General features: G+C 61.8%; 37 protein-coding genes and 3 pseudogenes. 23 read left to right on the top strand and 17 right to left on the bottom strand.

All coding sequences use genetic code 11. From position 1 onward, the window contains the following. Positions 1-43: 43 nt before the first annotated feature. From BM70_RS0125790 to pilM, 9 genes and pseudogenes are all read right to left on the bottom strand, one after another. Positions 44-1,462 (bottom strand): FAD-dependent oxidoreductase, encoded by a 1,419-nt coding sequence (locus BM70_RS0125790; RefSeq protein WP_010213750.1) that lies wholly within the window; start codon positions 1,460-1,462, stop codon positions 44-46. A 32-nt stretch (positions 1,463-1,494) separates the two neighbouring features. Further along, the gene (gene gltB / locus BM70_RS0125785; protein ID WP_025858705.1) at positions 1,495-5,940 is read right to left on the bottom strand and encodes a glutamate synthase large subunit; all 4,446 of its coding nucleotides are present in this window, start codon (positions 5,938-5,940) and stop codon (positions 1,495-1,497) included. Positions 5,941-6,293: 353 nt separating this feature from the next. Beyond that, positions 6,294-7,853: an SPOR domain-containing protein gene (locus BM70_RS0125775; RefSeq protein WP_025858703.1), complete on the bottom strand. Its 1,560-nt coding sequence runs from the start codon at positions 7,851-7,853 to the stop codon at positions 6,294-6,296. A 10-nt stretch (positions 7,854-7,863) separates the two neighbouring features. Further along, positions 7,864-8,964, bottom strand: a complete 1,101-nt coding sequence (gene aroB / locus BM70_RS0125770; protein ID WP_025858702.1) for a 3-dehydroquinate synthase — start codon at positions 8,962-8,964, stop codon at positions 7,864-7,866. Between the two features lie 125 nt (positions 8,965-9,089). Beyond that, positions 9,090-9,608: a shikimate kinase AroK gene (gene aroK, locus BM70_RS0125765; RefSeq protein ID WP_003187914.1), complete on the bottom strand. Its 519-nt coding sequence runs from the start codon at positions 9,606-9,608 to the stop codon at positions 9,090-9,092. A 4-nt stretch (positions 9,609-9,612) separates the two neighbouring features. After that, positions 9,613-10,869: pseudogene (locus BM70_RS0125760) on the bottom strand (type IV pilus secretin PilQ); the annotation flags it as partial. Positions 10,870-11,007: 138 nt separating this feature from the next. Continuing rightward, positions 11,008-11,979 carry a pilus assembly protein PilP gene (locus BM70_RS0125755; protein WP_025858700.1) on the bottom strand — a complete coding sequence of 324 codons (972 nt, stop codon included), beginning with the start codon at positions 11,977-11,979 and terminating at the stop codon, positions 11,008-11,010. Further along, positions 11,976-12,530, bottom strand: a complete 555-nt coding sequence (locus BM70_RS0125750) for a PilN domain-containing protein (RefSeq protein WP_025858699.1) — start codon at positions 12,528-12,530, stop codon at positions 11,976-11,978. The genes BM70_RS0125755 and BM70_RS0125750 overlap by 4 nt, the downstream gene beginning before the upstream one ends. Next, positions 12,527-13,180 carry a type IV pilus biogenesis protein PilM gene (pilM, locus tag BM70_RS0125745; RefSeq protein ID WP_025858698.1) on the bottom strand — a complete coding sequence of 218 codons (654 nt, stop codon included), beginning with the start codon at positions 13,178-13,180 and terminating at the stop codon, positions 12,527-12,529. Before pilM ends, BM70_RS0125750 begins: the two co-directional genes overlap by 4 nt. 221 nt (positions 13,181-13,401) lie before the next feature. Between pilM and BM70_RS0125740 the strand changes: the two genes are divergently transcribed. After that, positions 13,402-15,861, top strand: coding sequence for a penicillin-binding protein 1A (locus tag BM70_RS0125740; protein ID WP_371262184.1), 2,460 nt, complete (start codon positions 13,402-13,404; stop codon positions 15,859-15,861). A gap of 309 nt (positions 15,862-16,170) precedes the next feature. Here BM70_RS0125740 and BM70_RS0125735 read toward each other — a convergent pair whose 3' ends face one another. From BM70_RS0125735 to rpmE, 3 genes are all read right to left on the bottom strand, one after another. Then, positions 16,171-17,439, bottom strand: a complete 1,269-nt coding sequence (locus tag BM70_RS0125735) for a malic enzyme-like NAD(P)-binding protein (protein WP_016979185.1) — start codon at positions 17,437-17,439, stop codon at positions 16,171-16,173. Between the two features lie 181 nt (positions 17,440-17,620). Then, positions 17,621-18,415, bottom strand: coding sequence for a thermonuclease family protein (locus BM70_RS0125730; RefSeq protein WP_025858696.1), 795 nt, complete (start codon positions 18,413-18,415; stop codon positions 17,621-17,623). Between the two features lie 35 nt (positions 18,416-18,450). Then, a complete protein-coding gene (rpmE, locus tag BM70_RS0125725) occupies positions 18,451-18,669 on the bottom strand; it encodes a 50S ribosomal protein L31 (RefSeq protein WP_025858695.1) in 219 nt (72 codons plus the stop codon). Positions 18,670-18,885: 216 nt separating this feature from the next. Between rpmE and BM70_RS0125720 the strand changes: the two genes are divergently transcribed. The 10 genes from BM70_RS0125720 (at position 18,886) to BM70_RS0125675 (ending at position 31,778) form a co-directional block, all read left to right on the top strand. Then, complete coding sequence (locus BM70_RS0125720) at positions 18,886-21,105, top strand: primosomal protein N' (protein WP_025858694.1); 2,220 nt, start codon at positions 18,886-18,888, stop codon at positions 21,103-21,105. 234 nt (positions 21,106-21,339) lie between these two features. Next, positions 21,340-23,076 carry an arginine--tRNA ligase gene (gene argS / locus BM70_RS0125715; protein ID WP_025858693.1) on the top strand — a complete coding sequence of 579 codons (1,737 nt, stop codon included), beginning with the start codon at positions 21,340-21,342 and terminating at the stop codon, positions 23,074-23,076. A gap of 1 nt (position 23,077) precedes the next feature. Continuing rightward, on the top strand, positions 23,078-23,779 hold the full coding sequence (locus BM70_RS0125710) for an SPOR domain-containing protein (RefSeq protein WP_025858692.1): 702 nt from the start codon (positions 23,078-23,080) through the stop codon (positions 23,777-23,779). Between the two features lie 257 nt (positions 23,780-24,036). Continuing rightward, positions 24,037-24,567, top strand: a complete 531-nt coding sequence (gene hslV / locus BM70_RS0125705; protein ID WP_003171209.1) for an ATP-dependent protease subunit HslV — start codon at positions 24,037-24,039, stop codon at positions 24,565-24,567. A 37-nt stretch (positions 24,568-24,604) separates the two neighbouring features. Continuing rightward, complete coding sequence (hslU, locus tag BM70_RS0125700; protein WP_025858691.1) at positions 24,605-25,942, top strand: ATP-dependent protease ATPase subunit HslU; 1,338 nt, start codon at positions 24,605-24,607, stop codon at positions 25,940-25,942. A 160-nt stretch (positions 25,943-26,102) separates the two neighbouring features. Beyond that, a complete protein-coding gene (locus BM70_RS0125695) occupies positions 26,103-26,480 on the top strand; it encodes a gamma-butyrobetaine hydroxylase-like domain-containing protein (protein WP_025858690.1) in 378 nt (125 codons plus the stop codon). Between the two features lie 249 nt (positions 26,481-26,729). After that, entirely contained in the window at positions 26,730-28,409 is a 1,680-nt protein-coding gene (phaC, locus tag BM70_RS0125690) for a class II poly(R)-hydroxyalkanoic acid synthase (RefSeq protein ID WP_025858689.1), read from the top strand. A gap of 104 nt (positions 28,410-28,513) precedes the next feature. After that, positions 28,514-29,359: a poly(3-hydroxyalkanoate) depolymerase gene (gene phaZ / locus BM70_RS0125685; RefSeq protein WP_025858688.1), complete on the top strand. Its 846-nt coding sequence runs from the start codon at positions 28,514-28,516 to the stop codon at positions 29,357-29,359. An 88-nt stretch (positions 29,360-29,447) separates the two neighbouring features. Beyond that, on the top strand, positions 29,448-31,130 hold the full coding sequence (gene phaC, locus BM70_RS0125680) for a class II poly(R)-hydroxyalkanoic acid synthase (RefSeq protein ID WP_025858687.1): 1,683 nt from the start codon (positions 29,448-29,450) through the stop codon (positions 31,128-31,130). Positions 31,131-31,157: 27 nt separating this feature from the next. After that, positions 31,158-31,778, top strand: coding sequence for a TetR/AcrR family transcriptional regulator (locus BM70_RS0125675; protein ID WP_025858686.1), 621 nt, complete (start codon positions 31,158-31,160; stop codon positions 31,776-31,778). Between the two features lie 49 nt (positions 31,779-31,827). Here BM70_RS0125675 and BM70_RS0125670 read toward each other — a convergent pair whose 3' ends face one another. The 3 genes from BM70_RS0125670 to BM70_RS0125660 all read right to left on the bottom strand — a co-directional run bounded on the left by BM70_RS0125670 (position 31,828) and on the right by BM70_RS0125660 (position 33,630). Next, complete coding sequence (locus BM70_RS0125670) at positions 31,828-32,814, bottom strand: phasin family protein (RefSeq protein WP_025858685.1); 987 nt, start codon at positions 32,812-32,814, stop codon at positions 31,828-31,830. Between the two features lie 12 nt (positions 32,815-32,826). Then, a complete protein-coding gene (locus tag BM70_RS0125665) occupies positions 32,827-33,249 on the bottom strand; it encodes a phasin family protein (protein WP_025858684.1) in 423 nt (140 codons plus the stop codon). A 105-nt stretch (positions 33,250-33,354) separates the two neighbouring features. Next, positions 33,355-33,630, bottom strand: coding sequence for a polyhydroxyalkanoic acid system family protein (locus BM70_RS0125660; RefSeq protein ID WP_025858683.1), 276 nt, complete (start codon positions 33,628-33,630; stop codon positions 33,355-33,357). 144 nt (positions 33,631-33,774) lie between these two features. On the opposite strand from BM70_RS0125660, the gene ubiE reads away from it, so the two are divergent. From ubiE to BM70_RS31540, 12 genes and pseudogenes are all read left to right on the top strand, one after another. Continuing rightward, positions 33,775-34,545, top strand: coding sequence for a bifunctional demethylmenaquinone methyltransferase/2-methoxy-6-polyprenyl-1,4-benzoquinol methylase UbiE (gene ubiE / locus BM70_RS0125650; protein WP_025858682.1), 771 nt, complete (start codon positions 33,775-33,777; stop codon positions 34,543-34,545). Continuing rightward, on the top strand, positions 34,545-35,168 hold the full coding sequence (locus BM70_RS0125645) for an SCP2 domain-containing protein (protein WP_025858681.1): 624 nt from the start codon (positions 34,545-34,547) through the stop codon (positions 35,166-35,168). Before ubiE ends, BM70_RS0125645 begins: the two co-directional genes overlap by 1 nt. Next, complete coding sequence (gene ubiB, locus BM70_RS0125640; RefSeq protein ID WP_025858680.1) at positions 35,165-36,769, top strand: ubiquinone biosynthesis regulatory protein kinase UbiB; 1,605 nt, start codon at positions 35,165-35,167, stop codon at positions 36,767-36,769. The genes BM70_RS0125645 and ubiB overlap by 4 nt, the downstream gene beginning before the upstream one ends. A gap of 41 nt (positions 36,770-36,810) precedes the next feature. After that, on the top strand, positions 36,811-37,203 hold the full coding sequence (hisI, locus tag BM70_RS0125635; RefSeq protein WP_012721796.1) for a phosphoribosyl-AMP cyclohydrolase: 393 nt from the start codon (positions 36,811-36,813) through the stop codon (positions 37,201-37,203). Positions 37,204-37,205: 2 nt separating this feature from the next. Beyond that, on the top strand, positions 37,206-37,538 hold the full coding sequence (locus BM70_RS0125630; RefSeq protein WP_003209299.1) for a phosphoribosyl-ATP diphosphatase: 333 nt from the start codon (positions 37,206-37,208) through the stop codon (positions 37,536-37,538). Positions 37,539-37,564: 26 nt separating this feature from the next. Continuing rightward, positions 37,565-37,843 (top strand): twin-arginine translocase TatA/TatE family subunit, encoded by a 279-nt coding sequence (locus BM70_RS0125625; RefSeq protein WP_003171180.1) that lies wholly within the window; start codon positions 37,565-37,567, stop codon positions 37,841-37,843. A gap of 10 nt (positions 37,844-37,853) precedes the next feature. Beyond that, positions 37,854-38,258: a Sec-independent protein translocase protein TatB gene (gene tatB / locus BM70_RS0125620; RefSeq protein WP_025858679.1), complete on the top strand. Its 405-nt coding sequence runs from the start codon at positions 37,854-37,856 to the stop codon at positions 38,256-38,258. Next, positions 38,255-39,043: a twin-arginine translocase subunit TatC gene (gene tatC, locus BM70_RS0125615; protein WP_025858678.1), complete on the top strand. Its 789-nt coding sequence runs from the start codon at positions 38,255-38,257 to the stop codon at positions 39,041-39,043. The genes tatB and tatC overlap by 4 nt, the downstream gene beginning before the upstream one ends. Continuing rightward, positions 39,040-39,747, top strand: coding sequence for a 16S rRNA (uracil(1498)-N(3))-methyltransferase (locus BM70_RS0125610; RefSeq protein WP_025858677.1), 708 nt, complete (start codon positions 39,040-39,042; stop codon positions 39,745-39,747). The genes tatC and BM70_RS0125610 overlap by 4 nt, the downstream gene beginning before the upstream one ends. Before the next feature lie 158 nt (positions 39,748-39,905). Then, positions 39,906-40,964: pseudogene (locus tag BM70_RS34025) on the top strand (methyl-accepting chemotaxis protein); the annotation flags it as partial. Then, positions 40,950-41,822: a methyl-accepting chemotaxis protein gene (locus BM70_RS34020; RefSeq protein ID WP_371262183.1), complete on the top strand. Its 873-nt coding sequence runs from the start codon at positions 40,950-40,952 to the stop codon at positions 41,820-41,822. The pseudogene BM70_RS34025 and the gene BM70_RS34020, both read left to right, overlap by 15 nt. Before the next feature lie 172 nt (positions 41,823-41,994). Next, positions 41,995-43,901, top strand: a pseudogene (locus BM70_RS31540) (methyl-accepting chemotaxis protein). 186 nt (positions 43,902-44,087) lie between these two features. On the opposite strand, the gene BM70_RS0125595 reads toward BM70_RS31540, so the two are convergent. Together BM70_RS0125595 and BM70_RS0125590 are read right to left on the bottom strand one after the other, a co-directional pair. Then, complete coding sequence (locus tag BM70_RS0125595; RefSeq protein WP_025858675.1) at positions 44,088-44,822, bottom strand: amino acid ABC transporter ATP-binding protein; 735 nt, start codon at positions 44,820-44,822, stop codon at positions 44,088-44,090. Beyond that, positions 44,815-45,774 carry an amino acid ABC transporter permease gene (locus BM70_RS0125590; protein WP_025858674.1) on the bottom strand — a complete coding sequence of 320 codons (960 nt, stop codon included), beginning with the start codon at positions 45,772-45,774 and terminating at the stop codon, positions 44,815-44,817. Before BM70_RS0125590 ends, BM70_RS0125595 begins: the two co-directional genes overlap by 8 nt. Positions 45,775-45,878 lie beyond the last annotated feature (104 nt).

Below are 45,878 nucleotides of genomic sequence, written 5' to 3'. Positions count from 1 at the left end.
ATCGCCATCGCCGGCAAGCCGGCTCCTACAGGGGCTACGGTGATCAGACCTGCAGGTAATCCAGGATCCCTTCGGCGGCATTGCGGCCTTCGAAGATCGCCGTTACCACCAGGTCAGACCCGCGCACCATATCGCCACCGGCGAAGATCTTCGGGTTGCTGGTCTGGTGCTTGTACTGGCCTTGTTCCGGGGCAACGACTCGGCCCTGGCTGTCGGTCTGGATCTGGAACTGCTCGAACCACGGCGCCGGGCTTGGACGGAAGCCGAAGGCGATGACCACGGCATCGGCCGGGATGATTTCTTCGGAACCCGGGATCGGCTCGGGGCTGCGACGGCCACGGGCGTCCGGTTCGCCGAGACGGGTCTCGACCACCTTCACGCCTTCGACGCGGTCTTCGCCGACGATAGCGATCGGCTGGCGGTTGTAGAGGAATTTCACGCCTTCTTCCTTGGCGTTCTTCACCTCTTTGCGCGAGCCGGGCATGTTGGCTTCGTCACGACGATACGCACAAGTCACCGATTTGGCGCCCTGGCGGATCGAGGTGCGGTTGCAGTCCATCGCGGTGTCGCCACCGCCGAGCACCACGACCTTCTTGCCTTTCATGTCGACGAAGTCTTCCGGCGACTTTTCAAAGCCCAGGTTGCGGTTGACGTTGGCGATCAGGAAATCCAACGCGTCGTAAACGCCCGGCAGATCCTCACCGGCAAAACCGCCCTTCATGTAGGTGTAGGTGCCCATGCCCATGAACACCGCATCGTATTCTTCGAGCAGTTGCTCCATGGTCACGTCTTTGCCGATCTCGGTGTTCAGGCGGAACTCGATGCCCATGCCGGTGAACACTTCACGACGGTTGCTCAGGACGGTCTTTTCCAGCTTGAACTCGGGGATACCGAAGGTCAGCAGGCCGCCGATTTCCGGGTTCTTGTCGAACACCACCGGGGTCACGCCACCACGCACCAATACGTCGGCACAACCCAGGCCGGCAGGGCCGGCGCCGATGATGGCGACGCGCTTGCCGGTCGGCTTGACCTTGGACATGTCCGGACGCCAGCCCATGGCGAACGCGGTGTCGGTGATGTACTTCTCCACCGAACCGATGGTCACGGCGCCGAAGCCGTCGTTGAGGGTGCAGGCACCTTCGCACAGACGGTCCTGCGGGCACACCCGGCCGCACACTTCCGGCAGGGTGTTGGTCTGGTGCGACAGCTCGGCGGCGGCGAGGATGTTGCCCTCGGCCACCAGCTTCAGCCAGTTGGGAATGAAGTTGTGCACCGGGCACTTCCATTCGCAATACGGGTTACCGCAACCCAGGCAGCGGTGAGCCTGGTCGGCCGAGTGCTGGGGTTTGAAGGGTTCGTAGATCTCCACGAACTCTTTCTTGCGTTGACGCAACAGTTTCTTCTTCGGATCTTTGCGCCCGACATCGATGAACTGGAAGTCGTTATTCAGACGTTCAGCCATGTTAAAACCTCATCAAACTCTTCAGGCGCATATCACTGCGGGTTGGCACGGATGCTGGAAAGCAACGATTTCAGGTTGGCAGCCTTGGGCTTGACCAGCCAGAAACGACGCAGGTAATCATCGAGGTTTTCAGCGAGGTTACGACCCCATTCGCTGCCGGTCTCCTCGACGTACTCGTCCAGCACGTGCTGCAAGTGGTTCCGGTAGGATTCCATGGCTTCGCCGCTGATCCGCTGGATCTCGACCAACTCGTGGTTGACCTTGTCGACGAAGGTGTTGTCCTGGTCGAGCACGTAGGCGAAACCGCCGGTCATGCCCGAGCCGAAGTTGTAACCGGTCTTGCCCAGTACCGCGACAAAGCCACCGGTCATGTACTCGCAGCAGTGATCGCCAGTGCCTTCCACCACGGTGTGGGCACCGGAGTTACGCACGGCGAAACGCTCACCGGCGGTACCGGCGGCGAACAGCTTGCCACCGGTGGCGCCGTACAAGCAGGTGTTGCCGATGATGGCACTGTCCTGGGTCTTGTAGACGCTGCCTTTAGGCGGAACGATCACCAGCTTGCCGCCAGTCATGCCCTTGCCTACATAGTCGTTGGCGTCGCCTTCGAGGTACATGTGCAGGCCACCGGCGTTCCACACGCCGAAGCTCTGGCCCGCGGTACCGTTGAAGCGGAAAGTGATCGGCGCTTTCGCCATGCCTTGGTTGCCGTGCTTGCGCGCGATTTCGCCGGAGATGCGGGCGCCAATCGAACGGTCGCAGTTGCAGATATCCAGGGCGAATTCGCCACCGCTGGCATCGTTGATCGAGGAAGCAGCCATCTCGACCATCTTCTCGGCCAACAGGCCCTTGTCGAACGGTGGGTTGCGGTCCACCTGGCAGAATTGTGGCTTGTCCGCCGGGATGTGGTCGCTGCCCAACAGCGGCGTCAGGTCCAGGTGATGCTGCTTGGCGGTCTGGCCTTCGAGGATGTCCAGCAGGTCGGTACGCCCGATCAGCTCTTCGAGGGAACGCACGCCCAGCTTGGCCAGCCACTCACGGGTTTCTTCGGCGACGTAGGTGAAGAAGTTCACCACCATGTCGACGGTGCCGATGTAGTGATCCTTGCGCAGCTTCTCGTTCTGCGTCGCGACACCAGTGGCGCAGTTGTTCAGGTGGCAGATGCGCAGGTATTTGCAGCCCAGCGCGATCATCGGCGCGGTACCGAAGCCGAAGCTTTCGGCGCCGAGGATCGCGGCCTTGATCACATCAAGGCCGGTTTTCAGGCCGCCGTCGGTCTGTACCCGAACCTTGCCGCGCAGGTCGTTGCCGCGCAGGGTCTGGTGGGTTTCGGCCAGGCCCAGTTCCCACGGTGCACCGGCGTACTTGATGGAGGTCAGCGGCGAAGCGCCGGTACCGCCGTCGTAGCCAGAGATGGTGATCAGGTCGGCATAGGCCTTGGCCACGCCGGCGGCGATGGTGCCCACACCGGCTTCTGCTACCAGTTTCACCGAGACCAGGGCCTGCGGGTTGACTTGTTTCAGGTCGAAAATCAGCTGCGACAAGTCTTCAATCGAGTAGATGTCGTGGTGCGGCGGCGGCGAAATCAGCGTCACGCCCGGCACTGCGTAACGCAGCTTGGCAATCAGCCCGTTGACCTTGCCGCCTGGCAGCTGGCCGCCTTCACCGGGCTTGGCGCCCTGGGCTACCTTGATCTGCAGCACTTCGGCGTTGACCAGGTATTCCGGGGTTACACCGAAACGGCCCGTCGCCACCTGCTTGATTTTCGAGCTCTTGATGGTGCCGTAGCGCGCCGGGTCTTCGCCGCCTTCGCCGGAGTTGGAACGCGCACCCAGGCGGTTCATGGCTTCGGCCAGGGCTTCATGGGCCTCAGGCGACAACGCGCCCAGGGAAATACCGGCGGAGTCGAAGCGCTTGAGGATCGATTCCAGCGGCTCGACTTCGGCGATGTCCATCGGCGTGTCCAGGGTCTTCACCTTGAACAGGTCGCGGATCATCGACACCGGGCGGTTATCCACCAGCGCGGTGTATTCCTTGAACTTGGCATAGTCGCCCTGCTGCACGGCGGCTTGCAGGGTGTTGACCACGTCCGGGTTGTACGCGTGGTATTCGCCACCGTGCACGAATTTGAGCAGGCCACCTTGCTGGATCGGCTTGCGCGCGCTCCAGGCTTCGGCTGCCAGGGCTTTCTGTTCAGCTTCGATGTCGACGAAACGCGCGCCCTTGATGCGGCTCGGCACGCCACGGAAGCTCAGCTCGCAGACTTCTTCGGAGAGGCCGATGGCTTCGAACAATTGAGCACCGCGGTAGGACGTGACGGTGGAGATGCCCATCTTCGACAGGATCTTCAGCAGGCCCTTGGTGATGCCCTTACGGTAGTTCTTGAACACCTCATAGAGGTCGCCCAGCACTTCACCGGTGCGGATCAGGTCACCCAGCACTTCGTACGCGAGGAACGGGTACACCGCCGAGGCGCCAAAACCGATCAGCACCGCGAAGTGATGCGGGTCGCGGGCGGTGGCGGTTTCCACGAGGATGTTGGAGTCGCAGCGCAGGCCTTTTTCGGTCAGGCGGTGATGCACTGCGCCGGTGGCCAGCGAAGCGTGGATCGGCAGCCTGCCCGGCGCGATGTGACGATCGGTCAATACGATCTGGGTACGACCGGCGCGCACGGCCTCTTCGGCCTGGTCAGCGACGTTGCGCACGGCGGCTTCAAGGCCGAGGCTCTCGTCGTAGTTCAGGTCGATGATCTGGCGGTCGAAGCCTGGGCGGTCCAGGGTCATCAACGAGCGCCACTTGGCCGGGGAAATGACCGGTGAGCTGAGGATCACGCGGGAGGCGTGCTCTGGCGATTCCTGGAAAATGTTGCGCTCGGCACCGAGGCACACTTCCAGGGACATCACGATGGCTTCGCGCAGCGGGTCGATCGGCGGGTTGGTCACCTGGGCGAACTGCTGGCGGAAATAGTCGTACGGCGTACGTACGCGCTGGGACAGCACGGCCATTGGCGTGTCATCGCCCATGGAACCGACCGCCTCGTAGCCTTGCTCGCCGAGCGGACGCAGCACCTGGTCGCGCTCTTCGAACGTGACCTGGTACATCTTCATGTACTGCTTGAGCTGGTCGACGTCATAGAAAGCCGAACCGTGGTCGTTGTCTTCCATGGTCGCCTGGATGCGCAGGGCGTTCTTGCGCAGCCATTGCTTGTAGGGGTGACGCGACTTCAAGCGGTTGTCGATGGCATCGGTGTCGAGGATCTGACCGGTCTCGGTGTCCACGGCCAGGATCTGGCCAGGGCCAACGCGGCCTTTGGCGATCACGTCTTCAGGCTTGTAGTTCCACACGCCGATTTCCGACGCGAGGGTGATGAAGCCGTTGGTGGTGGTGACCCAACGCGCCGGGCGCAGACCGTTACGGTCGAGCAGGCACACCGCGTAGCGGCCGTCGGTCATGACCACGCCGGCCGGGCCGTCCCACGGTTCCATGTGCATCGAGTTGTACTCGTAGAATGCACGCAGGTCCGGGTCCATGGTCTCGACGTTCTGCCACGCTGGCGGAATGATCATGCGCACGCCACGGAACAGGTCGATGCCGCCGGTGACCATCAGCTCGAGCATGTTGTCCATGCTGGAGGAGTCGGAACCCACGCGGTTGACCAGCGGGCCGAGCTCTTCGAGGTCCATCAGGTCGTTGGCGAACTTGGTGCGACGGGCCACGGCCCAGTTGCGGTTGCCGGTGATGGTGTTGATCTCGCCGTTGTGGGCGAGGAAGCGGAATGGCTGGGCCAGCGGCCATTTCGGCAGGGTGTTGGTGGAGAAGCGCTGGTGGAACACGCAGATTGCGGTTTGCAGGCGCTCATCGCTCAGGTCTGGATAGAAGGCGGTCAAGTCCGCCGGCATCATCAGGCCTTTGTAAATGATGGTCTTGTGGGAAAAGCTGCAGATGTAGTGGTCGGTGTCGGCGGCATTGGCCACGGACGAACGACGACGCGACGTGAACAGCTTGATCGCCATGTCCTGGTCGCTCAGGCCTTCGCCTGCAATGAACACTTGTTCGATCTGTGGCAGGCGCTCGTTGGCCAGGCGGCCGAGTACACTGGTGTCGATCGGCACTTTGCGCCAGCCAACGAGTTGCAGGCCGGCGGCCAGGATCTCGCGGTTCATGTTTTCGCGAGCGGCTTCGGCTTTGACCGGGTCCTGGTTGAAAAACACCATGCCCACGGCGTACTGCTTGGGCAGGTCGACAGCAAATTGCTCTTTTGCGACAGCGCGCAGGAACTGGTCGGGCTTTTGAATCAGCAAGCCACAACCGTCACCGGTCTTGCCGTCGGCGTTGATCCCACCGCGGTGGGTCATGCAGGTCAGGGCCTCGATGGCCGTTTGCAAAAGGGTATGACTGGGCTCGCCCTGCATATGGGCTATCAGGCCGAAACCGCAGTTATCCTTGAATTCATCGGGTTGGTACAGACCTGCTTTCATAGACACTTTCTCACCAGGCTGCCTCTTATATCGAGGCAAATTTCTTTTCAATTCAACCGGTTACCTTCCACGCCGAACGTACGCCGGCTTAGCGGGGGCAAAAGGGAGGTCATTGTACACACCGACACAGACGCTCACAAATTTAGCGACGAAATGTCGCAAATCTATGTCGCATTTATGAAAGGTTTAAAGCGATATGCTGTGCTAGTCAAAACTTTTTTAATTCTGACCGCTACGACTCAAAAGCCACTGTGACGCAGACACCACAAAGCGCGCGGTCTCTAGAGACTGCACGCACTTGCGGTTATTTTTTGAGGTGCCGGGAGGGCGGCCTGGGTAAGGCCGCCGGATCTTCAGCGAGTTGTTGCGAGTTCTTGTTGAACGCTGGCAACAGTGCGAGGCCAAGGTTTACCAGCCTGGACCTTCGCTGGCAAGGTTTTGATCGCAGAATCGGCGGCTGCACGGCTGGAGAAGTTGCCGTAGGTGATCACGTAGAGAGGCTTGCCGTTGAGCACTTTCTTGAAATAACGGTACTCGCCGCCCTGCTCTTTCACGAACGCCTGGGCGTTGGCTTCGGAGCTGGTGCCGAGAATCTGCACCACGAAGTTGCCGGTCGGCTGGCTGGCGTACCAGCTGCTGCCAGCGGCGCCGGCTTTGGCAACGGTGGCGGCCGGCTTTTCAGCAGGCTTGGCAGCCGGAGCCGGGGCTGGCTTGGCGACTGGTGCAGGCGCGACCGGCTTGGTCACAGGCGCAGGCTTGGCGGTGGCGACAGTCGGAGCAGGTGTCGGCTTGGCCGCTGGCTGACCGGCTGGCACGCCCGCGGGTGGCGCAGTGGTGGTCACGGTCGGCGGTGTGGCGCTGGAACCTTCCACCGGCACGCCGTCGTCGCCTTCGGAAATGCCACCGGCTTCTTCGGCGAGCGGGCCACGCATGACAGGCTGGCCGACCATCGGCAGGTTGGTCGGTTGGCCGGAGTTGGCGAACTCGACATTTGGCGTGGGCTTGCCCAGTGGCAATTGCGCCTGCTCGGTTGGCGCACCGGCGGTGGTCGGCGCCTTGCTGCGACCCGGAATCAACCAGGCGGCGGCGACAGCGACCACGACAACGGCGGAAATAGCCAATACGTGTTTCTTAGGCATAGTGAACCCCATCTTTGGACGCTTGACCGCAGAGCGGCTGGCAATCATGGCTTCGATCATGGCATCGCGGGCGACCTGGTTGATGGTGCCAGGCCAGCCGTCGGAGCTTTCGTGAATATCAGAGATCTGCTGAGCGGAGAAAAGTTCGATGCCCGCCCCTGCGCCTTCCAGGCGTTGAGCCAGGTATTCGCGGGTTTCTTCCTCTTCGTACGGCTGCAGTTCGATGACGTGGAACAGCTCCTGGTCGCCACTGATCTGCTCGAGGTCGGCAATCAACGACGACTCACCAAACAGGAACACGTGCGGACGGCCTTCCGGCGTACCCGCGGCGAGTGCCAGCAGCGCTTCGAGGGCAGATTCGTCGAGCTGCTCGGCGTCATCCACCAGCAGGTAGACTTCCTGGCCGGTCAGGCCCAGTTGCACCACCTGCTTGAGGATCGCGTTCGGCTCGGCAGTGGACACGTCCAGCGCCTGTGCCACCTGGCGCAGCACGCCCGCTGCATCGCCAGCACCACGGGCCGACACCACCACGCTCTGCACGGACTGCTTGTTGGTGCTGGCCACCAGGGCCTGGCGCAACAGGGTCTTGCCGCTGCCCAGCGGCCCGGTTACGACCAGCAGCAGCTGGCTGTAGCGCGCGAGATGATGCAACTGGCCGAGCACGGGCTTGCGCTGGGCCGGGAAAAATTTGAAACCAGGTACCCGTGGAGCAAAGGGGTCGTGGCTTAACTGGTAATGGCCGAGGAACGCCTCGTCGGCATGCAAACTAGTCATCGGGATCTTATTAACCTTTAAGCTGGGCCAGGGCGCGGTAATCCGCTCCCAGCGTGGCCTGTAAAATCTCTTTCGGATAATCGTCGGTCACTACCGCTTCGCCCATGTGGCGCAGCAGCACCAGTCGCAGTCGACCGTCGATCACTTTCTTGTCTATCGCCATATGTTCGAGGAAGTCCGCCTCAGTCATCTCCTCAGGCGGGATGACCGGCAAACCGGCACGCTGGAACAGGCGGATACCACGATCACGCTCTTGGGCGCTGATCCAACCCAGGCGCTGCGACATCTCCAATGCCATCACAGTGCCAGCCGCTACGGCCTCCCCATGCAACCACACACCATAGCCCATGTGCGTTTCGATCGCATGGCCGAAGGTGTGGCCCAGGTTCAAGGTGGCCCGTACACCGGACTCCCGTTCGTCGGCATTCACCACCAGTGCCTTGGCGGCGCAGGAGCGAGAAATCGCTTCGGTGAGTGCCACCTGGTCCAGATTGCGCAGCGCGTCGACGTGCGCTTCCAGCCAGGTCAGGAACGGCTCGTCGCAGATCAGCCCATACTTGATGACTTCCGCCAGGCCCGCCGACAACTCGCGCGGCGGCAAGGTGTTGAGGGTGGCGGTGTCGATCAGCACGGCTTGGGGCTGGTAGAACGCGCCCACCATGTTCTTGCCCAGCGGGTGGTTGATGCCGGTCTTGCCGCCCACCGACGAATCGACTTGGGACAGCAAGGTGGTCGGCACCTGGATAAAGTCCACGCCACGCTGGTAGCAGGCCGCTGCGAAACCGGCCATGTCGCCGATCACACCGCCGCCCAGGGCGATCACGGTGGTGCGGCGGTCATGACGGGCGGTCAGCAGCCCGTCAAAGATCAGTTGCAGGGTTTCCCAGTTCTTGTGGGCTTCGCCGTCGGGCAAGATCACAGAGATAACGGAATACGCCGCCAGACTGCGGCTCAGACGCTCAAGATACAGCGGCGCGACCGTTTCGTTGGAGATGATCGCCACCTGCCGCCCGGCAATATGCGGTGCGAGCAGCTCGGGCTGGTCCAACAGACCTTCGCCAATATGGATCGGGTAGCTGCGCTCGCCTAGATCGACCTTAAGTGTCTGCATGTGTCCCCGCGTTGAAGATGTATTGACGACCGGCAACATCAAGATCTGACGTCGCCTGATGGCTCTACGCCACACCTTGGAGGGTGGTGGCGCGCCGCCGAGAATAGCGCATTTCGGGCCTGGCTTTAACGGGGTGGCAGCCGTTGCAGGCGCTCAAGAATGTCGAGGACCACCATCCGGGGTGGCCGCTCATCGGTTTCCACCACCAGATCGGCGATTTCCCGGTACAGCGGATCGCGCAGCGCCAGCAGGTCACGCAAAGTCTTTGCCGGATCGGCGGTGCGCAGCAACGGACGATTGCGATCGCGGGCAGTGCGACCCACCTGCTGCTCGACCGACGCATGCAGATAGACCACCCGACCACCGGCATGCAGCGCCCGACGGTTTTCATCGCGCATCACTGCACCACCGCCGGTGGCCAATACCACGCCGTCGCAGCCGCACAGCTCGGCGATCATCGCCTGCTCGCGGTCACGAAAGCCCAGTTCGCCTTCCTTATCGAAGATCCATGGGATATTGGCACCCGTGCGCAATTCAATTTCCTTGTCGGAATCTTTGAACGGCAGGCGCAGCTCTTTGGCCAGCAAACGGCCGATGGTGCTTTTTCCAGCGCCCATCGGTCCTACAAGAATCAAATTTCGCACAGAATCAACGACTCACAGCAATCGCCTGGTTATTCATAATACGCGGAGTCAGGAATACCAGCAGCTCGGATTTTTTCTCCGCCAGCACATCGCGCCGGAAAAGGCGGCCAAGATACGGCACATCGCCCAAAAATGGCACTTTATCTACCACTTTGCTTTGGGTATTGGAGAAAACTCCGCCGATGACGATGGTCTCGCCGTCCTTGACCAGCACCTTGGCGTTGACCTCGTTTTTCTTGATCGGCGGCACGTCATTGAGTTTGTTCAGGTAGTCGGGCTCATCCTTGGTGACCTTGACCTCCATGATCACCCGGTCATCGGGGGTGATCTGCGGGGTCACCTCCAGCGACAATGAGGCCTCCTTGAACGACACCGACGTAGCGCCGCTGGAGCTGGATTCCTGATAGGGGATTTCGGTGCCCTTGAGGATGCGCGCGGTTTCCTTATCGGAAGTCACTACCTTGGGTTGCGAGACGATTTCACCATTGCCGGTTTTTTCCATGGCGGTAAGCTCGAGGTCCAACAGCAGGTTGTCGGTGATAAAGGCGATGCCCAGGCCGGAGGTGCCGGTCAGCGAGCCCAGGTCCACAAACGGTGCGCTGGGCGGGTTCTCCGGCGGCTCAGCACCTTCAGGCAGAGGTTTCGGGAGACCTCCCGCGCCCCAGTTGCCGCGATTGAGTCGCCCACCCCAGCGGGCCCCCAGGCTTTTGTCGTAATCGACATTGGCCTCGACAATCCGCGCTTCGATCATCACCTGGCGCACCGGAATATCCAGCTGCGCCACGATCCGCCGCAGTTCCTCCAGCCGCTCTCCGGTCTGGTAGGCGATGATGTTGTTGGTGCGATCATCCACCGCCACCGAGCCACGCTCATCGGTGACGCCCTCCAGCCCCGTCACCGACTGGAACAGCTTGGCCAGGTCCGCCGCCTTGGCGTAGTTGACTTGCAACAGCTCCCGACGCAAGGGCGCCAGTTCAGCCATTTGCTTGCGCGACTCCAGGGTCAGCAACTCACGCGCGGCCAACGCTTCGGCGGGGGCGACCAACAGCACGCCGGCCTTTACTCGCTTATCCAGCCCCTTGGCCTGCAGCACCAGGTCCAGCGCCTGGTCCCAGGGCACCTCCTTGAGGCGCAGGGTAATTGAACCTTGCACATCGTCGCTCGCCACCAGGTTGAGGCCCGCCACATCGGCAATTTGCTGCAACGCCGTGCGCAACTCGATGCTCTGGAAGTTGAGGTTGAGCCTGTCACCTGTATAGGCGCTCGACGTGACGTTGCCAGGGGGTGGCAACTGGATCAGGTCTACACGATTGGGCACAGCAGCAGCCATCGGTGCCGTGAACGCTATCCATAGCGCCACACCGAAGGACGAGAAAGTCCTTTTCATTGTTTGATTCCGTTATGAGTTGACGTTTAACACGAGGGTTCGCGGACGCTCCAGCCATGCGCCCCGACCATCAGGAAACAGCTCGACCAATTCGACGCAGCGCTCATGGATGGCCGTGACTCGGCCATGGTCCGGACCCAGGTAGTCACCGACCTCCAGCCGATGCACCCTCGATGCCGCACGCAGCAAGGCGAAGGCCTGCACGCCACGGGACAGCGTGCCGACCATTTCGAACTGGTCCATTGCCAGGCCTTCGAGCGCTCCACGTGGCCGGGTGAGATCCGGCGCACGGGCGGGACGCCCAGGCGCATGGTCGACCTGAACGGCCAGCCGTTGAAACGGATCGCGCAGGCCTGACGAGTCATACACAAATGCCGGCCCTTTCGCGCCTTGCCCGCCCAGACCACTGCCTGGCTGCACCTGCCAATAGGTCTTGGCCAGCAGATCAAGGCGCAACAGCTTGCCATCACGGCGCAGGGCGACATCGTGCACCGTGGCGATTCGTGACAGCCCACCCAGGCCGTTCAGGAACATTGCCAGGTCGTGATAAGCCCCGATCAAGCCGATTTGCACGGGCTGCTCGTGATAGAACTGCCGAGGCTGCTCATCCAGCGGGGTGACACGCTCGACCAGCAAACCATTGGCCAGCGCCAAGCCCGCGAGGTCCTCCAGCAAACCAGGCATTTCGGAGTGCCCCGGCAATGCCTGCACCAGCTCATCGGCCTTCGCCTGCATGAGTTGGAGGTGGTGCGTACGCGCCTCAAGGCTGGCAGCCAGGGCCGTCTTTTGTGCGACGTGCTGCTTCAGGGCCACTTCCTGCACCTCGACCAGGTACAACCGCTGCCGCGACGGGCTCAGGTACACCAAGTCACCCACCAAAAACACCACGCCCGCCAGCGCACAGCCCAACAGGGCCTTGCCAGGGAGGGGCCATTTTGCAGCGTTGTGAGTGAGCGCAGAAAGATTGAGCCTTGGCAGGCTCAAGGTTGAGCCTCGGACGACTCTCCCTGACGCACCATCAGCTGGAATTCATTGTTGCCGCGCGCGCCATCCGTTCGCACATGTTGCAGACGCGTGGAGTGGGCGCCTTGCGCCGCCTCGAGGCGGCGCATCAACTGGGCGATATCCTGGCTGGACTCGGCGCTGCCGCTGATACTCACCGTGTCGCCCTTCGCCACCACTTCATGCAGGTGCACACCGTCGGGTACCGCGCGGGCCAACTGATCCAACAGCTGGGCACCGGACGAGCGGGAGTCATGCAGGTCTTGCACGACTTTCATGCGCTGCGCCAACTGCTGGCTTTGCTCCTGCAGGTCGTCGATGGTCTTGATGCGTGAATCCAGGCCGGCGATGTCCTTGCCCAGATGATCATTGCGGGTTACCTGCCGGTCGATTGCCTGGTCGATCACCTGGTCCGCCAGCCACACGGCCGCCAGCGCCGCGCAGGCGAATGCCAGCAAACACGCCAGCAAATACTTGCGTCGCCGCTCTGCCAGCGCCTGGCGCCAAGGCAATAGGTTGATTCGTGTCTTCAAGCGAAACTCCTCAGGGCCAACCCGCAAGCAATCCCCATCCCTTGGGCATCCACGGCCCATTGTGCACCATCCACTCGATGACTCGGCGTGAAGCTGGCGAAATCCTGACTGCAAGCGCGCGCCAATGCAAACGCTTCGACATCGATCACCCTGGGCTTCAGCCCGGCGAGGGCCAGGACTGCCTCCCGCGCTTCGACCTGCTCCTTCAGGCACGCCGCCAGCAGCACCTCGATTCGGCCGGGGTCCAGTGCCGTCGGCCCGCGTACTTGAAAGTCGATGGCCACGTCATCCAGAGGATAAGGAATGTACTGGTCTGCCTCCATCTGGATCATCCAGGTCATCTCATCTTCAGTCAGCCCGGCCTCCATCTCGATCATCCGCGTGATCACCGACGGTCCGGCCACGGCGACAGCGGCGCCCCGAACGGATGTCGACAGCCGCGACAATGCACTGCGCAAGGCGCGGCCAACGCCTTCGAGATCGAGGAATATGCCATCGACCACCGATTGCACGGGCAATGGCTGCGTGGCGTAAGCCTGAATGTTGTAACCCGAGGTTGAACGGCCCAGCTCCACCAGCCGGATTGCCGCGTCATTGATGTCGACGCCCAGCAGGGTGTCGAGTTTTTGCCTGAAAAATCCCTTTCCCATAAAACTCCCTAAAACTTTGCCTGTCATACCGCCTGATTGCTGCTGGGCGCCATGCATTCGGTCGACTTGTTGAACAGGTGCGAATGACGCCCCAAGTCGAAAAATGCTTTAATGCCCAGCGTTTTTTCCCGCTTTTTATCTGCAGCTCGGGTCGATCCATCGTTTGCCATGCATGCCCCGACGCCTAACTCATTCTTTTCTCTGGAAATCCAAAAGCCTTGATTCGTCTGCTGAAGTTTTTCGGGTACTCCATTGTCGCCATCGTTTGCGGGCTGCTGCTCGTGCTCAGCGGGGCCTACCTCTACCTTAGTCCGGGTTTGCCTTCCGTAGAGGCCCTTAGAAGTATCCAGTTGCAGATTCCTTTGCGGGTCTACAGCAGCGATGAAAAACTGATCGCGGAGTTCGGCGAAATGCGCCGCACACCGATCCGTTTTGCCGATATTCCACCCAATTTCATCAGCGCCCTGCTCTCGGCCGAAGACGATAATTTTGCCAACCACTATGGCGTCGACCCCAGCAGCCTGGTGCGTGCAGCCACCCAATTGGTAAAAAGCGGACACATTCAGTCCGGCGGCAGCACCATCACCATGCAGGTGGCGAAGAACTTCTTCCTCACCAGCGAGCGCAGCTTTTCGCGCAAGGCCACTGAAATCCTCCTGGCGCTGCAGATCGAACGCCAATTGACCAAGGACGAAATCCTCGAGCTGTACGTCAACAAGATCTACCTGGGCAACCGCGCCTACGGGATCGAGGCGGCTTCCCAGGTCTACTACGGCAAGTCCATCCGTGACGCCAGCCTGGCGCAGATGGCCATGATCGCCGGCCTGCCAAAAGCCCCTTCACGCTTCAACCCGCTGGCCAACCCGGCGCGCAGCAAAGAGCGCCGCGACTGGATCCTGGGACGCATGTACAAGCTGGGCAAGATCGACCAGGCCGCTTACGAAAGCGCCATCGCCGAACCGCTGAACGCCAGTTACCACGTGCCGACGCCGGAAGTGAACGCCCCCTATATCGCCGAAATGGCACGTGCCGAGATGGTCGGCCGCTACGGCAGCGAGGCCTATACCGAAGGTTTCCGCGTGACCACCACCGTACCGAGCGACCTGCAGGAAATCGCCAATACCTCGGTGCACTCCGGCCTGATCACCTACGACCAGCGCCACGGCTACCGCGGCCCTGAATCTCGCCTGCCGGGCAAGACCCTCAGCGCCTGGACCACCGAGTTGGGCAAGCAACGCTCGATCAGCGGCCTGGAACCGGCCATCGTTACCCAGGTGAAGAAAGATGGCGTTCAGGTGCTGACCCGCACTGGCGAAGCCCATGTGGCGTGGGACAGCATGAAATGGGCGCGGCCATTCCTGAACACCAACAGCATGGGTGCGATGCCCAAGCAGCCGTCGGACGTCGCGCAGGTGGGTGACTTGATCCGCGTGCAACGCCAGAAAGACGACAGCCTCAAATTCAGCCAGGTGCCATTGGCCCAGGGCGCACTGGTGTCGCTGGACCCACAGAACGGTGCGATCCGCGCCCTGGTCGGCGGCTTCGCGTTCGAACAAAGCAACTACAACCGCGCCACCCAGGCCAAGCGTCAGCCAGGTTCGAGCTTCAAGCCGTTCATCTACAGCGCTGCACTGGACAACGGCTACACCGCCGCCAGCCTGGTCAACGATGCACCGATCGTGTTTGTCGACGAATACCTGGACAAGGTCTGGCGCCCGAAGAACGATACCAACACCTTCCTGGGCCCTATCCGTATCCGCGAGGCGCTGTACAAGTCGCGCAACCTGGTGTCGATCCGCCTGCTGCAGGCGATGGGCGTGGGCAAGACCATCGATTACATGACGCGCTTCGGCTTCGCCAAGTCGGACCTGCCGCCGAACCTGTCCCTGGCCCTGGGCACCGCGACCCTCACGCCGATGGAAATCGCCACGGGCTGGAGCACCTTTGCCAACGGCGGCTACAAGATCGCGCCGTACCTGATCGACAAGATTGAAAGCCGCAACGGCGACACCCTGTTCACCGCCAACCCGCCACGCGTGCCGGGTGACGTGGTCAACGGCGTGGCGGCAACCGATGGCCTGGCAGCGCCAGGCAATGGCGGCATCACCATAGAGCCGACCCCAGGCACGACGCCGGCCGCCAACGGCACCCCGGCCGAGCCCCAGGCGCCCGCAGTCGCCGAGCGCATTGTCGACGGCCGTACCACTTACATTCTCAACAGCATCCTGGAGGACGTGATCAAGAAAGGTACCGGCCGCCGCGCCCTGGCGCTGAACCGCCCGGACATCGCCGGCAAGACCGGTACCACCAACGAATCCAAGGATGCCTGGTTTTCCGGCTACAACGCGGACTACGTGACCACCGTGTGGACCGGCTATGACCAGCCGGAAAGCCTCGGCCGTCGCGAGTTCGGCGGTACCGTCGCGCTGCCGATCTGGATGAGTTACATGGGTGCAGCCTTGAAGGACAAGCCGCCGCATACGCAGCCGGAGCCGGAAGGCATCCTCAGCCTGCGCATCGACCCGATCAGCGGCCGCGCCGCCTCGCCAAGCACGCCGAACGCGTACTTCGAACTGTTCAAGAGCGAAGACACGCCGCCGTCGGTCAACGAGCTGGGCAATGGTGTTGCGCCGGGCAGCCCGCTGCCGGCGGATGAGGCGGCGCCGATCGATCTGTTCTGAGGTTGGAACCAAGGCTTATCGTGGTGAGCGGGCTTTTGTGGTGAGCGGGCTTGTCCCGCGCTGGGGCGCGAAGCGGCCCTAATGCAAGTATCGCATTCATCCAGTTAAAACGCGTTGGCAGGTTTTAGGGCTGCTTCGCAGCCCAGCGCGGGGCAAGCCCGCTCACCACAACAAGCCCACTCACCACAAAGGCCTGCTCACCACAGCAAGCCTGACCAGCACAGCAAGCCTGCCCTGCACAAAGAGATCCGCCACAAAAAAGCCCCGACTCGCAAGAGCCGGGGCTTTTTGTTGGTGCGTTACAACGGCTTAGCCGTTGAACACATCATCCACGCTTTGCAGCGGGTAGTGCTTCGGATATGGCAGGGTGGCCACGCCGGTCTCGATGGCGGCTTTGGCCACGGCATCGGAGATCAGGGTGATCAGGCGCTTATCCATTGGTTTCGGAATGATGTACTCACGACCGAATTCCAGCTTGATACCACCGTAGGCGTCGCACACTTCCTGAGGCACCGGCAGCTTGGCCAGTTCACGCAGGGCGTTGGCGGCCGCCACTTTCATTTCTTCGTTGATGCGCTTGGCGCGAACATCCAGGGCACCACGGAAGATGAACGGGAAGCCCAGCACGTTGTTGACCTGGTTCGGGTAGTCCGAACGGCCGGTCGCCATGATCACGTCGCTACGGGTGGCGTGAGCCAGTTCCGGGGAGATCTCTGGATCAGGGTTGGAGCAAGCGAACACGATCGGGTTGGCCGCCATGGACTTGAGGCCTTCGGCGCTCAGCAGGTTCGGGCCGGACAGGCCGACGAACACGTCTGCACCGTCGAGGGCGTCAGCCAGGGTGCGCTTGTCAGTCGCGTGGGCAAACATCGCCTTGTACTGGTTCAGGTCGGTACGCTCGGACTGGACCACGCCCTTGCTGTCGACCATGAAGATGTTTTCCAGCTTGGCGCCCATGCTCACCAGCAACTTCATGCAGGAGATGGCCGCAGCGCCGGCGCCCAGGCAGACGATCTGTGCGTCGGCCAGGGTTTTGCCAGCGATTTCCAGGGCGTTGATCATGCCGGCCGCGGTAACGATCGCGGTGCCGTGCTGGTCATCGTGGAATACTGGAATGTCGCACTGTTCGATCAGGGCCTTTTCGATCTCGAAGCACTCAGGTGCCTTGATGTCTTCCAGGTTGATGCCACCGAAGGTGATGGAAATGCGCTTGACCGTGTCGATGAAAGCCTGCGGGCTTTCGGAGTCGACTTCGATGTCGAAAACGTCGATGCCGGCAAAGCGCTTGAACAGCACGCCTTTACCTTCCATGACTGGCTTGGAAGCCAATGGGCCAAGGTTACCCAGGCCGAGAATCGCGGTGCCATCGGAAATCACTGCAACCAGGTTGCCTTTGCCGGTGTACTTGTACGCCAGTTCGGGGTCGCGGGCGATTTCACGTACGGGCTCGGCAACACCAGGGCTGTAGGCCAGCGACAGGTCGCGGGCGGTGGCAGTGGCCTTGGTGAGCTCTACACTCAGCTTTCCTGGACGAGGATGGGCATGATATTCGAGAGCGGCAGTTTTCAAATCAGACATATCGGCATTCCGCTTTTACTGTTGGTCGACGGACCGCCGAGGATACGCGTGTCGCAAAGTCCCTACAAGACTGGGCAGTCACAGGTGTCAAGGCCCCAAAGTGCCGTACTTTGGTCTAAGGCCACAGGATACAAGGGCCTGACTGTTCACAATCGACCAAAAAAATGTCTACAATTTTTTCTTAATGCGTCGATTTGAGCATGCTGGGGTCGGTCAGTGGCAGCAACCAACGTGCCTGGCCGTCTTTCAGGCCGCCGCGCTTGGCGCGATCCTGTACCCAGCCACGGGCCTCGACGGGCGAGCCTTGCAGACCACTGAGCCATGCCGCGTCGAATTGAGGGACGAGGTCGGGTGCAATGCGTAATACCAGTGAGCCCTGCAATTCGATCCAGATTCCACCGCGATTGCGTTCGATCTTGCTTACTCGGCCGCTGACCAAGGCAAAGCCGGACTGCTTGAGCTGTGCCACGCTTTGCACAGGTGATTGCCGCCACAGGCCCAACCGCGCCTCCCGGGCGCTGTCTTCAGCGGCCTGCTGGCAAGCGACAAGATCGACATTGGGCGCGACGCCCACCTGAAACCCCAGGCCTTCGGCCAGCAATCGTGCCTCCAGGTTCTCGCCATCAGCGCCGTAGAGATGGGCCAAGGTCCGGCCGTAGCGGTCCTTGTTTTCGCGCCCAGGCGCCAGGCCGAGGCGACTGTCGCTGGCGTCCACCAATGCCTGCAAGCGCTGGCGGGCAGCGACGGCGTAAGGCTCGTCGGCGCGGCCACGCTTGCCGGTTTCCGGGGCATTGAGGCCGATCATCCGCACGCTGCGGCCATCCTTGAGGCGCACCGTGTCGCCATCCACCACACGCTGCACCTGTACATGGGCCAGGCCGGCCGGCGCGGGGCAGAACACCTGTGCCTGGGCGACCGACAGCCAAATCACAGGCACAAAAAAGGCGCCCGCAAGGGACGCCTTTTTCATCAGCATGGAAAAACCTGAACGGCTTCCCAAGTTGATCGGCCTTAGGCCTTTTTGGCACCGAAAGCACCGAAACGGTCAGCAAAGCGCTGTACACGGCCGCCGGTGTCCAGAGTTTTCTGCTTACCGGTGTAGAACGGGTGGCACTCGTTGCATACGTCAGTGCTCAGCGGCTTGGCCAAGTTCGAACGGGTTACGAATGCGTTGCCGCAGCTGCAGGTAACCTGAATCTCTTCGTATACTGGATGGATATCGGCTTTCATGGTGACTTCCTCGGGCTAGCGTGCCGCCACTCGACACTATTGTCGAATACCGCACGTAATTAGGCCGCGGATTCTACCAGACCTTTCCAATCGCGCAAGCGGCGCTTCCGGTCGAAAACCTCCTTTCATCAGAAAACCGTGGCATACCCAAGCCCTCCCCTGTCTGCTAGGCTCCCGCCCCTGCGCCACCGCCTGCCTTTATATGAGACCCCCCGCGTGCCCGACGCCATTTTGCGCCTAGCCCTGCCCTCGCCCCTGCGCCGCCTGTTCGATTACCGGGCCCCGGCCGGCGTGCTGCGAGCACAGCTGCAGCCAGGCATGCGCGTGCGGGTGCCGTTCGGTCGGCGGGAAATGATCGGCATCCTGGTGGAGGTCGCCGACCATAGCGAAGTGCCTGCGGAAAAGCTCAAGCCCGCGCTGGCCATGCTCGACGCCACCCCGCCGCTGCCGCCTGCACTGTTCAAGCTGTGCCTGTGGACCGCCCAGTATTACCAGCACAGCCTGGGCGACACCTTGAGTTGGGCATTGCCGGTGCTGTTGCGCCAGGGCGAACTGGCCGAAGCGCGCCAGGAACGTTTCTGGTCGATGGTGCCCGGTGCCCGACTCGACGACCCTCGCATCGCCCGCGCCCCGCGCCAGCGTGAAGCCTTGGCCACACTGGCGCAGCACCCCCATGGCGTGGCTCATCAGCTATTAAGCAAGCTGATGCTGAGCAAGGACAGCCTCGACCTGCTGTTGGCCAAGGGCCTGGTGCAGGTGGAGATCCGCAAGCACGCGCCCGACGCCCGCCACGAACACTGGCTGGCCCAGCCGGAACTGCCGCTGAACCCCGAGCAGCGCGCGGCCTACGAAGCGATTCGGGCCGGCTTTGACAGTTTCCACGCCTTCCTGCTGGCCGGCGTCACGGGCAGCGGCAAGACCGAAGTCTATTTGCAGTTGATCCGCGAAACCCTGCAGGCCGGCAAACAGGCGCTGGTGCTGATCCCCGAGATCAACCTGGGCCCGCAAACCCTGGCGCGCTTCGAGCAGCGCTTCAACGCCCGTATCGCCCTGGTGCACTCGGCGGTCAATGACCGCGAGCGCCTGGAGTCGTGGCTGGCGGCACGGGATGGCGAGGCCGACATTATTATCGGCACCCGCTCGGCGCTGTTCACGCCGATGAAAAACCCCGGGCTGATCATCATCGACGAGGAGCACGACGGCTCCTATAAACAGCAGGAAGGCCTGCGCTACCACGCCCGCGACTTGGCACTGGTGCGAGCGCGCCAGGAAGACATCCCGATCGTGCTCGGCTCGGCCACGCCGTCCCTGGAAAGCCTGCACAACGCCTACACCGGTCGTTACGGCCTCCTACGCCTGAACGAGCGTGCGGGCGGCGCCAAGCAGCCCCGTTTCCTGCGCCTGGATGTAAAAAGTCGCCCGCTGGACAGCGGTATTTCCGGGCCGATGCAACAGGCAATCGGCCAGACGCTTGCCGCCGGCCAACAGGTGCTGGTGTTCCTAAATCGCCGCGGCTTTGCGCCGACCCTGCTGTGCCACGACTGTGGCTGGATGTCCGAGTGCGAACGTTGCGATGCGCGCATGACGGTGCACCAGCGCTACGGCGAGCTGCGCTGCCATCACTGCGGTCATGTGGAACGGGTGCCGCGCCACTGTCCGCAGTGCGGCAAAGTCGACCTGCGTCCGGTAGGCGCAGGCACCGAGCGGGCCGAAGAGCGCCTGGGCATCCTGTTCCCGGATTACCCGGTGCTGCGCGTCGACCGCGACAGCACGTCGCGCAAGGACGCGATGAACCAACTCTTCGCCACCATCCAGAAAGGCCAGCCGTGCATCCTCATCGGCACCCAGATGCTTGCCAAGGGGCACCATTTTCCAAGGGTGACGCTGGTGTCGATCCTAGATGCCGACGGCGGCCTGTTCTCCGGGGATTTCCGCGCCAGCGAACGCATGGCGCAGTTGATCGTGCAGGTCGCAGGTCGCGCGGGCCGTGCCGAAGAGCCAGGCCGGGTGATTATCCAGACGCACCTGGCCGATCATCCGCTGCTCATTCAACTGACAGAACAAGGCTACTTCGCCTTCGCCGAACAAGCGTTGAGCGAACGCCGCGCCGCCGGCCTGCCGCCGTTTTCCCACTTGGCCTTGTTGCGCGCCGAGGCCCACAAACCGGGGCAGGCCGAAGGTTTTCTGGATGAAGCGTGCAGCGCCGCCGAACGTTTGCTCGGCGAACTGGGTCTGAGCGGCATCGAACTGCTCGGCCCGGTGCCCGCGCCCATGGAGCGCCGCGCCGGACGTTATCGCGCTCAGCTACTCTTGCAGGCAACCTCGCGCGCGCCTTTGCATCGGCTATTAAGTAGCTGGTTGCTTGCGCTGGAGCAAATACCCAGCGGTCGCCAAGTGCGATGGTCGTTGGACGTAGACCCGGTAGATTTGTACTAACCCCACCCTTGTAGGAGCCGGCTTGCCGGCGATGAGGCCGTTGAGATCGATGCAATATTCTAGGCCGCCATCGCCGGCAAGCCGACTCCTACAGGGGGATAGCGTCCTGGAGAGGGAAGCCCGCAGGTCCGCCATCTGGTCTGAACGGTTGGCAAGCCCGCCCTCGCCACGGATAATGCCCAGTTTTTCCACCTGCGCATCGCGCGCCGCCGCTTGCGGTCGAAAGAGAACACCATGAAAGACACCATTCGCCAGCTGATCCAACAAGCCCTCACCCAACTCGTCAACGAAGGTGTGTTGCCTGAAGGCCTGTCGCCGGCGATCCAGGTGGAAAACACCCGCGACAAGACCCACGGTGACTTCGCCAGCAACATCGCGATGATGCTGTCCAAGCCGGCCGGCATGAAACCGCGCGACCTGGCGGAAAAAATCATCGCCGCGCTGCCTGCCGACGAGAGTGTCACCAAGGCCGAAATCGCCGGCCCTGGCTTCATCAACTTCTTCCAGAACACCCAGGCCCTGGCATCGCGCCTGGATGCGGCCCTGGCCGACGCCAGGATCGGCGTGCGCAAGGCTGGCCCGCTGCAGCGCGTGGCCATTGACCTGTCGGCGCCGAACCTGGCCAAAGAGATGCACGTGGGCCACCTGCGCTCCACCATCATCGGCGACGGCGTGGCACGCGTGTTGGAGTTCCTCGGCGACACCGTGATCCGTCAGAACCATGTGGGCGACTGGGGCACCCAGTTCGGCATGCTGATGGCTTACCTGCAAGAGAACCCGATCACCAGCAACGAACTGTCGGACCTGGAGAACTTCTACCGCGCCGCCAAGAAGCGTTTCGACGAGTCCGAAGCATTCGCCGACCGCGCCCGTGGCCTGGTGGTCAAGCTGCAAGCCGGTGACAAGGAATGCCTTGAACTGTGGAACCGCTTCCGTGAAATTTCCCTGTCCCACTGCCAGGAAATCTACGAGTTGCTCAACGTCAAGCTGACCATGGCCGACGTGATGGGCGAAAGCGCCTACAACGACGACCTGATCAACGTGGTCAACGACCTCAAGGCTAAAGGCCTGCTGGTGGAGAGCAACGGCGCGCAGTGCGTGTTCCTCGAAGAATTCAAGACTGCCGACGGCGAGCCGCTGCCGGTGATCATCGTCAAGGCCGATGGCGGCTACCTCTATGCCACCACCGACCTGGCGGCCGTGCGCTACCGCAGCGGCGTGCTCAAGGCCGATCGCGCGCTGTATTTCGTCGACCAGCGCCAGGCCCTGCACTTCCAGCAGGTGTTCGAAGTGGCACGCCGTGCCGGTTTCGTCACCCACCCGATGCACATGGAGCACATGGGCTTCGGCACCATGAACGGCGCCGATGGCCGCCCGTTCAAGACCCGCGACGGCGGCACCGTGAAGCTGATCGACCTGCTGACCGAAGCCCAGGAACGTGCCTACAACCTGGTGAAGGAAAAGAACCCGGAGCTGGCCGAGGCCGACCTGCGCAACATCGCCCGCGTGGTGGGGATTGGCGCGGTAAAATACGCCGACCTGTCCAAGCACCGCACCAGCGACTACAGCTTCAATTTCGAGCTGATGCTCAACTTTGAAGGCAACACCGCGCCGTACCTGCTGTACGCCTACACCCGTGTGGCCGGCGTGTTCCGCAAGCTGGGCAAGGATTTCAGCGAAGTCGAAGGCCAGATCAACCTGCAAGCCCCCCATGAGCAGGAACTGGCTGCCAAGCTGGCGCAATTCGGCGAAGTGCTGAACAGCGTCGGCGAGAAAGGCACGCCGCATATCCTGTGCACCTACCTGTACGAAGTCGCCGGCCTGTTCTCCAGCTTCTACGAGAACTGCCCGATCTTGACAGCCGACGACGAAGCCCAGAAGCAAAGCCGCCTGCGCCTGGCCGCACTGGCTGGACGGACCCTCAAGCAAGGCCTGGAACTGTTGGGCCTGGAAACTCTGGAGCGTATGTAAGTTGGCTGCCAAGAAAAAACCTGCACCCAAGCGCGGCGCCAGCCGCTACCAGGCCCCGGCGAAGAAGCCGATCCCGGGCTGGTTGTGGATGGCCATCGGCCTCACCGTCGGCGCGTTTATTGTGTTCCTGATGAAACTGGATCCGGGCAAGGGCGATGACGTCAAACGGGTCAAGCAGGAACAGCAGAAGGCCACGAAAATGGCCGAAGCCAACAAGACGGCGCCGAGCCCGACCGCACCGGTGAAGCCGAAGTACGACTTCTACACGCTGCTGCCGGAATCGGAAGTGATCGTGCCGCCTGACGCCGTGCCGGAGAAAACCCTGCCGACACCGCAAGTGCCGACCACGCCGGTCACTCCAGCGGAAGCCGCGAAGATCGACACGGCGCGCGCCCAGGCCGCATTGGCAGGGATTACGCCGCCGCCAGCACCGCCGGTGGCCGAAACCAAGGCCGCGCCGGTGACCAAGTTCTTCCTGCAAGCGGGTTCGTTCCCGAAACAGGCGGATGCGGATCGCGTGCGTGCGCAGATCATCCTGCTGGGCCAGTCGGTGACGGTTGAGTCCGGCACGGTGAAGGATGCGACCTGGTATCGCGTGCTGGTGGGGCCGTTCAGCAACCGAGAACAGCTGACTGTGGCGCAGAAACAACTGGCTGGCGCGGGCTTTAGCAACCTGTTGTTACAACAACGCCAGAGCCGCTGATTCAGCGAACACAGAGGAACCCATGTGGGAGCGGGCTTGCCCGCGAATGCGGTCCATCAGTCGCCAGATTCCTTGACTGATATTCCGCTTTCGCGGGCAAGCCCGCTCCCACATTTGATTTTGTTCGTGCTCAAAATTCAGCCCGGCACACAATCGCCACTCGTCCGCCCCCCCGTCCTACGGTTGAAATCCCCCCCGCCACCCCCATATGAGTTTCCATCAGGGCATTTTCGCCCCGCTGCGTGGAGACTCTCCCCTTGACCACCATCGTTTCAGTACGTCGCCACGGCAAAGTCGTCATGGGCGGCGACGGCCAGGTTTCCCTGGGTAATACCGTGATGAAAGGCAACGCCAAGAAAGTGCGTCGCCTGTACCACGGCCAGGTTCTCGCAGGCTTTGCCGGCGCTACCGCCGACGCCTTCACCCTCTTCGAGCGTTTCGAAGGCCAGCTGGAAAAACACCAGGGCCACCTCGTGCGCGCCGCGGTCGAACTTGCCAAAGAATGGCGCACCGACCGCTCCCTCAGCCGCCTGGAAGCCATGCTGGCCGTTGCCAACAAAGACGCTTCCCTGATCATCACCGGCAACGGCGATGTGGTTGAGCCTGAACATGGCCTGATCGCCATGGGTTCCGGCGGTGGCTACGCCCAGGCGGCAGCCAGCGCACTGTTGAAGAAGACCGACCTGTCGGCCCGCGAAATCGTCGAGACCGCCTTGGGTATCGCCGGCGATATCTGCGTGTTCACCAACCACAACCAGACCATTGAGGAGCAGGACCTCGCCGAGTAAGCCGTAGGCTTATTCCCGCTTGAGGCCGCCAAACACTATGTCCATGACTCCCCGCGAAATCGTCCATGAACTCAACCGCCATATCATCGGCCAGGACGATGCCAAGCGCGCCGTTGCCATTGCGCTGCGTAACCGCTGGCGCCGGATGCAACTGCCCGAAGAACTGCGCGTTGAAGTAACGCCGAAGAACATCCTGATGATCGGCCCGACCGGCGTCGGTAAAACCGAGATCGCCCGTCGCCTGGCCAAGCTGGCCAATGCGCCGTTCATCAAGGTCGAAGCCACCAAGTTCACCGAAGTGGGCTACGTGGGCCGCGACGTCGAGTCGATCATTCGTGACCTGGCCGACGCCGCCCTGAAGCTGTTGCGCGAACAGGAAATGACCAAGGTCAGCCACCGCGCCGAAGACGCCGCCGAAGAACGTATCCTCGATGCCCTGCTGCCACCGGCACGCATGGGCTTCAACGAAGACGCCGCGCCGGCCTCGGATTCCAACACCCGCCAGCTGTTCCGCAAACGCCTGCGTGAAGGCCAGTTGGACGACAAGGAAATCGAGATCGAAGTCGCCGAAGTCTCCGGCGTCGACATCTCCGCCCCACCTGGCATGGAAGAAATGACCAGCCAGTTGCAGAACCTGTTCGCCAACATGGGCAAGGGCAAGAAGAAAAGCCGCAAGCTCAAGGTGAAGGAAGCGCTGAAACTGGTGCGCGACGAAGAAGCCGGGCGCCTGGTGAATGAGGAAGAACTCAAGGCCAAGGCCCTGGAAGCAGTCGAGCAGCACGGCATCGTGTTCATCGACGAGATCGACAAGGTGGCCAAGCGCGGCAACTCCGGTGGCGTCGATGTATCCCGTGAAGGCGTACAGCGCGACCTGCTGCCACTGATCGAAGGCTGCACCGTGAACACCAAGCTGGGCATGGTCAAGACCGACCACATCCTGTTTATCGCCTCCGGTGCGTTCCACCTGAGCAAGCCAAGCGACCTGGTGCCGGAGCTGCAAGGCCGCCTGCCGATTCGCGTCGAGCTCAAGGCGCTGACGCCAGGCGACTTCGAGCGCATCCTCAGCGAACCGCACGCGTCGCTCACCGAGCAGTACCGCGAGCTGTTGAAAACCGAAGGCCTGGGCATCGAGTTCCAACCGGACGGCATCAAGCGCCTGGCGGAGATCGCCTGGCAGGTCAACGAGAAGACCGAGAACATCGGTGCCCGTCGCCTGCACACCTTGCTGGAGCGTTTGCTGGAGGAAGTATCCTTCAGTGCGGGCGACCTGGCCGGCGCGCAGAATGGCGAAGTGATCAAGATCGACGCTGAATACGTCAACAGCCACTTGGGCGAATTGGCGCAGAACGAAGATCTGTCTCGTTATATCCTGTAAGCCTCACGCAGGACCGCTTTGCTTTATTGTGGGAGCGGGCTTGCTCGCGAATGCGGTGTATCAGTAACAGATGTGCTGACTGGCACACCGCATTCGCGAGCAAGCCCGCTCCCACAGTTTGAAGCCGGTTCCTTCAGGACTATTTCTGGGCGGTTCTCCAATGTCGAAATTTCCCACCGCTGTAAACCTGCACAAAACCTCCAACACCCTCGGCCTCACCTACGGGCCCGACGAGGTGTACCAGCTTCCCGCCGAACTGCTGCGCACTCACTCGCCTTCCGCCGAGGTCCAGGGCCACGGCAAACCCATCCTGCAATTCGGCAAGCTCAACGTTCGGTTGACCAAGGTTGAACCGGCCGGCCAGTACGCACTGAAATTGACCTTCGACGACGGCCATGACAGCGGACTGTTCACCTGGGACTACCTCTACCAGTTGGCCGTGCGTCAGGACGCGCTGTGGGCCGACTATCTTGCCGAACTCAAGGCTGCCGGAAAAACCCGCGATCCGAGTGAGTCGGTCGTGCGGCTGATGCTCTAGTCCAGGCCTCTCGCTCTTTAGAGGGCATTTTCTAATTTCATCTGCTTGAATGCCCTGTCGCGAGGCCAACGATTGGCCCGCTTGCGAAAAAAATTAAACTCGGGTAACCAATGGAACTGGCAAGTTCCCTGCATTTGACGATGCGGTATCAACGGTCACCCGAGTCGCAGTACCAGGCTTGTGTTGTGTATCGAAACTTGGTGCGCAGCGGTACCCGGTACTCGTCTTTCGGACAATGGAGCGTCGTAGATGAGTAACAAGAATAACGATGACTTGAAACGCCAGGCCTCGGAAAACACGCTGGGGCTCAACCCGATCATCGCGTTACGCAAAAAGGATTTACTCGCCTCGGCGAAGATGGTGCTGACCCAAGCCATCAAGCAACCGTTGCACAGCGTCAAGCACGTCGCCCACTTTGGCGTCGAACTGAAGAACGTGATGTTTGGCAAATCCGAACTGGTGCCCGAGAGCGATGACCGTCGCTTCAACGACCCGGCCTGGAGCCAGAACCCGCTCTACAAGCGCTACCTACAAACCTACCTGGCGTGGCGCAAGGAACTGCACGACTGGATTGGCGACAGCAACCTGTCGGAGCAGGACATCAGCCGTGGCCACTTCGTGATCAACCTGATGACCGAAGCCATGGCCCCCACCAACAGCGCGGCCAACCCGGCGGCAGTCAAACGCTTCTTTGAAACCGGCGGCAAGAGCCTGCTCGACGGCCTGTCCCACCTGGCCAAGGACATGGTGCACAACGGCGGCATGCCGAGCCAGGTCAACATGGGCGCCTTTGAAGTGGGCAAGACCCTGGGCACTACCGAAGGCGCGGTGGTGTTTCGCAATGACGTGCTTGAACTGATCCAGTACAAGCCCATCACCGAACAAGTGCACGAACGCCCGCTGTTGGTGGTGCCGCCGCAGATCAACAAATTCTATGTATTCGACCTGAGCCCGGAGAAGAGCCTGGCGCGCTTCTGCCTGCGCAATGGCCAGCAGACCTTTATCGTAAGCTGGCGCAACCCGACCAAGGCCCAGCGCGAGTGGGGCCTGTCGACCTATATCGAAGCGCTCAAGGAAGCGGTCGACGTGGTCACGGCGATTACCGGCAGCAAAGATGTGAATATGCTCGGCGCCTGCTCCGGCGGCATCACCTGCACCGCGCTGCTGGGCCACTACGCGGCGCTGGGCGAGAAGAAGGTCAACGCCCTGACCCTGCTGGTGAGCGTGCTGGACACCACGCTGGACACCCAGGTGGCGCTGTTCGTCGACGAGCAGACCCTGGAGGCCGCCAAGCGCCATTCCTACCAGGCCGGCGTGCTCGAAGGCCGCGACATGGCCAAGGTGTTCGCCTGGATGCGCCCCAACGATCTCATCTGGAACTACTGGGTGAACAACTACCTGCTGGGCAACGAGCCGCCGGTGTTCGACATCCTGTTCTGGAACAACGACACCACACGCTTGCCGGCCGCGTTCCACGGCGACTTGATCGAACTGTTCAAGAACAACCCGCTGGTGCGCGCCAACGCCCTTGAAGTGTGCGGTACGCCCATCGACCTCAAGCAGGTCACCGCCGACATCTACTCCCTGGCCGGTACCAACGACCACATCACGCCGTGGCAGTCCTGCTACAAGTCGGCGCAGTTGTTTGGTGGCAAGGTGGAGTTCGTGCTGTCCAGCAGCGGGCATATCCAGAGCATCCTCAACCCACCGGGCAACCCCAAGGCGCGCTACCAGACCAGCGACAGCCTGGCGGGCAAACCGCTTGAGTGGCAGGAGAATGCGACCAAGCACACGGACTCGTGGTGGTTGCATTGGCAGGTGTGGCAGGCGGAGCGGGCGGGTAAGTTGAAGAAAGCGCCGACAAGTTTGGGTAACAAAACCTATGGCGCGGCCGAAGCGGCGCCAGGGACTTATGTGCATGAACGCTAACCCACTGTAGGAGCCCGGCTTGCCGGCGATGAGGCCCTCAAGACCGCCATCGCCGGCAAGCCGGCTCCTACAAAGGGTATCGATATTACCTACAGGGCTTTCCCATGCCGCAACCGTTCATCTTCCGTACCATCGACCTGGATGGCCAGACCATCCGCACGGCGGTACGCCCGGGCAAGCCTCACTTGACGCCGTTGCTGATCTTCAATGGCATCGGTGCCAACCTTGAGCTGGTGTTTCCGTTCGTCCAGGCGCTGGACCCGGACCTGGAAGTGATCGCCTTCGATGTGCCCGGCGTGGGCGGTTCATCGACACCGAACCGGCCATACCGCTTTCCCGGCCTGGCCAAACTCACCGCACGCATGCTCGATTACCTGGACTATGGCCAGGTGAATGCGGTGGGCGTGTCCTGGGGCGGCGCGTTGGCACAGCAATTTGCCTACGACTACCCGGAGCGCTGTAAAAAGCTGATCCTCGCGGCCACGGCGGCGGGTGCGGTGATGGTGCCGGGCAAGCCGAAAGTGCTGTGGCTGATGGCCAGCCCACGGCGTTACATCCAACCGTCCCACGTGGTGCGCATTGCACCGATGATCTATGGCGGCTCGTTCCGCCGCGACTCGAAACTGGCCGCCGAACACGCGAGCAAAGTGCGCTCGGCCGGCAAGCTGGGCTACTACTGGCAGTTATTCGCCGGGCTGGGCTGGACCAGCATCCATTGGCTGCACAAGATTCGCCAGCCCACCCTGGTACTGGCGGGGGACGACGACCCGCTGATCCCGCTGATCAACATGCGCATGCTCGCCTGGCGAATCCCCAATGCACAGCTGCACATCATCGATGACGGTCACTTGTTCCTGATCACCCGGGCCGAAGCCGTGGCACCGATCATCATGAAATTTCTCGAGGAGGAGCGCTTGCGGGCCGTGATTCACCCGCGACCCGCGGTGTAAGGACCACACCGCCGCGCAACTTGCCGAGAACCGACTATGGTTCTGAATTGGCGTGCCTGTTGATGGCTTGACGAAGGAGTGTTGGCTCATGCGAGAAAGACCCGTGACGAACCCGGCGCCCACCCCTGCCGCGTTCATCAATGCGCAAAATGCGATCACCGGCCTGCGCGGTCGGGATTTGCTCTCGACCCTGCGCAGCGTCGCCGCCCACGGTCTGCGCAACCCCCTGCATACCGCCCGCCACGCCCTGGCCCTGGGTGGCCAACTGGGCCGCGTGCTGCTGGGTGAAACGGTACACGCGCCCAACCCCAATGACAGCCGCTTCACCGACCCTACCTGGGCGCTCAACCCGCTGTACCGCCGCAGCCTGCAAGCCTATCTGAGCTGGCAGAAACAAACGCGCCACTGGATCGATGACAGCTCGATGAGCGCCGACGACCGCGCCCGTGCGCATTTCGCCTTCGCCCTGCTCAATGATGCCGTCTCCCCTTCCAATACCTTGCTCAACCCGTTGGCGATCAAGGAGCTGCTCAACTCCGGCGGCAACAGCGTGGTACGCGGCGTCAGCAACCTGTTCGAAGATCTGCTGCACAACAACGGCCTGCCGCGCCAGGTCAGCAAGCACGCCTTCGAGGTCGGTAGGACGGTCGCGACAACGCCTGGCTCAGTGGTGTTTCGCAATGAGCTGCTGGAGCTGATCCAGTACAAGCCCATGAGCGAAAAACAGTACGCCAAGCCGCTGTTGATCGTGCCGCCGCAGATCAACAAGTACTATATTTTCGACCTGAGCCCGGCCAACAGCTTCGTGCAGTACGCCCTGAAAAACGGCCTGCAGACCTTCATGGTCAGCTGGCGCAACCCGGATGTGCGGCATCGCGAATGGGGCCTCTCCACCTACGTTGCCGCGCTGGAAGAAGCGCTCAACGTCTGCCGGGCCATCACCGGCGCCCGTGAGGTCAACCTCATGGGCGCCTGTGCCGGCGGCCTGACCATCGCCGCGCTGCAAGGCCACCTGCAAGCCAAGCGCCAGTTGCGGCGCATCTCCAGTGCCAGTTACCTGGTGAGCCTGCTGGACAGCCAGATCGACAGCCCCGCCACGCTGTTCGCCGACGAACAGACCCTGGAAGCCGCCAAGCGCCGCTCCTACCAGCAAGGCGTGCTCGACGGCCGCGACATGGCCAAGGTGTTCGCCTGGATGCGCCCCAATGACCTGATCTGGAACTACTGGATCAACAACTACCTGCTGGGCAAGGAACCGCCGGCCTTCGACATCCTGTACTGGAACAACGACAACACACGCCTGCCCGCCGCGCTGCATGGCGACCTCCTGGACTTCTTCAAGCACAACCCCCTGAGCCACCCCGGTGGACTGGAGGTGTGCAGCACGCCCATCGACTTGCAGAAGGTCACGGTGGACAGCTTCAGCGTGGCCGGCATCAACGACCACATCACGCCGTGGGACGCGGTGTACCGCTCCACCCAGTTGCTCGGCGGCGATCGGCGCTTCGTGCTGTCCAACAGCGGGCATATCCAGAGCATTCTCAACCCGCCGGGCAACCCTAAGGCCAACTATGTCGAAAACCCCAAGCTGAGCAGCGACCCACGGGCCTGGTACTACGACGCCAATCACGTCGAAGGCAGTTGGTGGCCGCAGTGGCTGGAGTGGATCCAGCAGCGCTCGGGCGTGCAACGCGAAACCCTCACCGCCCTGGGCAACCAGAATTACCCACCGATGGAAGCAGCGCCGGGCACCTATGTGCGCGTGCGTTGAGCTCAACGATCACATTAAGAAGACTGGATGAAGACGCGCGACCGTATCCTTGAATGTGCCCTGCAGTTGTTCAACCAGAAGGGCGAACCGAACGTGTCGACCATGGAGGTGGCCAATGAAATGGGGATCAGCCCCGGCAACCTTTACTACCACTTCCATGGCAAGGAGCCGCTGGTCCTCGGGCTATTCGAGCGTTTCCAGAATGAGCTGGCGCCGCTGCTCGACCCGCCGGCAGATGCACAACTGGAGGCCGAGGATTACTGGCTGTTCCTGCACCTGATTGTCGAGCGCATGGCGCATTACCGGTTTCTGTTCCAGGACCTGTCGAACCTGGCGGGGCGCTTGCCGAAGCTGGCCAAGGGCATTCGCAACCTGCTGACGGCGCTCAAGCGCACCCTGGCGTCGTTGCTGGCACGGCTGAAGGCGGCGGGGCAACTGCTCAGCAGCACTCAAGCGTTGGGGCAACTGGTAGAGCAGATCACCATGACCCTGCTGTTCTCCCTGGATTACCAGCGGATTCTTGATCGCGAAGGTGAGGTGCAGGTGGTCGTCTACCAGATCATGATGCTGGTGGCGCCGCACTTGCTACCGCCGGCGCGGCAGGCAACCGAGCGGTTTGCGCTCAAGTACGTCGATCACACCCCATAAAAAAACTGCCCGACCTTTGCAGGTCGGGCATTTTTTGTGCCCTGAAAAATCAGGACTGACTGGATGGCGTCGGGGTTGCCGGCGTTGCAGTCGGGGTCACAGCAGCAGGGGTCGGTGCGGACACCGAGTTGGCTGTGGAAGCGGTTGGCGCGGTAGTTGCCGGCTTGGCCGCAACAGCAGGCTTGGGTGCTGCTGGCTTTTTCGCGACCGCTGGTTTCTTGGCAGCGGCTGGTTTTGCCGCGGGCTTGGCCGCGGCGGGCTTGGCGGCCGGTTTCGCGGCGGCCGGCTTGGCTGCAGGTTTTGCAGCGGCCGGTTTGGCAGCGGGTTTTGCAGCTGCAGTTTTGGCCGCTGGCTTGGCTGCGGGTTTAGCCGCTGGTTTAGCAGCAGGCTTGGCAGCCGCTTTAGCCGCGACGGGTTTAACAGCAGGTTTGGCGGCCGGCTTGGCAGCTGCAGTTTTGGCGGCTGGCTTGGCGGCTGGTTTAGCAGCAGCTTTGGCAGGCGCCTTGGCCGCTGGTTTGGCAGCCGGCTTGGCGGCCGCTTTTACCAGAGGCTTGGCTGCTGTTTTGGCAGCCGGTTTGGCAGCTGCGGTTTTAGCGACAGGCTTGGCAGCAGGTTTGGCCGCTGCTGTTTTCGCTGGAGCCACTTTAGCGCCGGTGAGTTTTTCGATCTGCTTGGTCAGGGTATCGACCTTGCTGTGCAGCGTTTTCAGTTCAGCCTTGCTCGGCACGCCCAGTCGCGAAATGGCACTGTTAAGGCGCTTGTCGAAAGTTTCTTCCAACTTGCCCCAAGTGTCAGAAATGCTCGACTTGGCGGAACCGGCAGTTGCCTTGGCCGCTTCAACTTTTTTACCAACCGTGGTTTTGGTCAACTTCTCGGCCTTCTCGCCGTCCTTGACCAAAGTCTCGAAGTACTTGCCGCCGTCACTGCTAACCTTCGAGTACACGCCTAAACCAGCAAGCCAGATCTTACGGGAATATTTTTCAACTTCCCCGACCCACGAGCTGCCTTCTTTCTGAGTAGTCTTTTTAACAGCCATCCCGATGTCTCCTTAGTGTTTACGCGCGACACGTTCTAGCAATGTCGTCAGCTCTTCGAGCTTAGCAGAGAGTGTCTCAACGTCATGTTTAGACGCAATGCCGATTCGATTCAAGGCACTGGCAACGCGAGTATCAAAAGCTTTTTCAACTTTATCCAGCTGAACTTCTACCAGACCTTTGACGGCGGAGACATTACTCTTTACTTGGTCAATCTGACTGTTGGCGGCCTCAACTTGTTCAACTGCAACTTTTTTGCCTTTACTTTCAATATGTTGACCGGCCTTAACCAGCTCTTTGAAGTACTCGCCGCCCTCGCTTCCAACCTTGGCGTAGGCACCAAGTCCCGCCAGCCAGATCTTGCGGGCGTAGGATTTAACGTCGCTCAGGGTAGTGGTCTGGGCGTCGATTTTTTTCTTCAGGATAACTTTGGCCATGGTGCACCTCACGCAGAATTGGGGGGAGGAACGGCCCACAGGAGTTGAGGGCTTGGGCACAAAGTAGGCTGGAAAATTAGAATCGGCACCCTAAGAACAATTGGCTCACGCCAGTGCCTTATCCAGGGCTTTCTCGATTTCGGATTTGATCGTGCCACTCATGGCCGACATCAACAGCCCCAGTTCCACATCAATGCGCAGTGAATCGTCAGCGACTAATACCGTGCCCTTAACCCCCGAACGCTTGAGGTTCAAGGTATCGCCGGACCACGACGGCTCCAGGCCATATTGCTCCTTGAGTTTGTGCGCCAACTTGTCGGCCTTTGCGCGTGCGCCTTCTTTACCCAGGGAATGTGCACGCTCAACGGTTATACGGGCCATTGCAATGACTCCTCTTTATAGGGACTTGGATACCTTCGATGCGGCAAAAGGTCTCGGTGACCGCCCATCTTACCTTCAGCCTTGCCAAGACAAAGCAGGCCTTGGGGATTATCATGTCCCGCATTCTCTTTTGGTGACAGCGATATGACTGATCAGCGCAAAGGCAGCGATGCCGAACCCACCACTCACTTCGGCTTCAAGAACGTCCCGGAAAGCCAGAAAGCGGAAAAAGTCGCTGAGGTGTTCCACTCCGTAGCGGCCAAGTACGACCTGATGAACGACGTGCTGTCGGGCGGCATGCACCGCCTGTGGAAGCGGTTCACCATCGAGCTGTCGGGTGTTCGCACCGGCAACCGCGTGCTGGACATCGCCGGTGGCACGGGCGACCTGGCGGCCAAGTTCTCCAAGCTCGTTGGCCCGACCGGCCAGGTGGTCCTGGCGGACATCAACGGGTCGATGCTCAAGGTCGGCCGTGACCGCCTGCTCGACAAGGGCGTGGCGGGCAATATCGAATTCGTCCAGGCCGACGCTGAAAAGCTGCCGTTCCCCGACAACCATTTCGACTGCGTGACCATCGCCTTCGGCCTGCGCAACGTGACCCACAAGGAAGACGCGATCCGCTCGATGCTGCGCGTCCTCAAACCGGGCGGCCGCCTGTTGGTGCTGGAGTTCTCCAAGCCGACCAACGCGCTGATGTCCAAGGTCTACGACACCTACTCCTTCGCCTTCATGCCGTTGATGGGCAAGCTGATCACCAATGACGCCGACAGCTATCGCTACCTGGCCGAATCGATCCGCATGCACCCCGACCAGGAAACCCTGAAGTCGATGATGGTAGAAGCCGGCTTCGACCGCGTGACCTACCACAACATGACCTCGGGCATCGTTGCCCTGCATCGCGGCATCAAGCCCTGATGCTGCTCAAAGGTCTTCTCGCCAGCGTTGAACACGGCCTCAACCGTGTACTGCGCCTGGACAGCACCGCCCTCGCGCGGCTTGCGCACTTGAACGGCAAGATCATTGCCGTCGACTGCCGCAGCCCTGCCTTGCAGCTGTTTATCCTGCCCAGCGATGAAGGCCTGCTGCTCGCGGGCGACTGGGCCGCCGAAGCCGACTGCACCTTGCGTGCGCCGGCGTCGAGCCTGTTGCACCTGGCCCTGAGCCGCAACAAGACCGCCATCCTGCACAGCGCCGAAGTGGAGCTGGAAGGCGACAGCTCGGTACTGATGGACCTGGCCGCCGTACTGCAAGACCTGGAGCTGGACTGGGAATACGAGCTGTCGCGCTGGATCGGGCCAGTGGCCACCCAGTTGATCAGCGGGCATCTGCGCAGCCGCTCGCGCTGGTACCAGCAGGGGTTCGCCAGCCTCAACCAGAACCTCGCCGAATACCTGAGCGAAGAATCGCGCACCCTGGTCGGGCAGCGGGAAGCGCAAGCGCGCTTTCGTGAACTCGACAAGGCCAAAATCGACCTGGAACGCCTCGAGGCACGCTTCGAGCGCCTGAACCGTTCCCTTGATCCAAGCGATAACGCATGAAGCTGCTCGCCGTCCGCCGTCTGTTTCGTATCCAGCGCGTCGTAATCCGCTACCGCCTCGATGACCTGCTGTTCGCCCTGCCCCTGCCGTGGTTCCTGCTCGCTGTACGTTATGTACTGCCGTGGCGCTGGTTCCCGCGCAAAAAGCTGGAGTTGAGCCGCGGCGCACGCCTGCGCCTGGCGTTGCAGGACCTGGGGCCGATCTTCATCAAGTTCGGGCAGATCCTATCGACCCGCCGCGACCTGTTGCCCGAGGACATCGCCGACGAGCTGATGCTGCTGCAGGACCGCGTGCCCCCATTCGACTCCCAGCAATCGATGAAGCTCATCGAGGAACAACTGGGCAAGAAGATCAGCGACGTGTTCAGCCGCTTCGACGTCGACCCGCTGGCCTCGGCCTCCGTCGCACAGGTGCACGCGGCGCAGCTCAAGACCGGCGAAGAAGTAGTGGTGAAGGTGATCCGCCCGGGCCTCAAGCCGATCATCGGCCAGGACCTGGCGTGGTTGTTCATTCTCGCCCGGGCTGCCGAGCGTTTCTCTGCCGATGCACGCCTGCTGCACCCGGTGGATGTGGTCGCCGACTACGAAAAAACCATCTACGACGAACTCGACCTGCTGCGCGAAGCCGCGAATGCCAGCCAGCTCAAGCGCAACTTCGAAGGCTCGCCACTGTTGTACGTGCCGCAAGTGTATTGGGACTGGTGCCGCCCCAAAGTGCTGGTGATGGAGCGCATCTACGGCGTGCAGGTCACCGACCTCGCGACCCTGGCCGACCAGCGCACCGATATGAAGATGCTCGCCGAGCGTGGCGTGGAGATCTTCTTCACCCAGGTGTTCCGCGACAGTTTCTTCCACGCCGACATGCACCCGGGCAACATCTTCGTCAGCACGGTCAACCCGTGGAGCCCGCAGTACATCGCGATCGACTGCGGCATCGTCGGCAGCCTGACCCCGGAAGACCAGGACTACCTGGCGCGCAACCTGTTCGCCTTTTTCAAGCGCGACTATCGCCGTGTGGCGCAGTTGCACATCGATTCGGGCTGGGTGCCGGCAGAAACCAAGCTCAACGAATTCGAAGCGGCGATCCGCACCGTGTGCGAGCCGATCTTCGAAAAACCGTTAAAAGATATTTCCTTCGGCCAGGTGCTGATGCGCCTGTTCCAGACCGCGCGACGCTTCAATATGGAAGTGCAGCCGCAACTGGTGCTGTTGCAGAAAACCCTGCTCAACATCGAAGGCCTGGGTCGCCAGCTGTACCCGGACCTCGACCTGTGGAACACCGCACAGCCGTTCCTCGAACGCTGGATGCGCGAGCGGGTCAGCCCGAAGACCCTGATCGGCAACCTGCACAGCCAGTTCGAGCAACTGCCACACCTGGCCAACATGACCCGCGACCTGCTCGAGCGCATGTCCCAGCCCCACGCCAAGGACCCGGCGCCGCCATGGCACAAGCGCAAGGACGACTGGTTCCTGCGCTTGCTGGGCGCCGCGCACCTGGTCGGCGGGGTGATGTTGGCCATTGGTGGCCCGCTGAACCAACTGGGCCACTGGCCGGCCGGTATCATGGTCGCCGTGGGTGTTTATCTGATCGTGCGTCGATAGCCAATCCGGTTATACACTGTCGCAAATTGCCGGAGCCGAACATGAAAGACTGGCTGGACGAGATCAAGTGGGACAGTGACGGCCTGGTGCCGGCCATTGCCCAGGACTACAAGACCGGGCGCGTGCTGATGATGGCCTGGATGAACCGCGAGGCCCTGAGCCTCACTGCCACTGAGCAGCGCGCCATCTACTGGTCACGCTCGCGTGGCAAACTGTGGCGCAAGGGCGAAGAGTCCGGGCATGTGCAGACCCTGCACGAGATGCGCATCGACTGCGACGCCGACGTGGTGATCCTCAAGGTCGAGCAGATCGGCGACATCGCCTGCCACACCGGTCGTCACAGTTGCTTCTATCGCGTGTTCGAGAACGGCGAATGGAAGGTTGTGGAGCCGGTGCTCAAAGACCCGCACGCCATCTACTCGGCAGGACACTGAACATGAGCGATACCCTGAACCGTGTGGCCCAGGTGCTGGAAGACCGCAAAGGCGCGGATGCCGACAGCTCCTATGTCGCCAGCCTGTACCACAAGGGCCTGAACAAGATCCTGGAGAAACTCGGCGAAGAATCCGTCGAGACCATCATCGCCGCCAAGGACGCGCAAATCAGCGGCGACTGCAGCGATGTGATCTACGAAACCGCCGACCTATGGTTCCACAGCCTGGTCATGCTCGCCCAACTGGGGCAGCATCCGCAGGCAGTGCTGGATGAACTGGACCGTCGCTTCGGCTTGTCCGGGCATGCCGAAAAGGCCTCGCGCCCGTCCGCCTGAATAACTAAGACTAGAGGATTTGCAGCATGGGCATTTTTGACTGGAAACACTGGATCGTCATTCTGGTGGTGGTGGTACTGGTGTTCGGCACCAAGAAACTCAAGAACCTGGGCACTGACGTGGGCGAGTCGATCAAGGGCTTCCGCAAGGCCATGAACGACGACGAAAAACCCGCCGACCCGGCTGCCAACCCTGTGCCGCCGGCGCAGCCTGTGCACCCACAGGCCACCCAGCCAATCACCGAGCGTCGCACCTTCGACGTACAGGCTGAGAAAGTCGAAGAGCCGACCCGCAAAGACTCGTGAGCACTGACTAATGTTTGGTATCAGCTTCTCTGAACTGCTCCTCGTCGGCCTCGTCGCCTTGCTGGTACTGGGGCCGGAACGCCTGCCGGGTGCCGCACGCACGGCAGGCCTGTGGATCGGGCGCCTGAAACGCAGTTTCAACGCCATCAAACAGGAAGTTGAACGGGAAATCGGCGCCGACGAAATCCGCCGCCAACTGCACAACGAACACATTCTGTCGTTGGAACAGGAAGCACGGAAGATCCTGTCACCGGTGCAGGAGCCCGCCAAGCCGGTGGAGCCTGTGGCCGAAAACAGCATCGCGCCTGCGACTGAAGCCGCCCCCGTGGCACCGACCGCGCCAACCGAGCCTGCGCCGACGCCTGCCGCGTCGCCCGCGCCCCATGACCCTACATTGCCGCCGCGAGCCCCATGAGCGCTGATAAACCGGAAAACGACCAGCATATGCCGCTGGTCTCGCACCTCACCGAGTTGCGTACCCGCCTGCTGCGTTGCGTAGCGGCCATCTTCATCATCTTTGCCGGGTTGTTCGCTTTTACCCAGCAGATCTACACCTTCGTCTCGACACCACTGCGCCAGTACCTGCCAGCGGGCGCGACGATGATCGCCACCGATGTATCATCGCCGTTCCTCACGCCGTTGAAGCTGACGATGATGGTCTCGCTGTTCCTGGCGATCCCGGTGATCCTGCATCAGATCTGGGGCTTCATCGCACCGGGCCTGTACAAGCATGAGAAGCGCATCGCCGTGCCGCTGCTGGTGTCGAGCATCCTGCTGTTCTACACCGGCATGGCGTTCGCCTACTTCCTGGTGTTCCCGCTGATCTTCAAGTTCTTCGCTGCCGCCACCCCGGCCGGCGTGGAAATGATGACGGACATCACCAGCTACCTCGACTTCGTGATGACGCTGTTCTTCGCCTTTGGCGTGGCCTTCGAAATCCCCGTGGCCGTGGTGCTGCTGGTATGGATCGGCGTGGTCGACGTGAAGTACCTGAAGAAAATCCGCCCGTACGTGATCATCGGCTGCTTTGTGGTCGGCATGATCCTCACGCCGCCGGACATCTTCTCCCAGACCCTGCTGGCCGTGCCGATGTGGATGCTGTTCGAGATCGGCATCCTGTTCAGCGGCTTGATCAGCAAGCGCGGCGAACACCCGGATGACCAGCGCGACGACGACCAGCCGCCAGCGACCCAGCCGTGAACCTGCTGCTGCTGGAAGAAGCCGACTTCATCGCGGCCGACCGCGTGGTGCTGCGTGACCGGCGCCTGGTGCACATGCAGGAAGTCCATCGCGCCGCCGTCGGCGACAGCCTGCGCGTCGGCCGTATTGGCGGGTTGATGGGCAATGCACAACTGGTGCGCCTGGAAGCCCGCGAAGCCGAGTTGCAAGTGAGCTTCGACCAGCCCCCGCCGGCCAAACTGCCGCTGACCCTGCTGCTGGCCCTGCCGCGACCGAAAATGCTGCGCCGGGTGCTGCAGACCGTAGCGGCCATGGGTGTGCCCAAGGTGGTGCTGGTCAACAGCTACCGGGTCGAGAAGAGCTTCTGGCAAACCCCATTCCTGGAGCCCGAGGCAATTCGCGAGCAATTGATCCTCGGCCTGGAGCAAGCGCGGGACACGGTTCTGCCCGAGATCGTTATCGAAAAGCGCTTCAAGCCGTTCGTCGAAGACCGCCTGCCGACACTGGCTGCAGGCACCCTGGGTCTGATCGGCCATCCTGGCGACTACCCCGCGTGTCCGCGTGGGCTGGATGAGCCGGTAACGCTGGCGATCGGCCCGGAGGGTGGCTGGATCCCCTACGAAGTCGACCTGCTGGCCAAGGCCGGATTACAGCCCGTGCAGCTCGGCGCCCGCATCCTGCGCGTCGAGACCGCCGTCACCGCCCTGCTCGCGCGCCTGTTCTAACCCCGCTTACTCCGGATGGATGGGCTTTTTGTGGTGAGCCGGCTTGCCCGCTCACCACACAAACCCTCTCCGACATTCGACCTTGTTCCTACAGAACTCACCTACGCTGCCGATAACCTTTGAATAAGTCCAAGCCTTGTTCCAGGGGAGTCCGCAGCATGTATCGTTGGTTAGCCGAAAAGCTGGGAAATGTCAGCGTCAAAACCAAACTCGGCGTGGGCTTCGGCCTGGTATTGCTGCTGACATTAATGATCACGTTCACCGGCTGGACCGGCCTGGGCGATGTGATCAGTCGGGGCGACAAGCTGGGCTTTATCTCCAGCCTCAACGGGCTGACCAAAGACCTGCGCCTGGCGCGCCTGGACTTCGAAATGCGCCGCGGCGAACAAGGCACCGACGCGGTCAACGGCCTGCTCTCGCAGCTGGACAGTGGCCTGAAAAAAGCCGCTGAGCTGATCGAGCAGCCCGCCGACAAGGCTCTGGTGGAACAACAGCAGGACGCCTTGAACAATTACAAAAAGGCCTTCGGCGCCATGGTCCAGGCCGGGCTCAAGCGCGAAGGTGCCCGCAGCAAGCTCGGCGACACCGCCGACAACGCCGTGGCCAAGATCAATGAAGTCGAGAAATCCCTGCTGCAAGGCGACAGCGTCACGCAGTTCAACAGCGTGGTCGACCTGAGCAAGCTGATCCAGCAATCGCGCTTCCAGGTACGCGGCTACACCTACAGCGGCAAAGTCGAGGCCGAGCAACCGGCCCTGGATGCCATCGACAACGCCCTGAAAAAAATCACCGAACTCGAAGGGCAACTGCCGGCGCAGTACCAGGCCAACCTGCAAGAGGCCAGCGTGTCGCTGCAGGCCTATCGCGCGGCGGTCAGCCAGTATCGCGACTCCCAGGTCGCCAGTGCGGCAGCCCTGAAGAGCATGATCGCCGAGGGCGATATCCTGCTCGGTCACAGTGAAAAACTCACGGTTTCCCAAACCGTGGTGCGCGACACCGATGCCGCGCAAGCCAAGAATTTCCTGCTGCTGGCCACGGTACTGGCGCTGATCTTTGGCCTGGTCGCCGCCTGGGCCATCACCCGCCAGATCATCATCCCGCTGAACCAGACGCTCCAAGTGGCCGAACGCGTGGCCTCTGGCGACCTGAGCCACAACCTGACCTCCCTGCGCCAGGATGAGCTGGGCCAGTTGCAGCGTGCCATGCAAAGCATGACCGTTGGCCTGCGTGAGCTGATCGGTGGCATCACCGACGGCGTCACCCAGATCGCCAGCGCCGCCGAGCAACTGTCGGCCGTGACCGAACAGACCAGCGCCGGGGTCAACAGCCAGAAAGTCGAGACCGACCAGGTCGCCACCGCCATGAACGAAATGGCCGCTACCGTGCAGGAAGTGGCGCGCAACGCCGAGGAAGCCTCCGAAGCCGCCGTGGCCGCTGACCAGCAGGCCCGTGAAGGCGACAAGGTGGTCGGCGAAGCTATCGCGCAGATCGAACGCCTGGCCACCGAAGTGGGCAACTCCACCGTCGCCATGGGCGATCTGAAGCGCGAAAGCGACAAGATCGGCAGTGTGCTCGACGTGATCAAGTCCGTGGCCCAGCAAACCAACCTGCTGGCCCTCAACGCCGCGATTGAAGCCGCGCGTGCCGGTGAAGCCGGACGTGGCTTCGCGGTGGTGGCCGACGAGGTGCGCAGCCTGGCTCAACGCACTCAGAAATCCACGGAAGAGATCGAAGAGCTGATCGTCGGCCTGCAAAGCGGCACGCAGCAGGTCGCGACCATCATGGACAACAGCCGTGGCCTGACCGACAGCAGCGTCGAACTGACCCGCCGCGCCGGCAGCGCCTTGGCGAGCATCACCCGCACGGTCTCGACCATCCAGGCAATGAACTCGCAGATCGCCACCGCCGCCGAGCAACAAAGCGCGGTGGCCGAGGAGATCAACCGCAGCGTGTTGAATGTGCGTGATGTTTCCGAACAGACCTCGGCCGCCAGCGAAGAGACTGCCACCTCCAGCGCCGAACTGGCGCGCCTGGGGATTTACCTGCAAACCCTGGTCGGCCGCTTCAAAGTCTGATCCACGCGTGGCGGCCATCACGGCCGCCACCGACAATTTGTGAAATTTCCTACGCGCTTTTCAGGTCGTGAGCCGACTTGCACGGTGCCGAAAAAAAGTAGCGTTTCAACTCCCCCTGACTCGTGTCAGCCGGAATCTCGAAACGCTATCTTTGATTCGTTGGAGGTTCACCATGTTTCGTCCACTGACCCGCCTGCTGGAAAACACCAACATCCCGCTCAAACTTGCCCTGGGCTTTGGCCTGGTGCTGAGCCTCAGCCTGATCATCGCGTCAACCGGCTGGCAAGCCTTGAACCAGTCGGTCGATCGCTCACAGAAACTGACGATTCTCTCGCAACTGGCGGTTGTGGGCGAAGAGTTGCGCGCTGATCGCATCCTTTATCGAACCCTGGGCAACCCGGAGAGCCTGGCGAGGATCGGCTCGCACATGGAGAAGATCGACCGCAGCCTGACGGCGCTCGTACCGCGCTTTAGCGACCCGCTCAACCAACGCCAACTGCAGAACAGCCGGGACTTCGCGGCCAACTTCAAAACGGCCTTGAACGGCGTGGACGGCCTGATCAAACTCCGTGAAAGTGCCCGTGCACAGCTTAAACGCAGCTCCACGGAGGTCAGCGACGCGCTTGTCGAACTGGCCAGCAATCTGCCCAGCCAGGACGACGAGAACGCCTTGGACGCCATAGAGCAACTGCGCCAAGCCTTGGAACAAGCCGAAGATCGTGCCCAGGCACCGGCATGGGCAGCCGCCTCTTTGGAGGCCTACAGCGACAGCGTCGATACCGCGGTCCAAGCCTTGGACCGTACCCAGAAAACCGTCGCTGCCTTGCCCGTCAACGGTGCCGCACTGGAAAAAGTCCTGCTGAACTACCGGACCCAACTGACCGCCCTCAAGGACGCTCAACTCAGTGCGGAAACCCAGCAGTCCCAACTTGAGCAGCAACTGGACCAATTGCTCCACGAAAGCGACCAGTTAAGCGAAGACCAGAGCGCCAAGCGAAACAGGGAAGCGAGCCTGGCGCGTACGCTGCTGCTGAATGTCACCGTCGCCGCACTGCTGCTGGGCACCCTGGCCGCCTGGTTGATCGCGAGGCAGATCGTCGTACCGCTGCGCCAGGTATTGCTGGCGGCCAATCGGATCGCCGAAGGCGATCTGAGCAACACCATCGACGCCGTCCGCCAAGATGAACTGGGCCAGTTACAGCGCAGCATCGGGCAAATGACCGGCAACCTGCGCAGCTTGATCAGCGGCATTGATGACAGCGCCCGGCAGATCGCCAGTGCAGCCGGGCAATTGTCCGCAGTAACCGAGCAAACACGGGCCGGCATCACCCATCAGAAAGACCAAACCGATCAGGTCGCCACCGCCATGACGAAATGCTTGCCACCGTCCAAGAAGTCGCACGGCATGCCGAACACGCCTCGCGGGCAGCGAGCGAGGCCGACCTGCAGGCCAGCGCAGGGGATAAGGTGGTGACGCAGGCGATCGAGCAGATCGGACATTTGGCACACGAAATGGCACTGTCCAGCCGGGCGATGCTGACGCTGCAGCAGGAAAGCCAGAAGATCGGCAGCGTGCTGGATGTGATCAAGTCGGTCTCCCAACAAACCAACCTGCTGGCGCTGAACGCAGCCATCGAAGCCGCACGCGCCGGCAATGCCGGCGAAGGGTTTGCCGTGGTGGCCGACGAGGTGCGCAGCCTGGCCCAGCGCACCCAGGCGTCGGCGGAAGAAATCGAAGGGCTGATCCTTGGCCTGAACACCGGCACCCAGCAGGTGGCGGATATCATGGACAACAGCCGCACCCTCACCGACTGCAGCGTCGGCCTGACCCGCAACGCTGGCGATGCACTGGCGGCGATTGCCCGCACGGTCGCCGTCATCCAGGAAATGAACCCGCAGATTGCCGCCGCCGCCGAGCAGCAGAGCGCGGTGGCCGAAGAGATCAATCGCAGCGTGTTGACAGTGCGAGATGTGTCAGAGCAAACAGCAGCCGCCAGCGAGGAGACGGCGGCGGCGAGTGTTCAGTTGAGCGCATTGAGCCTGGACCTGCAGACATTGGTCGGCAAGTTCAGGCTTTGAGCCCTGTATCGCGCTTTTAACTGTGGTGAGCGAGCTTGCTCGCGCCGGGCTGCGAAGCAGCCCAATAAGATCACGGCGTTTTTTCAGGCACCCTGCAGCGGCAGATTTCAGGGCCGCTACGCGCCCCAGCGCGAGCAAGCTCGCTCACCACAAAAACAAGTTTGCCAGCATAAAGCAGGCGCGATCCTAGAGAACCTGGCGCAGGAACGCTTGAGCCCGTGGGTCTTTCGGCGCATCAAAAAACTCAGCCGGGGCGGCATCTTCAAGCAATTTGCCGTGATCGAAGAACAACACCCGGTCCGCCACTTCACGGGCAAAGCCCATTTCGTGGGTGACGCAGACCATGGTCATGCCTTCCAGGGCCAGGGTCTTCATCACGTCCAGCACTTCGCCGACCATTTCCGGGTCCAGCGCCGATGTGGGCTCATCGAAGAGCATTACCTTGGGCTCCATCGCCAGGGCCCGGGCAATCGCGACCCGCTGCTGCTGGCCGCCGGACAGCCGCGAGGGAAACTCGTTGGCCTTCTGTGCAATGCCGACCTTTTCCAGCAGCGCCAGGGCCTTGGCCTCACGCTCCTTCTTGCCGCGCTTGCGCACGACTTTCTGCGCCAGGCACAGGTTTTCCAGCACGGTCATGTGCGGGAACAGGTTGAAATGCTGGAACACCATGCCGACTTCGCGACGGTAGGCGTTCACGTCAGTCTTGGGGTCGGCCAGTTGCAGACCGTCGATGCTCACCGAGCCGGAATCGAACGCTTCCAGGCCATTGAGGCAACGCAGGAACGTCGACTTGCCCGAGCCGGACGGGCCGATCACCACCAACACTTCGCCCTTGGCCACCTGGGTGGTGACCTGGTCCACCGCGCGGACCACATGGCCACGGGTGTCGAAGACTTTTACCAGATCGCGGACTTCAATCACTTTGCGCGAGCCTCCGCTCAAGCCGGCTGGCCATTTTCGACAGCGGCAGGTTGATCAGCAGGTACAGGCCTGCCACGCAGAACAGGATTTCAAACGGCGAGAACGAGGTGGTGATCACCTCGCGGCCGCTCTTGAGCAGTTCGGTAATCGCAATCACCGACACCAGGGACGTGTCCTTCACCAGGCTGATAAATTGCCCGGCCAGCGGCGGCAGCACGCGCTTGAACGCCTGCGGCAATACCACATGGCGCATCGACTGGCTGGCACTCAGGCCCAGGGACCGCGCGGCTTCGTTCTGGCCACGGGTGATGGACTGCACGCCGGCGCGGACGATTTCCGCCACATAGGCGCCGGTAAACAGCGACAGCGCGGCGATCCCGGCGAACTCACGGGACAGGTTGAGCACTGTGCCGATAAAGAAATAGAAAATGAAGATCTGCACCAATAGCGGCGTACCGCGCACCAGTTCGACGTAGATCGTCGACAGATCCCGCAATGTCGGGTTGCTGGACAAACGGCACAAGCCGGTCGCAAGGCCGATCGCCAGGCCCAGGATGCCAGACACCACCGACAGCCACAGCGTGGTCCACAAGCCCCACATCAGCGGCCCCAACGCCCACTGCCGGGTCACGCCGACCACGTCGCCTTCGGCCACGTCGTCACCACGTGCCACTTGCAGGCTGTTGTCGGCAACGGTCAGCTTTTGCTCAGCGCCTGCATCGTTGCGCAGGGTCACTTCGGCCAGATCGCCCTTGCGTACCAACTCCACCACCGTGGAGATGTCAGCGGCGCGCTGGGAGGTTTCGGCCTGGTAGGCGAAGTACTGCGGCACGCGGTTCCAGCGCCATTCGTAGGACATCAGCGAAGTGGCGTAGTACAAGGCGCCGGCCAGGCCGACCAGCACGACCACGGTGAGCAGGTGCCAGGGCCATTGGGCTTTTTTCTGTTTCATTACTCAACATCCAAAAAAGTCTAAGGCAAGCGCCTTTGTGTAGTGAGCGGGCTTGCCCCGCGCTGGGTGGCGAAGCCGCCCTAAGACCAGACGCCGCGGTGTTT

It is taken from the genome of Pseudomonas sp. CHM02 (assembly GCF_000612585.1).
Taxonomy (GTDB): domain Bacteria; phylum Pseudomonadota; class Gammaproteobacteria; order Pseudomonadales; family Pseudomonadaceae; genus Aquipseudomonas.
This window is presented reverse-complemented; position numbering and strand designations above follow the sequence as displayed.

What these genes read in the sequence shown, in the direction of transcription:
- tatC (WP_025858678.1), top strand. Translation starts at nt 38,255, where the DNA reads ATGAGCGCTGATAAACCGGAAAACGACCAGCATATGCCGCTGGTCTCG.
- BM70_RS0125625 (WP_003171180.1), top strand. Translation starts at nt 37,565, where the DNA reads ATGGGCATTTTTGACTGGAAACACTGGATCGTCATTCTGGTGGTGGTG.
- BM70_RS0125790 (WP_010213750.1), bottom strand. Translation starts at nt 1,462, where the DNA reads ATGGCTGAACGTCTGAATAACGACTTCCAGTTCATCGATGTCGGGCGC.
- phaZ (WP_025858688.1), top strand. Translation starts at nt 28,514, where the DNA reads ATGCCGCAACCGTTCATCTTCCGTACCATCGACCTGGATGGCCAGACC.
- BM70_RS0125660 (WP_025858683.1), bottom strand. Translation starts at nt 33,630, where the DNA reads ATGGCCCGTATAACCGTTGAGCGTGCACATTCCCTGGGTAAAGAAGGC.
- ubiB (WP_025858680.1), top strand. Translation starts at nt 35,165, where the DNA reads ATGAAGCTGCTCGCCGTCCGCCGTCTGTTTCGTATCCAGCGCGTCGTA.
- tatB (WP_025858679.1), top strand. Translation starts at nt 37,854, where the DNA reads ATGTTTGGTATCAGCTTCTCTGAACTGCTCCTCGTCGGCCTCGTCGCC.
- BM70_RS0125730 (WP_025858696.1), bottom strand. Translation starts at nt 18,415, where the DNA reads ATGCTGATGAAAAAGGCGTCCCTTGCGGGCGCCTTTTTTGTGCCTGTG.
- hisI (WP_012721796.1), top strand. Translation starts at nt 36,811, where the DNA reads ATGAAAGACTGGCTGGACGAGATCAAGTGGGACAGTGACGGCCTGGTG.
- argS (WP_025858693.1), top strand. Translation starts at nt 21,340, where the DNA reads ATGAAAGACACCATTCGCCAGCTGATCCAACAAGCCCTCACCCAACTC.
- BM70_RS0125645 (WP_025858681.1), top strand. Translation starts at nt 34,545, where the DNA reads ATGCTGCTCAAAGGTCTTCTCGCCAGCGTTGAACACGGCCTCAACCGT.
- BM70_RS0125735 (WP_016979185.1), bottom strand. Translation starts at nt 17,439, where the DNA reads ATGTCTGATTTGAAAACTGCCGCTCTCGAATATCATGCCCATCCTCGT.
- BM70_RS34020 (WP_371262183.1), top strand. Translation starts at nt 40,950, where the DNA reads ATGCAAAGCATGACCGTTGGCCTGCGTGAGCTGATCGGTGGCATCACC.
- BM70_RS0125630 (WP_003209299.1), top strand. Translation starts at nt 37,206, where the DNA reads ATGAGCGATACCCTGAACCGTGTGGCCCAGGTGCTGGAAGACCGCAAA.
- BM70_RS0125665 (WP_025858684.1), bottom strand. Translation starts at nt 33,249, where the DNA reads ATGGCCAAAGTTATCCTGAAGAAAAAAATCGACGCCCAGACCACTACC.
- BM70_RS0125775 (WP_025858703.1), bottom strand. Translation starts at nt 7,853, where the DNA reads ATGACTAGTTTGCATGCCGACGAGGCGTTCCTCGGCCATTACCAGTTA.
- phaC (WP_025858689.1), top strand. Translation starts at nt 26,730, where the DNA reads ATGAGTAACAAGAATAACGATGACTTGAAACGCCAGGCCTCGGAAAAC.
- phaC (WP_025858687.1), top strand. Translation starts at nt 29,448, where the DNA reads ATGCGAGAAAGACCCGTGACGAACCCGGCGCCCACCCCTGCCGCGTTC.
- aroB (WP_025858702.1), bottom strand. Translation starts at nt 8,964, where the DNA reads ATGCAGACACTTAAGGTCGATCTAGGCGAGCGCAGCTACCCGATCCAT.
- gltB (WP_025858705.1), bottom strand. Translation starts at nt 5,940, where the DNA reads ATGAAAGCAGGTCTGTACCAACCCGATGAATTCAAGGATAACTGCGGT.
- ubiE (WP_025858682.1), top strand. Translation starts at nt 33,775, where the DNA reads ATGACTGATCAGCGCAAAGGCAGCGATGCCGAACCCACCACTCACTTC.
- pilM (WP_025858698.1), bottom strand. Translation starts at nt 13,180, where the DNA reads ATGGGAAAGGGATTTTTCAGGCAAAAACTCGACACCCTGCTGGGCGTC.
- BM70_RS0125670 (WP_025858685.1), bottom strand. Translation starts at nt 32,814, where the DNA reads ATGGCTGTTAAAAAGACTACTCAGAAAGAAGGCAGCTCGTGGGTCGGG.
- BM70_RS0125695 (WP_025858690.1), top strand. Translation starts at nt 26,103, where the DNA reads ATGTCGAAATTTCCCACCGCTGTAAACCTGCACAAAACCTCCAACACC.
- BM70_RS0125675 (WP_025858686.1), top strand. Translation starts at nt 31,158, where the DNA reads ATGAAGACGCGCGACCGTATCCTTGAATGTGCCCTGCAGTTGTTCAAC.
- hslU (WP_025858691.1), top strand. Translation starts at nt 24,605, where the DNA reads ATGTCCATGACTCCCCGCGAAATCGTCCATGAACTCAACCGCCATATC.
- BM70_RS0125590 (WP_025858674.1), bottom strand. Translation starts at nt 45,774, where the DNA reads ATGAAACAGAAAAAAGCCCAATGGCCCTGGCACCTGCTCACCGTGGTC.
- rpmE (WP_025858695.1), bottom strand. Translation starts at nt 18,669, where the DNA reads ATGAAAGCCGATATCCATCCAGTATACGAAGAGATTCAGGTTACCTGC.